Here is a 56,680-nt window from a genome sequence, read left to right as displayed (position 1 = left end):
CATGACGAAATCGCCACGTTTGCGCGCCTGGTCCAGCAGGTCAGACACATCAACGACCATGCCGGTCAGGATGTCGGCAACCGCCATGACATCGTCCAGCACTTTCTGGTAGTCAACTGCGTCTACTTTGTAGTAATTCACCAACTGGAAGTTGTGATATTCCATCACTTCTTTCAGTTTTTCAGCGAAGGTTTCTTTGTCGAACAGATCGCCAACACGCAGACCGCGACGCGCGACTTTATCTTCGTAAGCCGGGCCGATACCACGACCGGTGGTACCAATCGCTTTCGCGCCACGCGCTTTCTCACGTGCGTTATCCAGCGCAACGTGATAATCGAGGATCAGCGGACATGCTTCAGAGAGCAGCAGACGTTCACGAACCGGGATACCACGGTCTTCCAGTTCTTTCATCTCTTTCATCAGCGCGGCAGGAGACAGCACAACACCGTTACCGATGATGCTGATGACATTCTCGCGAAGAATACCTGATGGAATAAGATGGAGGACGGTTTTTTCACCGTTGATTACGAGAGTATGGCCTGCGTTGTGACCGCCCTGGTAGCGTACAACATATTTAGCCCGTTCTGTCAGGAGATCGACGATCTTCCCTTTACCTTCGTCACCCCATTGGGTGCCCAGTACGACGACGTTGTTACCCATTTTTCAAAATCACCGTTTGCTTAAAAATGGATTCTACCATCGCTTTTTCAGATATACAGCACTTTTTATATTCAAAATCATGCTGAAAAGGCCGCTTTTTGTTCAGCTAATCGTTTTCGTCAACATGTAGTAGATCACAATGCCCGCAACCACAAGACCGCCGCCAAATCGGCGCAACATCGTATCGGGTAATTGGGTCATCGTAGCGATCATTTTGCGCCAGGCCTTCGGATAAAGCATCGGGCCAAGCCCTTCCAGCACCAAAACTAACGCCAGCGCGAGCCAGATAGTGGAGTTCATTTTTCGTCCTTATAAAAGAAAACCACCGGCATCCGAAGATGCGGTGGTTTTTAAGCAGTCACGCTGTGGGCGATTAACGCGCCGTAGCGTTCGGCGTTTTCATGTAGCGGAAGAAATCGCTGTCCGGGCTCAGAACCATCACGTCCTGGTTGCTCTGGAAGCTGTTTTCGTACGCACGCAGGCTACGGATGAAAGCATAGAAATCCGGATCCTGACTAAATGCATCAGCAAACAGTTTAGCCGCTTCGGCATCGCCTTCACCGCGCAGGATACGGCCCTGACGCTCAGCTTCCGCCAGCGTTTTGGTCACTTCATAGTCCGCAGTCGCACGCAGTTTTTCAGCTTCTTCCTGACCCTGTGAACGGTGACGACGGGCAACCGCTTCACGCTCAGCACGCATACGGTTGTAAATCGCCTCAGACACTTCGGTCGGCAGGTTGATCTGCTTGATACGCACATCGACCACTTCAATACCTAACGCCGCCATACTGTTCGGGTTGATGACCGGCACTTTACCGTTGGTTTCAGCGGTGACGCGCTCAGCGGCTTCGGCAATCGCGTTATCCGCGGCTGGCGTTTCCACTTCGTCTTCGGTACCCGCAGAACCGGAGTTCAGCGCATCACGCACTTCCAGGGTCAGACGACCACGGGAATCGGTGACGATGTCTTTTACATCCAGACGACCAATTTCAGAACGCAGACGGTCAGAGAACTTACGTTTCAGCAGCACTTCTGCCTGAGAAACGTCACCACCGCCTGTTGCCAGGAAGTAGCGGCTGAAATCGCTGATGCGCCATTTGATATAGGAATCAACGATCAGGTCTTTTTTCTCTTTGGTTACAAAGCGATCGGCCTGGTTGTCCATGGTCTGAATACGCGCATCCAGCATTTTAACCGACTGAATAAACGGAACTTTAAAGTGCAGGCCCGGCTCATAAATCAACGGTTTTTTGTCGCCATCACGCACGACGCTGCTGAACTGGAACTTGATCCCACGCTCACCTTCTTTAACCACAAAGATAGAGGTGTACAGCACTACCAGCACGATGATGATAATCGCGATAACTGACTTACGCATCGTTATTCCCCCTGACGCTGGTAGTCGTTACGCTGCGCGTTAGCGCGGCGTTGGTCCATGATGTCGCCCTGACTGGTGGACGATGAGTTGCTCGCTCCGCTGTTGCTGGAGGAAGACGCCGGCGGCAGACGCAGCAGGTTGTTGGCCCCGCTGTTATCGTTCTTTGCACCGGAGGTATTCCCGCCTTTCAGCATCTGGTCGAGCGGCAGAACCATCAGGTTGCCACCTTTGCTATCGTTAACCAGCACTTTACGCGTATGGCTCAGGACTTTTTCCATGGTCTCGATGTAGAGACGCTCACGGGTGATCTGCGGCGCTGCTTTATACTCCGGCAGGATCTTGGCAAAGCGAGCCACTTCACCCTGCGCTTCCAGAACGGTCTGCGTCTTATAGGCGCGCGCCTCTTCCAGAATACGTTGAGCCTGACCGTTCGCACGCGGCTGAACTTCGTTGGTGTACGCTTCCGCTTCACGAATGTATTGCTGCTCGTTTTCACGCGCGGCAATCGCATCATCGAAGGAAGACTTCACTTCTTCCGGTGGACGAGCGGCCTGGAAGTTGACGTCCAGCAGGGTGATACCCATGTTGTACGGACGAATGGTTTCTTCCAGCTCACGCTGGGTATCACTACGAATAACGGTACGACCTTCCGTCAGGATGCGGTCCATGGTGTATTTACCGATGACACCACGCAGGGCACTGTCGGTCGCCTGACGCAGACTGTCGTCGGCGCTGGTGACGCTAAACAGATAGCGCTGCGGATCGGTCACGCGGTACTGCACGTTCATCTCAACGCGCACCACGTTTTCGTCAGAGGTCAGCATCACGCCGGAAGCGGCCAGTTCACGCACGGCCTCCACGTTCACCGGCGTCACTTCGTCGATAAACGTTGGTTTCCAGTTCAGGCCCGGCTCAACCAGATGGCTGAACTTACCAAAACGCGTGACCACGCCACGTTCGGCTTCTTTAATGGTATAGAATCCGCTGGCTGCCCAGATAATGACGACGGCTGCCGCTGCGATACCGACGATGCGACCGCCCATTGGCGCGCGAGGCCCCTGGGTTGTACCGCCGCCAGAACCGCTCTTACCGCCGCCGAGGCCACCGAGCTTTTTGCTCAGTTTGCGGAAGATATCATCCAGATCGGGCGGCCCCTGTTCGCGACCACCTTTGTTTCCATTTCCCTCAGAGTTGCCGCCAGGTTTGCTGCTTCCCCACGGGTCGCGGTCTTGTCCGTTATTACCGGGCTGATTCCACGCCATGTATGTGCTCCATATTTGTTATGCGGTGATCCCCAATGTCTTGCGACGGCAGGGGACAGGCGAAATGACTCCATGCTCCAGGCAAGCTGCCGGCTAGACCACGTAATCGGTCAACGCCGGTTCTTGTTTACAGAGGCGACGCCAGTCAACAATCGGCATACGAACTTGCAGACTGACACTGCCGTCTTCCTCCATCCACTCTTTTTCTATCGCCTGAAGCTGATAAAAACGGCTTCTTAAACGCCCTTCCTCAGGCGGTAGACGCAGAGTATGCTGCGCTACTTCCCCGGAAAGCCGTTCGGTTAAAGCCTGGAAAAGCAGTGGCACACCCACCCCGGTCTGCGCGGAAAGCCAGACCCGGACAGGTTTGTTTTCTTCATCACGATCGATGCGCGGTTCGAAATCGTCCAGCACGTCGATTTTGTTCATGACCAACAGCGTCGGGATCTCAAGCGAGTCGATCTCCTCCAGCACTGTATTTACGGCCTCTATATTTTCCTGCACGCGGACATCAGCTGCGTCAATAACATGCAGCAGCAACGTCGCCTGACGGGTTTCCTGCAAGGTCGCTTTAAACGCCGCCACCAGGTCATGCGGCAGGTGGCGAATAAAGCCTACCGTGTCCGCCAGCACCGTCTCGCCAACGTCGGCGACATCGATACGACGCAGCGTTGGGTCCAGCGTCGCAAAGAGTTGATCTGCCGCGTAAACCTTCGCTTCGGTTATCTGGTTAAACAGTGTCGATTTCCCGGCGTTGGTGTAACCCACCAGCGATACCGTCGGGACATCAGCTTTAGTACGGGAACGACGTCCCTGCTCACGCTGCTTTTCTACTTTCTCAAGCCGCGAGAGGATTTGCATAATACGGTTACGCAGTAAACGACGATCAGTTTCGAGCTGGGTTTCACCCGGGCCGCGCAAACCAATCCCGCCTTTCTGCCGTTCAAGGTGGGTCCAGCCACGCACCAGGCGCGTCGCCAGATGGCGCAACTGCGCCAGCTCAACCTGCAGCTTACCCTCATGGGTGCGCGCACGCTGGGCGAAAATATCTAAAATCAGACCGGTACGGTCGATCACCCTGCATTCACACAGCTGTTCCAGGTTACGTTCCTGGGCTGGGCTTAATGCATGGTCAAAGAGTACGACAGAAGCCCCTGTCGCTTTTACGGCTTCCGCAATTTCGACAGCCTTACCTTCACCAACAAAATACTTTGGGTGCGGTGCTTTACGGCTACCAGTAATCACCTGCATTGCTTCGACACCGGCGGAAGAGACCAGAGATTCAAACTCCTGGAGGTCTTCCATATCTTTGTCTTGCGAAAAATAGATGTGTACCAGCACCGCCTGCTCACCGGCATCATAACGGTCAAACAAGCGTAATTCCTCATAAAATACCAGCGGGGAACCGGGTAAACCAGGCTCCCCGACCGGGAAACAGCGTTAACTTATTCTGTGTCGTCGCTGTCTTGCTGCGCAGTGGTAGAACCCTGCGCGTTGCTACCATGATGGTAGTTACTGCTGGTGCCGCCGCCAGCGTTATTGCTGTGATGAGATACCGGACGGGACGGAACAACAGTGGAAATTGCGTGCTTATAGACCATCTGGCTGACCGTGTTTTTCAACAGGATCACGAACTGGTCGAAAGACTCAATTTGACCTTGCAGCTTAATACCATTCACCAAATAAATAGAAACCGGAACACGCTCCCGACGTAGTGCGTTCAGGAACGGGTCTTGTAAAGATTGCCCCTTAGCCATTCTCTCTTTTCCTTATATGCTTATTTGTACTTAGAACCCACAGGTCCTTAAAATTGCGCACGAATACGGTTCAATTGTACACATTCAGTCTACACAATCACCAACTACCTGTATTACTTCGTTGAACGCCTGTTCAGGTTGTTCGCTATCTAACCAGTGAACCCCATCCCAACCGCGCAACCAGGTCACCTGGCGCTTGGCTAACTGTCTCGTGGCGCAAACTCCTCGATAAACCATTTCATCGTATGGGATCTCGCCTTCGAGGTATGACCACATCTGGCGATATCCAACACAACGAATGGAAGGCATATCCGTATGCAAATCTCCACGGGCAAAAAGCGCCCGCACTTCTGCTTCAAAACCTGAAGCTAACATCTGATGAAAACGCTGCTCAATGCGCTGATGGAGCAGTTCACGGCTCGCCGGGGCGATGGCGAACTGATGCACCTTGTAGGGCAGAGCGTCTCCTGACGTTTGCGTCAGTTCCGTTAAAGTTTTACCCGAAATGAAAAAAACTTCCAGTGCCCGGGAAAGTCTTTGCGGATCATTTGGATGAATTCGCGCAGCGGCAACCGGGTCAATTGACTTAAGTTGCTCATGCAGCGCTGTCCACCCCTGCTCTGCTGCCTGTTGCTCAATTCGCGCTCTGACCTCGGGATCTGCCGACGGTAACGGCGACAATCCTTCCAGCAACGCCTTGAAATACAACATCGTACCGCCAACCAGAAGCGGGATACGCCCTGCAGCGGTAATCTCAGCCATTTCGGCCAGCGCATCGCGACGGAAATCCGCAGCAGAGTACGCCTGTGCCGGGTCGAGAATGTCTAACAATCGGTGCGGCGCGGCTGACAATTCTTGCGCGTTCGGCTTGGCCGTCCCGATATCCATCCCTCGATAAATGAGGGCGGAATCAACACTAATCAACTCTACAGGTAAAACTTTACGTAATTCGATAGCCAACGCCGTTTTACCGGAAGCGGTTGGCCCCATTAAAAAAATTGCCTTTGGCAGGCGAGTCTCGGTCACGTCACTCATTTCTCAGGGCGTTCATCGCAGAATCTAAATCAACAGGTTGTAACAGACCACCTGGAGGTGCTTTGACCAGCTGTGGGCAGAGTCGTTCAACATCCGCCAGCATCGCGATAGCCTGAGACATGTTCCATTGAACATGCTCGCTCGCCAGGTTACGGGCCAGCCATTGGGCAATATCACCCGCCTCAACCTGACTTTGTTGCACCAGATAGCCTATCAGTTCAGGAATCAAGTTTTGTAAATTTTGTTGGCGTAAGGGTAAAGGCACCGCGCGAACGGTCACGTGCTGGCCTTCTGCCAGAATATCAATGCCCAACGAGGCGAGTTGCGGCTGCGCCGTTTGCAACGCCTGGCTTTCAACATCGCTCGCTTTCAGGCGCAACGGAATCAACAGCGGCTGCGCACAAATCGGCGTTTCGCCAGGCGTCAACTGCGCCAGGCGCAGCCAGCGTTCCGCCACGGGCAACGCCAGCAGGCTAAGTTTGCCGCCGCGTTCCAGTAACGCATAGCACGGTGGCGCAATGGTTAAAACACGGCCAAAGCTCTGACTGTGTCCGGCAAGAGACTCCGGCGTCGATGGCTGCGGTTTCTCCGGCGCTTTCGGGGTATCGAGCAACTGGCGATAGAGCGCTCCCTGCTGCTTTTGGTATCCCGGCTGCGCATTCGGCCAGCTTGCGCCGCCGCGCGTGCTCACGCCCGAAGACGGCGCGTTAAAACGCGGGGCGTCAGGCTCGCGCGCCGCCGCAGGTTCAGCGAACTGATTGCGGCCCGCCGCCGCACGGTTTTCCGCAATGGGACGCGGCGCGAGCTCGTCGTCATCTTCATCCAACGGTAGCGGCGATTCCAGTTGCTGCTGCAGTACGCTCAGCACGCCCTGATAGATAAAGTCATGCACCAGCCGCGATTGGTGGAATCGCACTTCATGCTTCGCCGGATGCACGTTGACATCCACCTGATGCGGGTCGATTTCCAGATACAGCACAAACGCCGGCTGCTGATCGGCACCCAGTTTATCTTCGCAAGCCTGGCGAATCGCGTGATTAATCAGGCGATCGCGCATCATGCGGCCATTCACGTAGCAGTACTGAATTTCCGCTAACGCCGGGGTAGTGTGGTTCGGGTCCGCAACCCAGCCGTGCAGGGTTAAATCACCGTGCTGCCACTCAATTGCCAGTGCGTGTTCAAGAAACGCGGTACCACAAATCGCGCCCAGCCGACGTTCACGCGGAGCACCCTGCGTAACCGCACGGTACTGACGGATCATCTTACCGTTGTGATTGAGGGTGATCGCCACGTCAAAACGCGCCAGCGCAATGCGCCGGATAATCTCATCAATATGATTAAATTCGGTTTTTTCGGTGCGCATAAACTTGCGCCGCGCCGGAGTGTTGTAGAAGAGATCCAGCACTTCCAGCGTAGTGCCGACCGGATGCGCGGCGGGTTTCACCGTCACGTCCTGGTCGCGCCCTTCCGCATAAGCCTGCCAGGCTTCCGGCTGCTCGGCCGTGCGGGAGGTGAGCGTTAAACGGGCGACGGAACTGATACTGGCCAGCGCTTCGCCGCGAAAGCCGAGGCTGATAATGGCTTCCAGATCGTCGAGCGAGGCAATTTTACTGGTGGCGTGACGGGCCAGCGCCAGCGCCAGCTCGTCTTTTTTGATACCGCAGCCGTTATCGCGAATGCGGATAAGCTTCGCGCCGCCGCGTTCGATATCAATATCGATGCGGGTTGCGCCCGCATCGAGGCTGTTTTCCACCAGCTCTTTCACCACCGACGCAGGTCGCTCTACCACCTCGCCAGCGGCAATCTGGTTCGCAAGCTGTGGCGGCAGAACCTGAATCGGCATGAAGACTCCTTAGTTAATCAACGTTCCGGTTGATGCGTTGGCGCTGGCAGTCTGGGCCTGATCTTCTCTCGGACCAGACTGGATCGGATGCGCCTGGAAATAGTTACGCAACCCGTTGTAAATCGCTTCCGCCAGTTTCTGCTGGTAGTCGTCGCTGGCCAGCAGGCGTTCTTCCGATGTGTTACTGATAAAGCCGGTTTCGACCAGAATCGACGGAATATCCGGCGAGCGCAGTACGCCAAGGCTGGCGTGTTCCGGGCGACGCTTGTGGATATTGCCCACGCGCTGTAGCTGGCTTATCACATTGGTGGCCACGTCATAGCCTACGCGCTGAGAGTGACCGAACTGCAAATCCAGTACCGCCTGGCTCAGGTACGGGTCGGCCTGGCTGTTTGCCAGCACATCGCCCGCGCCACCCAGCAGCTCGGATTGTTTCTCGTGCTGCTCCAGCCAGCCCGCCATTTCGCTATTGGCGCGACGGTTGGAGAGCACCCACACGGATGCACCGCTTGCTGAACGGCTTGGCGCGGCATCGGCGTGAATCGACACCAGGAAGTGCGCGTTTTGTTTACGCGCCACGTCTGAACGGCCCATCACCGAAATGAAGTAATCGCCGTCGCGGGTCAGCACGCCTTTGAACATTGGGTCGTCGTTGAGCAACGCGCGCAATTTACGGGCAATGGCGATGGTGACGTTCTTCTCACGCGTGCCATCCGGGCCGATAGCGCCTGGGTCCTGACCACCGTGCCCCGCATCAATAGCAATAATCACTTTGTCACCCGAGGCAACGCGCGTGCGGCTGGCCGGGCGTGAAATCGCCGTATCGGTATTGGTCACCGCCGTAATGCGATCGTTTTGCGTTTTAAACGGATTACGCGCAGGTTCAACCGGTCGCGGTGCAGGCGTCACTACCGGCGTTTCTACCTGTTTGACCACTACTGGCGCAGGTGGTGGTGGCGGTGGAGGCGGAACATCGGCATCGATGGTAAACACCACCATATAGCTCGCCCCGTTCTGCTTTTTCACCGCCTGGGTTTTACCCTTTTGCGTGAGATCGACCACCAGACGTAACGACTGATCGTCTTTCGGCGTACCGGAGTGAATGGCTTTCACCAGGTTATTGCCGCTAAAACGCAGCGGCAGCCCCTGAATCACGCCCGTCTGTTTGATATCCAGCGCCACGCTGCGCGGGCCATCCTGGCTGAATGCGTACTCAGGATCGCCCATAAAACTGAAGGTAATGCGCGCCTGCTGATCGCCATTTGAAACCTGAATATCGGATAACGTTGCCGCTGTTGCGCCGACGCTGAACAGCATCAGCGCCGCAGCCAGCCAACCTTTTGCGCGTAAAATCATCCCGTGATCCCTAAAATTAACCGGCAAACCGCGCCAGCAGAGACTCACCCAATGAGGAGACAGCGGTTATGCGCGCCTCACGCCCTTGCGCCTGGTAATCTAAGTGTATTTCGATATCCGGTTCAGGCAGTACACCCGCGCCCTGTTGCGGCCATTCCACCAGGCAGATGGAATCGTTAGAAAAATAATCGCGGATCCCCATAAATTCGAGCTCCTCGGGATCGGCAAGGCGGTACAAATCAAAATGGTAAACCATCAGTTTATCGAGGGTATACGGCTCGACCAGCGTATAAGTTGGACTTTTGACGTTGCCGCGGTGGCCCAGCGCTTGCAGGAAGCCACGGCTGAAGGTGGTTTTGCCGGCGCCGAGATCGCCGTACAGATAGATAACCGTCGCGCCGTCGCAGGCTTTCGCCACGCGGTCGCCGAGGTCTAAGGTCGCCTGCTCGTCGGGTAAGGGAATCACTCGATTAATCATGGTCTACGTCAATCACATCCGGGTTAACAACACGCCGCAGCGTGGAAAAGAGATCGGTGGCCAGCATACCGCGGGTACCGAAGCGCGCCGCGAGTTCATCCGCCGCCGCACCGTGCGCGACACAGCCCGCGCAGGCTGCATCATAAAGCGAGAAGGCCTGCCCCAGCAATGCGCCAATGATACCGGAGAGCACATCGCCCATTCCGCCGCTGGCCATCCCGGCATTTCCGGCGTCAATCAGCGTTATTGCCCCCGCTTCACAGGCCACCACCGTGCCCGCGCCTTTCAGCACCACTACGCCACCATACCGTTTTACCAGACGCTGCGCAGAAAGTAAGCGATCGGCTTCAATTTCTGACACGCGACAGTTCAGTAACCGCGCGGCTTCGCCGGGATGCGGCGTTAACACGCGATTGTGACGTTTATCGGGATTGATTGCCAGCAGGTTCAGCGCATCGGCGTCCCAGAGCATCGGTTTATTAACGTTTTCTACCTTTCTCAGCGCCTGTTTTGCCCATGCGCTTTGCCCAAGCCCGGGGCCAATGACCACCGCATCCGCCCATTGCAGACTCTCATCAAGGATTTCAGGCGTCAGTTCATGCACCATCAACTCCGGCCTGGCGGTAATAATCGGCGCAACGTTCTCAATGCGAGTAAGCACTCGCACTAATCCAGCCCCCGCGCGCAGCGCGGCTTCACCGGTCATGCGTATCGCGCCAGCCGTACCGTGATCGCCGCCGATAATCACCAGTTTGCCGTGGTCGCCTTTATGCGACGTCGGGCGGCGCGGTGGGAACCACGCGGTGAGTTGTGATGCGTCGGCACGGCTGATATCGGTCGTCTGCGCGTCAAGCCAGCGTTCCAGACCCAACGCATGATGATGCAAACGCCCGACCACGTCTCGCGCCTTGCCGGTTAATAAGCCGGGCTTCAGGCCAATAAACGTGAGGGTATGCGCGGCGTGGATGACCGCACCCGGCGTGGTGCCGGTTTGCGCGTTCAGGCCAGAGGGAATATCGATTGCGAAAACGGGGGCAGAATGCATATTCGCAAGCTCAATCAGGCGAGCAATATTCTCGCGCGGCGCGCTCTGTAAGCCCGTGCCGAGCAGCGCGTCGATGATAAGGTCGGTCTCTTCCGGCCACACGGTTTGCGGCGAGTGGATCACCCCGCCCGCGTTCAGCCAGGCCTCTCGCGCGGCGTGGGCCTCTTCCGGCAGCGGTTTATCGCTCTCCTGCGCCAGCAGGGTAACGTTGATGCCCGCCGCCTGCGCCAGACGCGCCACCACGTAACCATCGCCGCCGTTATTGCCGTGGCCGCAGAGAATCAGCCAGTGTGACGCTGTTGGGTACGTGGCACGCGCCAGCGTAAACGCGGCGTCGCCCGCGCGCAGCATCAGTTCAAACAGCGTCATACCAAGGCTATCCGCCGCCTCTTTTTCTGCGCGACGCAGGTCATCCGCAGCCCACACGGAGTGTGGTATACTTGCAGGGTTTCTCGTCAATGTATGGTCCGTCATGTCACAGCCCCTCGATCTCAATCAGTTAGCGCAACAAATCAAACAATGGGGCACTGAACTGGGCTTTCAGCAGGTGGGTATCACCGATACCGATCTCAGCGCCTCTGAGCCCAAATTACAGGCATGGCTGGACAAACAATACCACGGCGAAATGGAGTGGATGGCCCGCCACGGTATGATGCGTGCCCGCCCTCACGAGCTTCAGCCCGGCACATTGCGCGTCATCAGCGTGCGAATGAACTATCTGCCCGCCAATGCGGCCTTTGCCAGCACCCTGAAAAATCCCGATCTCGGTTATATCAGCCGCTACGCGCTCGGGCGCGATTATCATAAGCTGCTGCGTAATCGTCTTAAAAAATTGGGCGAGTTGATTCAGGAACAGTGCGTCTCGCTGAATTTTAGACCTTTTGTTGATTCCGCGCCCATCCTTGAGCGCCCGCTCGCCGAAAAAGCCGGGATTGGCTGGACAGGTAAGCACTCACTTATCCTCAACCGCGATGCCGGGTCGTTCTTTTTCCTCGGTGAGTTACTGATTGACCTGCCCCTGCCCATCGATAAACCGGTAGAGGAAGAGTGCGGACGATGCGTCGCCTGCATGACCATCTGCCCGACTGGCGCTATCGTAGCGCCATACACCGTCGATGCGCGTCGCTGTATTTCCTATCTCACCATTGAGCTGGAAGGCGCCATTCCGGAAGAATTTCGCCCGCTGATGGGCAACCGCATCTACGGCTGTGACGATTGCCAGCTAATTTGCCCGTGGAATCGTTTTTCGCAACTGACAGATGAAGCAGACTTCAGCCCGCGTAAGGCGCTGCATGCCCCGGAATTGATTGAACTCTTTGCCTGGGATGAAGCCTGGTTCCTGAAAGTCACTGAAGGTTCGCCTATTCGCCGCATCGGCCATCTGCGCTGGCTGCGTAATATTGCCGTTGCGCTGGGCAATGCGCCGTGGAGTGAAGCGGTTATTCAGGCGCTGGAGATGCGCCGAGGTGAGCACCCACTTCTCGATGAACACATAGAATGGGCGATTGCGCAGCAAATTGAGAAGCGAAATGCTTGCGTAGTCGAGGTGCAATTGCCGAAGAAACAGCGTCTGGTGAGAGTGGTTGAGAAAGGATTACCGCGTGACGCGTAAAACATTCACAGGCTGTGAATAAAAATAAAAAAGCAAAGGGATTCAAAGCACACAGAGAGGTCAAGTGATCGAATTAACATTTTGAAATGTTCATTTTTCACTAATTATCAATAAGATACAAAGATACTATTCACCATTCGAAGAATTTTGCATTCCAGGAATAGTGCCCGACTCTGTGGATAACTCTGTTTACAAGAGTGTTTCAGAAACGAAAAATCACCCCAGCGAATTAACATCACTGTGGATTTCGATAATCAGAAAGAAAATTTGGAGCGGGAAACGAGACTCGAACTCGCGACCCCGACCTTGGCAAGGTCGTGCTCTACCAACTGAGCTATTCCCGCTTGGGTGGTGCGTGCTTAGAAAGCACTTTTCAAATTTTGGAGCGGGAAACGAGACTCGAACTCGCGACCCCGACCTTGGCAAGGTCGTGCTCTACCAACTGAGCTATTCCCGCTTGGGTGGTGCATGCTTAGAAAGCATCTTTCAAATTTTGGAGCGGGAAACGAGACTCGAACTCGCGACCCCGACCTTGGCAAGGTCGTGCTCTACCAACTGAGCTATTCCCGCATCATCATGATTTCTAAGTTCTAAACCTGAAATCTTGTGATTAATTTGACGCTGTCGTAACGTTGATTTCTCTGTCGTTACGGGAGGCGCATTATACGAGAAATCCTTTTTGCTGCAACCCCCCCTGAAGCGTTTTTTTTGAAATATCGTTCAAGTGACGAATAATTCATCATCCTGGTGCTTTTTACGCCGAATGGCAAGCGCCATCCGGCAAAGACGAGAATCAGAGCTTAATAAAGTTTTCGCGATAGTAGGCCAGTTCAGCCACTGACTCACGGATGTCATCCATCGCCTGGTGCGTGCCCTGCTTCTTAAAGCCGTCGAGAATTTCCGGCTTCCAGCGACGCGCCAGCTCTTTGAGCGTGCTCACGTCCAGATAACGATAGTGGAAGTAGGATTCCAGTTCCGGCATATACTTGAACAGGAAACGACGGTCCTGGCCGATGCTGTTACCGCAAATCGGCGATTTCCCTTCCGGAACCCACTGCTTGAGGAATTCAAGCGTGGCCAGTTCCGCCGCGCGGTCGTCAAGGGTGCTTGCTTTCACGCGTTCGACCAACCCGCTGCCGGTATGCGTGCGCACGTTCCAATCATCCATCAGCGCCAGTTGTTCATCAGACTGATGCACCGCAATCGTCGGGCCTTCAGCCAGAATGTTAAGATTCGCATCAGTCACCAGGGTGGCGATTTCAATAATGCGATCGCGCTCGGGATCGAGACCGGTCATCTCCAGATCGATCCAAATCAGGTTGTTTTCATCTGCACTCATGTTATTTTCCACCCTTGTCGCGTGACTATATTCATCAAAAATAGCGTGTATCATAGATCTTTTGCCCATTATGGGCGACCAGGAGTCTGTACGATTGAGTAAAAATAAACTCTCCAAAGGTCAGCAGCGTCGCGTGTCGGCTAACCACCAGCGCCGTCTTAAAACGACTGCGGAGAAGCCCGACTACGATGACAATCTGTTTGGTGAAACCGCTGAAGGCACCGTTATCAGCCGTTTTGGCATGCATGCTGACGTTGAATCCGCCGACGGCGAGACGCACCGCTGCAACATCCGCCGCACCATTCGTTCGCTGGTTACCGGCGATCGCGTTGTCTGGCGTCCGGGTAAAGCGGCAGCCGAAGGCGTGAACGTCAAAGGCATCGTGGAAGCGGTACATGAACGTACCTCGGTGCTGACGCGCCCGGACTTTTACGACGGTGTAAAACCGATTGCCGCCAATATCGACCAAATCGTTATCGTCTCGGCCATTCTGCCGGAACTGTCGCTGAATATTATCGACCGTTATCTCGTTGCCTGCGAAACGCTGGACGTCGAACCAATCATCGTGCTGAACAAAATCGATCTGCTGGATGACGAAAGCATGGCTTTCGTGAATGAGCAGATGGATATCTACCGCAACATTGGCTATCGCGTGCTGATGGTTTCCAGCCATACACAGGATGGTTTGAAACCGCTGGAAGAGGCGTTGACCGACCGCATCAGCATTTTTGCCGGGCAGTCCGGCGTCGGGAAATCGAGTCTGTTGAATGCTTTGCTTGGTCTCAACGAAGAACGGATCCTCACCAATGATGTTTCCGATAACTCCGGTTTAGGCCAGCACACCACCACCGCCGCACGCCTTTATCACTTCCCGCATGGCGGCGATGTGATTGATTCTCCTGGCGTTCGAGAATTTGGCCTCTGGCATCTTGAGGCGGAACAAATCACCAACGGCTTTGTCGAATTCCATGATTATCTGGGTTTGTGCAAATACCGCGACTGCAAACATGACACCGATCCCGGCTGCGCCATCCGCGAAGCCGTTGAAGAAGGTAAAATTGCCGAGACGCGATTCGAAAATTATCACCGCATTCTGGAAAGTATGTCGCAGGTAAAAACGCGTAAAAACTTTTCTGATGGTGATAACTGAGAATTATGCTTTAGCGACTGACATTTATCGCGTGCGTCGTTAAAATCGCCACCTTTTCTTTTGGGACCCGCGCATGATGCGGGTTCAGGAACGACACATCATGGCCTGGAGGCTACTTTGTTAAACGATCTTAAACTTTCACTGCAATACATTCTGCCTAAACTGTGGCTTACCCGCCTCGCAGGCTGGGGTGCGAGCAAGCGAGCAGGATGGCTGACCAAACTGGTTATCGATCTGTTTGTGAAATACTACAAGGTCGATATGCAAGAGGCGCAGAAACCAGATACCGCCAGCTATCGCACCTTCAACGATTTCTTTGTGCGTCCGCTGCGTGACGATGTGCGCCCACTCAATACCGATCCTAACGTGCTGGTGATGCCTGCCGACGGTGTAATCAGCCAGTTAGGCCGTATCGAAGAAGACAAAATTTTGCAGGCTAAAGGCCACGACTATTCGCTGGAAGCGCTGCTGGCAGGCAACTACCTGATGGCGGATCTTTTCCGCAACGGGACTTTCGCCACCACCTACCTGTCTCCGCGTGACTATCACCGCGTACATATGCCGTGCAACGGTATCCTGCGCGAAATGATCTACGTGCCGGGCGATCTCTTCTCCGTGAATCACCTGACCGCGCAGAACGTACCTAACCTGTTTGCCCGTAACGAACGCGTTATTTGCCTGTTCGATACCGAATTTGGCCCGATGGCACAGATTCTGGTCGGTGCGACCATCGTTGGCAGTATCGAAACCGTATGGGCAGGTACGATCACGCCGCCGCGTGAAGGCGTGATCAAACGCTGGACCTGGCCGGCGGGTGACAGCGAAGGTTCCATTGCCCTGCTGAAAGGCCAGGAGATGGGCCGCTTCAAACTGGGTTCCACGGTCATCAATCTCTTCGCGCCAGGCAAAGTCCAGCTGATTGAAGAGCTGAAGAGCCTCTCTGTGACGAAGCTGGGCCAACCCCTGGCAGTCTCAACCGAAGCCGTTGTCGTTCCAGAGCCGGAAGTTCTGCCAGAGGAAGAAGTGGCGGCTGAAATTGAAGCCAGCCCGCTGGTCGACGATAAGAAAGACGAAAGCTAACTTCAAAAAAGGGTTCTGACGTGCGCCTGATTATCACTTTCCTGATGGCCTGGTGCCTCAGCCTGGGGGCGTACGCAGCGACGGCCCCCGACAGCAAACAGATAGCTCAGGAGCTGGAGCAGGCTAAATCCGCCAAACCTGCCCAGCCCGAAACCGTTGAAACCTTGCAGGGTGCGCTGAACGCGCTTGAGGAGCGAAAAGGCTCCCTTGAGCGCGCCACGCAGTATCAGCATGTGATCGACAACTTTCCTAAACTTTCCCAAACATTACGCTCCCAACTGAATAACCTGCGCGAAGAGCCGCGCGAGGTTCCTGAAGGCATGAGCGCTGACGCGCTAAGTCAGGAAATTCTTCAGGTCAGCAGCCAGTTGCTGGAAAAAAGCCGCCTGGCGCAGCAGGAGCAGGAACGCGCACGGGAAATCGCCGACTCCCTGAATCAGCTGCCGCAACAGCAAACCGATGCCCGTCGCCAGTTGAATGAAGTGGAACGCCGCGTCGGCACGCAAACGGCCAACACACCACAGGCGCAGGCGCAAAACCTGGCGTTACAGGCCGATTCCGCACGCCTGAAGGCGCTGGTTGATGAACTGGAACTGGCGCAGCTTTCGGCGAACAATCGCCAGGAGCTGTCACGCATGCGTTCAGAACTGGCGCAGAAACAGGGCGAACAGTTGGATGCATATCTTCAGGCGCTGCGCAATCAGCTCAACAGCCAGCGCCAGCGCGAAGCCGAGCGGGCGCTGGAAAGCACCGAACTGCTTGCCGAAAACAGCGCGAATCTGCCCGTCGGGATTGTTAATCAGTTCAAAGTTAACCGTGAGCTTTCCCAGGCACTGAATCAACAGGCTCAGCGTATGGACCTGGTGGCCTCGCAGCAGCGTCAGGCGACAGGCCAAACCTTGCAGGTTCGTCAGGCGCTGAACACGCTGCGCGAACAGTCGCAATGGCTGGGTTCCTCTAATCTGTTAGGCGAAGCGTTACGCGCGCAGGTTGCTCGCCTGCCGGAAATGCCCAAGCCCCAGCAGCTTGATACCGAAATGGCGCAGCTGCGCGTGCATCGTCTGCGCTATGAAGATTTACTCAATAAGCAGCCACAACTGCGCCAGATCCAGCAGGCTGATGGCAAACCACTTACCGCCGAGCAAAATCGTATTCTGGAAGCGCAGCTTCGCACTCAGCGTGAACTCCTCAACTCGCTGTTGCAGGGTGGCGACACGCTGATTCTGGAACTTACCAAGCTGAAAGTTTCCAATAGCCAACTGGAAGACGCGTTAAAAGAGGTGAATGAAGCCACCCACCGCTATCTGTTCTGGACCTCAGACGTGCGGCCAATGGACTTCAGCTGGCCGCTGGAAGTGGTGCAGGATCTGCGCCGCTTAATCTCGCTGGATACCTTCAGCCAGCTAGGTAAAGCCACGGCAATGATGCTCACCAGCAAGCAGACGCTGCTACCGCTCTTTGCAGCGCTGATTCTGGTGGGCTTCAGTATCAGTTCGCGCAAACACTTCACCCGTTTTCTGGAACGTTCCAGCGCGCGCGTTGGCAAAGTCACCCAGGATCATTTCTGGCTGACCATGCGTACCGTTTTCTGGTCGATTCTGGTCGCTTCTCCCCTGCCCGTCCTGTGGGCAACGCTGGGTTATGGCCTTCAGGAGGCCTGGCCATACCCGCTTGCCGTGGCGATTGGCGATGGCGTAACCGCCACCGTACCTCTGCTGTGGGTGGTGATGATCTGCGCCGCCTTTGCCCGTCCAAATGGCCTGTTCATCGTGCACTTCGGCTGGCCGCGCAACCGCGTGCTGCGGGCGATGCGTTACTATCTGATGAGCATCGGGCTTATCGTGCCGCTGATTATGGCGCTGATCATGTTCGATAATCTCAACGATCGCGAGTTTTCCGCCTCATTAGGCAGGCTGTGTTTCATCCTGATTTGCGGCGCGCTGGCGGTGGTCACGCTCAGCCTGAAACGCGCAGGCATTCCCCTCTGGCTCGATAAAGAGGGCGATGGCGATAACATGGTAAACCGCCTGCTGTGGAACCTGCTTTCCGGTGCGCCGATGGTCGCGATCCTCGCGGCTGCCGTCGGTTATCTGGCAACATCACAGGCATTGCTGGCGCGTCTGGAAACCTCGGTCGCCATCTGGTTCCTGTTGCTGGTGATTTATCACGTCATCCGCCGCTGGATGCTGATTCAGCGCCGCCGTCTGGCATTTGACCGTGCCAAACATCGACGCGCAGAGATGCTGGCAAACCGCGCCAGAGGCGAAGAAGAGACCCACTCCACCAGCCTGGAAGGTTCGGTAGAAGCCGAGGTCAGTGAAGTCGATCTCGACACCATCAGCGCCCAGTCGCTGCGGCTGGTACGCTCGATTCTGATGCTGATTGCGCTGGTTTCGGTGATTGTACTGTGGTCGGAAATTCACTCCGCTTTCGGCTTCCTGGAAAATATCTCGCTGTGGGATGTCTCCTCAACCGTGCAGGGCGTGGAAAGTATTGAGCCCATTACGCTCGGCGCGGTGCTGATTGCGATTCTGGTGTTTATCATCACCACTCAACTGGTGCGCAATCTGCCTGCGCTGCTGGAGCTGGCACTGCTCCAGCATCTCAATCTGACGCCAGGCACCGGGTATGCCATTACCACCATCACCAAGTACCTGCTGATGCTGTTTGGCGGGCTGATTGGCTTCTCGATGATTGGTATTGAGTGGTCGAAATTACAGTGGCTGGTAGCGGCACTGGGTGTCGGGTTAGGTTTTGGTTTACAGGAAATTTTCGCCAACTTTATCTCTGGCCTGATCATCCTGTGCGAAAAACCGATTCGTATCGGCGATACGGTCACCATTCGCGATTTGACCGGGAGCGTCACCAAAATCAACACCCGTGCCACCACCATCAGCGACTGGGACCGCAAAGAGATTATCGTGCCGAATAAAGCCTTTATCACCGAGCAGTTCATCAACTGGTCGCTGTCGGATTCGGTTACCCGCGTGGTATTGAGCATTCCGGCGCCGTCAGACGCTAATAGTGAAGAAGTGGCGCAGATCCTGCTTACCGCCGCACAGCGTTGCTCGCTGGTAATTGATAACCCAGCGCCGGAAGCCTTCCTGGTCGACCTGCAACAGGGGATTCAAATCTTCGAACTGCGTATCTACGCCGCGGAGATGGGCCACCGTATGCCGCTACGTCACGAAATCCACCAGCTGATTCTGGCGGGCTTCCGCGAGCACGGTATCGATATGCCGTTCCCACCGTTCCAGATGCGTCTGGAAAGCATGGGCGGCAGCAAAACACCAGCGGGAAGAACGTTAACGTCCGCTGGGCGCGGACGTAAGGCGGGAAGTTTGTAATTCAATAATAAAGCTGGATATAACTACATATCCAGCTTTACCAACAAAATTGATAACGTAAGATAAAGCGCCATAACCAAAACAAGACAATGCTGGCCATTGACATATACTGGAAGCATCCTTTCTTTTTCTTAGTAGTTAATATATATAAATAAGGGAAAAATAGAGGTAATGTTATAACCATAGCAACGATACGCACATCGTCATTTTCGACAGATTTCATTAGATCACAAATGTTTCTAATCTCATCCCCATCAATTAACCACTCTTTATCCTGCGTTGATAATAAAGTGATTAACATAAAGCTAACCAGCAACCAGACAATACTGACTATAAATTTCCATTTCATCATTCACCAGCCTTCAATATTTTAAGTAGCATCTCCTTTTTTTTAATGATTTGTCGCCCGTACTCACTATATTCACGCCCCGCTGTTCCTGGTGCCTGATATATAGAGTTAATTATGTCACTTTTATCTCTTGCGATACCACGATTATACCTAGAGGCCGCGACGATTATTTGCTCATCAGTTAGATAAAGAGTATTAACATCCGGATAATCAAACAGAATCAAATCGTGTAAATGAAAGGCAGCCACTCTGATGTTAAAGTCATTATCAAGCAAACACTGAGATAAACGGAACTGCTGGAATGGAGTTAATGTATCTGGCCGTATACCGATTGTATTTGCAGCGACGCCAATCTGGATAGCTACTGATCCCACTGAAGTCGAACTTGACCACGTTTGGTCATTACTTATTATTTCCTCAATAACCTGTCGAAATTGCAGAACACCTAACCCTTTAAATTTTTCTGGCGTTCCGCCTACTTCCGTAACAGCTACACCGGCAAGTAAAAAATCTGGTATCCTGGCCTCATAAGCATACTTCTTTATCTTTAATCTATGATGGACTAACCAAGCTGTCTTATAATACCAAAGATATACCTTTCCTGTCATAAAGCGTTCACTCGTAGGTAATGCATACCACCGAAAAAAATCAAACCATCCCCAATGGGGAAATCCATGTTCATCAATATCACAAAAAATCAGGTCATCCATACGCACACCTCCACCATTCAGGTGGTGAGAAACATAATTATTGCCAACTTAAAAATATGAGTTCATCGTCACGATGATAAATTTTTTATCAAAAAAAGAAGTCTTTTTTATAACCCCCGCAAATAATTAATTTTTATATATTCAGTTAAAGGAGGAGCCAATTTTTTACTGTATGAAACCTGAACAGCTGCAAATTCAGGTTTCATACCCGTCAGTTACTCTATTGCCAGCTCAGGCGTATTCGCCGTCCGGCGGCGATAGTTCTCGTAAATCCCCATCGCCATCAGCGAGAAGAAGATTGGCCCGCCAATCATCCACAGGGCGCTGCTCCAGTCATTTGCTTCAATCACCGGTTGGATAACGGTGAAGATGTTAGCGAACGATACAATCAGCACCACCACGGCCGTGGCAACCAGCGCAGAAGCGCGCGTTTTAAAGATAACAAACGGCCTTTCCAGATCGGTTTTCGCTTTGAAGAACGGGAACGCCAGCGCCAGGAAAAGATACGGCAGCGTCATTGAGACGTTCGCCATCAGCGTTAGTTTGTTATAAAACGCAGAAGCCGTATCGCCGCCAAACGACACCAGCAGAATAAACAGACACACCAGGCCACACTGCGCCCACATCGCGGTTTCCGGCATACCGCTCGCGTTCAGGCGCGTGACGGATGTCGGCCACAGCGCTTTTGGCGTGCCCTGCACGATAGCTTTCAGCGGCGAGTAGATCAGGGTGAAGAACGCACCGGTATAAGCGAGGAACATCGACAAACCGGTAATGCGCGCAAACCATACGCCAAGCGAGGTCGTTGCCTCAGGCGATAAGCCCAGCGCATGCCCCAGCGTTTCGCCCAGGCTGTGCATCAAGATGTAGGTGATATTCCCAAGATTGGTCGCCCGGTTACTCAGCACCGCCTGCCAGTTTGTGCTCACGCCCCACAGGACAATCGCCAGCGCGTAGCCAATTGAGATAACGAGCGCCGCGAAGATAATGCCTTTCGCAAAGTTCTTCTCCGGGTTTTCGGTTTTATCTACCAGCCCACCAACGGCTTCAATGCCGCCGTAGGCAAAGATAGCAAAGACCACAAATGACAGCATCGCCAGGCCAGACTGGTAGCCCGGATTCGGCGACGCGACAAAGTTAATTGGCTCTGCAAAGTTTCCGCCGTTTAGCGCCATAATCGTGATACTCACCACCAGCAGGACCAGATTCAGGCACATGACCGAAATTCCGCCGACTGCGGTAATTTTGGCGATTTTGTTGATCCCACGGGAGGCGACAAACGTCACCAGTAGCATCCAGCATACCGCGAGAATGCCGACGGCCTGTGTGGGCGTCAGGCCAGCGAAGGCCCACACCTGCGTTTGATCCGAGCCGCACAAAAAGGTGGAAAACGGCACCCACACTTTCGCCGCAGTACTGACCATCCAGACCACATAGGATGAGAACCACATAAAGGTACCGATAAACGCAAAGCGCGGCCCTACGCTGTTATTCATCCACGAGTAGATACCGCCCTCTTCTTTGCGGTACGCCGAGCCCATTTCCGCCATCATTAATGCAAAAGGAATAAAGAAGAAGAGTGCCGAGAGAATATAAAAAGGCGCGGCGCTGTAGCCCATTAAATAGAATGCCGACGGGCTATTGGCAAAGCCAAACACCGACGTAAAGATCATCAGAATAAGCCCGGTGAGGCTCATCTTTTTTAGAGACTGGTTCATCTTACCGTTCCAAAAAGAGTCATAACGCAAATAACGTTATCCCACGCCGACTGGCAGGGACGAAAGCGCGGATAGTAGCAAAAAACCAGATTATTATTGTGACAATATTGGCGGATAACGAAGGAAAAACTGTAAAAAAGAGAGGGGATGGTTACATTATCTAAGTGACGTGAATATTACGATTCCTTTAAATAAGGCGCGGCTATATTTCATCAATAATAGCCGCGCGAAGACGTCAGGCGCGATCGACCGTAAAGGCGATAACGTCGGCAATTTGCTCCGCATCCAGCGCCAGCATCACCAGACGATCGACGCCCAGCGCCACGCCGGAGCAATCAGGCAGGCCAGCCGCTAACGCATCCAGCAGGTTTTTATCGATAGGCTGTTGCGGCAGACCGCGCGCGGCGCGCTTGCGGTTATCCTGCTCGAAACGCTGCTGCTGTTCACGCGCGTCGGTCAGTTCATGGAAACCGTTCGCCAGCTCCATGCCTTTGAAATAGACCTCGAAACGTTCCGCCACACGGTGATCTTCCGCGCTGATTTGCGCCAGCGACGCCTGGCTTGCCGGGAAGTGGTAAACAAAGGTCGGGCGATCTTTACCGATGTGCGGCTCTACGCCGAAAGCGAACAGCAGCTGTAACAGGGTATCCCTGTCTTCTTCTGCATCGGCAACGTTGCTGAGATCCAGTTTCGCGGCCACCTCACGCAGCAGCGTTTTGTCCGCTGAAAGTGGATCAATTTCCAGATGACGCTGGAACGCCTGCTGATAAGAGAGGCTTTCCGCCGGCTGGCACTCCAGGACCTGTTGCAGTAAATCATCCACCTCGTTGATGAGTCGGTACATATCAAAATGCGGACGATACCATTCCAGCATGGTGAATTCCGGGTTGTGATGACGCCCCATTTCTTCATTACGGAAGCTTCGGCACAACTGGAATACCGGACCACAGCCTGCCGCCAGCAGACGCTTCATGTGGTATTCCGGGCTGGTCATCAGATAGAGATTCACACCCTGAGAATGACCAGGGCCCACAAAGCGAGTCTCAAACGGTACCAGATGCACATCGGTTACCGTTGCCTGGCTCATACAGGGCGTTTCCACCTCAAGCACGCCGCGGTCAGCAAAGAAACGACGAATTTCCGTCATAACAGCCGCGCGTTTTAACAGGTTGGGGATGGATGCGCTCGGCTGCCAGGTTGCCGTCTCGCTCATGGTTTTTTCTCCAGATTCAAACAAGGGCACGAAGTCTACTCGTAACCTGTCAGCGAGACAAATTTTGTGCGGAAATTATTAGCCGGGTCAGTTGGCGCAAGGGAGTAGCGAGGGGTAGTTTAGTAATTAAATTAATCAAAATTAGTGATGATTAGAGGCCATCAGACTCAAAAATAATCGAACACATCAAATTTCCCTCAGATTTCTACGGGTATACTGCTTTACCCATAAAGGAGCAGTGGAAACGTTTCCGCCATAGCGAGTCGTAATCAGGTGAACTACCTTTTGCTTAGAGCGAGTGCGGAATAACAATAATCTGGAGGAATGTCGTGCAAACCTTTCAAGCCGATCTTGCCATTATAGGTGCTGGCGGAGCTGGTCTACGAGCAGCCATCGCCGCGGCGCAAGCAAATCCAAACGCCAAAATAGCTTTAATCTCAAAAGTTTATCCGATGCGCAGCCATACCGTTGCGGCTGAAGGTGGCTCCGCTGCCGTCGCGCAGGATCACGATAGCTTTGAATACCATTTTCACGACACCGTAGCCGGTGGGGACTGGCTCTGTGAACAGGATGTCGTGGACTACTTCGTCCATCACTGCCCGACAGAGATGACCCAGCTTGAGCAATGGGGCTGCCCGTGGAGCCGTCGTCCGGACGGTAGCGTGAACGTTCGCCGCTTCGGGGGAATGAAAATCGAACGTACGTGGTTCGCCGCCGATAAGACCGGCTTCCACATGCTTCACACCCTCTTCCAGACCTCTCTGCAATTCCCGCAAATTCAACGCTTCGATGAACATTTCGTTCTCGACATCCTGGTCGATGATGGTCAGGCTCGCGGCCTGGTGGCGATGAATATGATGGAAGGCACGCTGGTACAGATCCGCGCCAACGCAGTGGTGATGGCGACCGGCGGCGCAGGCCGTGTGTATCGCTACAACACCAACGGCGGCATCGTCACCGGTGATGGTATGGGTATGGCGCTCAGCCATGGCATTCCGCTGCGTGATATGGAATTCGTTCAGTATCACCCAACCGGCCTGCCAGGTTCTGGCATCCTGATGACGGAAGGCTGCCGTGGTGAAGGCGGTATTCTGGTCAACAAAAACGGCTACCGTTATCTGCAGGATTACGGCATGGGCCCGGAAACCCCACTGGGCGAGCCGAAAAACAAATATATGGAACTGGGTCCGCGCGACAAAGTTTCTCAGGCTTTCTGGCACGAGTGGCGTAAAGGCAACACCATCTCCACGCCGCGCGGCGATGTGGTTTACCTCGACCTGCGTCATCTGGGCGAGAAAAAACTGCTGGAACGCCTGCCGTTCATCTGCGAACTGGCGAAAGCGTACGTGGGCGTCGATCCGGTGAAAGAGCCGATTCCGGTTCGCCCGACCGCGCACTACACCATGGGCGGTATCGAAACCGATCAGCAGTGTGAAACCCGCATCAAAGGGCTGTTTGCCGTCGGCGAATGTTCCTCCGTCGGCCTGCATGGCGCGAACCGTCTGGGTTCCAACTCGCTGGCTGAACTGGTGGTCTTTGGCCGCATGGCGGGCGAACAGGCAATGGAACGCGCTGCAATGGCAGGCGAAGCCAACAGCGCCGCGCTGGATGCTCAGGTTGCTGACGTTGAAAGCCGCCTGAAAGCACTGGTTAATCAGGAAGGTAGCGAAAACTGGTCGAAGATCCGCGACGAAATGGGTCTGTCGATGGAAGAAGGCTGCGGTATCTACCGTACACCGGAACTGATGCAGAAAACCATCGATAAGCTGGCCGAGCTGCAGGAACGCTTCAAACGCGTACGCATCACCGATACTTCCAGTGTGTTCAACACTGACCTGCTCTATACCATTGAGCTGGGCCACGGCCTGAACGTTGCCGAATGTATGGCGCACTCTGCAATGGCGCGTAAAGAGTCTCGCGGCGCGCACCAGCGTCTGGACGAAGGCTGCACCGAGCGCGATGACGTTAACTTCCTCAAGCATACGCTTGCTTTCCGCGATGCCGACGGCACCACGCGTCTGGACTACAGCGATGTGAAAATCACAACGTTGCCGCCAGCCAAGCGTGTCTACGGTGGCGAAGCTGAAGCAGCCGATAAAAAGGAGAAAGCGAATGGCTGAGATGCATAACCTGAAAATCGAAGTGGTGCGCTACAACCCGGAAGTGGACTCCGCGCCGCACAGCGAATTCTATGAAGTGCCTTATGATGAAACCACCTCGCTGCTGGATGCGTTGGGCTACATCAAAGATAACCTGGCGCCGGACCTGAGCTATCGCTGGTCCTGCCGTATGGCGATCTGCGGTTCCTGTGGCATGATGGTCAATAAGGTGCCGAAGCTGGCCTGTAAGACCTTCCTGCGCGATTACACCAAAGGCATTAAGGTTGAGGCACTGGGCAACTTCCCGATCGAACGCGATCTGGTTGTCGATATGACGCACTTTATCGAAAGCCTGGAAGCGATTAAGCCGTACATCATCGGCAATTCGCGTACGCCGGATCAGGGTCCGAACAACCAGACGCCTGCGCAGATGGCGAAGTATCATCAGTTCTCCGGCTGCATTAACTGCGGCCTGTGCTACGCCGCCTGCCCGCAGTTTGGTCTGAACCCTGAGTTTATCGGCCCTGCCGCCATTACTCTGGCGCACCGTTATAACGAAGACAGCCGCGATCACGGGAAGAAAGAGCGTATGGCACAGCTGAACGGCCAGAATGGTGTCTGGAGCTGTACCTTCGTCGGTTACTGCTCCGAAGTGTGTCCGAAACACGTCGACCCGGCAGCGGCCATTCAGCAGGGTAAAGTGGAAAGCTCGAAAGACTTTCTTATCGCTACCCTGAAACCACGCTAAGGAGTGCATCATGACGACTAAACGCAAACCCTATGTGCGGCCAATGCCGTCCACCTGGTGGAAAAATCTGCCGTTTTATCGCTTCTATATGCTGCGTGAAGGAACGGCGGTGACCGTTGTCTGGTTCAGCGTTTTGCTGATTTGCGGCATTTTTTCGCTGAAGCACGGGCCTGAGTCCTGGGCGAACTATGTCAGTTTCCTGCAAAACCCGATTGTGGTGATCCTGAATCTGATCACCCTCGCGGGTGCGCTACTGCATACCAAAACCTGGTTTGAGCTGGCGCCGAAAGCCGCCAATATTATCGTAAAAGGCGCAAAAATGGGGCCAGAGCCAATTATCAAAGGGCTCTGGGTGGTGACGGCTCTCGTCACCGTGGTCGTGCTGTTTGTGGCACTGTTCTGGTAAGGAGGCCAGGGTGATTAATCCAAATCCAAAACGTTCTGACGAACCGGTATTCTGGGGCCTGTTTGGCGCAGGCGGGATGTGGGGCGCAATCGTCGCGCCGGTGATTGTCCTGCTGGTTGGCATCATGCTGCCGCTGGGGCTGTTCCCGGGCGATGCGCTGAGCTATGAGCGCGTGCTGGCCTTTGCACAAAGCTTTATTGGCCGTGCGTTTCTGTTCCTGATGATTGTGCTGCCGCTGTGGTGCGGTTTACACCGTATTCACCACGCGATGCACGATCTGAAAATTCACGTTCCAAGCGGAAAGTGGGTTTTCTACGGCCTGGCTGCTATTCTGACGGTTGTGACGCTGATTGGTATCGTCACCATCTGATGAAGTCCTAATGTTAATCCGGCCCGCCACTGGCGGGCCGTTTTGTATGGAAGCCTGGTCATGTTCAAAACGTCTCTCTGCGCGCTGCTGCTTGGCGCCTCCTGCACCGCACTTGCCGCACCTCACACTGAACAACAGATAACGGAAATCGTTAATCGCGTCATTACGCCACTCATTAAAGAGCAGGCCATTCCTGGCATGGCCGTCGCGGTCATCTATCAGGGCAAACCGTATTACTTTACCTGGGGTGACGCCGACGTCGCGAAAAAGCAGCCCGTCACGCAACAGACGCTGTTCGAGCTGGGTTCAGTCAGTAAAACCTTCACCGGCGTACTGGGCGGCGACGCTATCGCGCGTGGGGAAATTAGCCTGAACGACCCGGCGACAAAATACTGGCCAGAACTCACCGGGAAACAGTGGCAGGGCATTACGCTGCTGCATCTCGCGACTTACACCGCAGGTGGTTTACCGCTACAGGTACCGGACGACGTGACGACCGATGCTGAACTGCGTCGCTATTATCAACACTGGCAGCCAGAATGGGCGCCGGGCACGCACCGCTTATATGCCAACGCCAGCATTGGGCTTTTTGGCGCGATGGCGGTGAAACCTTCCGGTTTGAGCTTTGAGAAGGCCATGACCGAACGCGTGTTGCAGCCGCTTAAGCTCACGCAGACATGGGTCACCGTCCCGGCCGCCGAACAGAAACACTACGCCTGGGGATATCGCGATGGAAAAGCCGTGCACGTCTCGCCAGGCCAACTGGATGCCGAAGCCTATGGTGTGAAATCCAGTATTCAGGATATGGCGCACTGGGTGCAGTTCAATATGAATGCCAGCAAAATCAAAGAGAAAACTCTGCGACAGGGCATTTCACTGGCACAGTCGCGCTACTGGCAAATTGGCGAAATGTATCAGGGATTAGGCTGGGAAATGCTGAACTGGCCGGTCAACCCTGACACCATCGTCAACGGCAGCGACAGTAAAATCGCCCTCGCCGCGCTGCCAGCGAAAGCGATAACGCCGCCAGCGCCCGCCGTAAGCGCATCATGGGTGCATAAAACCGGCGCAACCGGCGGATTTGGTAGCTACGTCGCCTTTGTGCCGCAGCAAGAACTCGGCATTGTGATGCTGGCAAACAAAAACTACCCCAATCCTGCGCGCGTAGCCGCCGCGTATCAAATTCTGAATTCGCTGAAATAAGTGATTTCTGGCCTGTTTCGGCAGGCCGTTCCCACTCGATTTTCCTGCTGTCATCTACACTTAACAGAAAACCAGTAAGGAAACTCTTATGCGCATCCTGCCCGTTGTCGCCGCCGTCGCCGCCGCGTTTTTGGTGGTTGCCTGCAGCTCCCCGACGCCGCCAAAAGGCGTTACCGTTGTGACGCCATTTGATACTACTCGCTACCTTGGCACATGGTACGAAATTGCCCGCTTTGATCACCGATTTGAAAGCGGGCTGGAACAAGTCACCGCAACTTATCGTCTGCGTGATGACGGTGGTCTGAACGTGACAAATAAAGGCTATAACCCGGATCGGGCGATGTGGCAGAAAACCGAGGGGAAAGCGTATTTCACCGGCGATCCAAACCGCGCCGCCCTAAAAGTGTCGTTCTTCGGACCCTTCTACGGTGGCTATAACGTGATTGCCCTCGATAAAGAGTACCGCCACGCATTGGTTTGCGGGCCGGATCGCGACTACCTGTGGATACTCTCACGCACACCGACTATTTCAGATGAGATGAAACAGCAGATGCTGGCCGTCGCAACCCGGCAGGGGTTTGATATCAGTAAGCTAATTTGGGTGAAACAGCCCCATTAATGGGTGCTGAGTTTCAGGCCGATGATCCCCGCAACAATCAGCCCCAGGCTCGCCAGACGCATGGGGCTTGCAGATTCACCCAGCAGGAGAATTCCGGTAATGGCAGCGCCCACCGCGCCAATGCCGGTCCAGACCGCATAAGCCGTGCCGACCGGCAGGCTTTTCATCGCCCAGGAAAGCAACGCCATACTGACAATCATAGCCGCAATGGTGATGACGCTTGGCGTCAGGCGGCTAAACCCATGGGTGTATTTCAGGCCAACCGCCCAAACCACTTCAAGTAAACCAGCGATAAGTAGAATAATCCAGGACATAACAGGCTCCAGAGAAATGGGGCCGTCCCCGATGAAAAGAGGCGCTTACGGGTCGTCCCGCAAGGCGATGGTGAAGCGTTATTTTATCAATCGTAAACGCGAGGGGCAAACAGGAAGAACGGTACGGAGAGGTCGCCGTACCGTTTAAAGGCGCAAATTACTGCTGAGCTTTAGTGGCCGCACCGGAAATCGCATTGCCACCATCAGAAATATCTTCGCCAACGCCGCGTGTTGTATTACACGCCGTCAGTACGGATGAAAGCACTACCACGGTAAAAAACGCTGCAATTGTTTTCTTAATCATCATATCGTCCTTTAATGGTCAATGTTTATGCATGTAGCCTGTTAAGCATAGACAAATTCCCGCGCTTCGACGGAAAAGGAGAACGATTTAAGAATTATGAAGGGTTAGCTGGCGGCGTGAGAAATAATGCTGCCGAGATCTTTGATATCTTCTCCAACACCACGGGCGGTGTTGCATCCGCTCAGCAATGCGCCGGCGACAATCAGCAGTAGAAGTGTTTTTACGGTACGGGTCATCATCCTTGCCTGAAATCATCAGGCGCAGCGCCGTGCTGCGCCCTCATTCATCCATTTATAACATGGATTACTTCACGCGGGATACATATTCGCCAGAGCGGGTATCCACTTTGATAACTTCGCCAATCTGAACGAACAGCGGCACTTTAACCACTGCGCCAGTGGACAGGGTCGCCGGCTTACCGCCAGTACCTGCGGTGTCGCCTTTCAGACCTGGATCGGTTTCAACGATTTCCAGTTCAACGAAGTTCGGCGGGGTAACGGAGATAGGCTGACCGTTCCACAGAGTCACGATGCATTCAGCCTGATCCAGCAGCCATTTGTCGCTATCGCCAATCGCTTTTGCGTCAGCAGACAGCTGTTCGAAGGTTTCGTTGTTCATGAAGTGCCAGAACTCACCGTCGTTGTACAGGTAAGTCAGGTTCATATCGACAACGTCAGCACCTTCAGCGGAGTCAGTAGATTTGAAGGTTTTTTCTACACGGGTACCGGTCAGCAGGCGGCGCAGTTTAACGCGAGCAAACGCCTGACCTTTACCTGGTTTAACGAATTCACTGGCTTCAACCGCGTACGGTTCGCCGTCCAACATGATTTTAAGACCAGCACGAAAATCGTTGCTATAGTAAGTCGCCATAAGGCCCTCTGAAATTGTGAAATGGTAGCTAAGCCACAAAATGGCGCATATTGTAACCCTAAATACCCCATCCAGAGAAGATTGGTTATCGCAACTTGCCGATGTTGTGACCGATCCGGATGAACTATTACGTCTTTTAAATGTAGACGCTGATGAAAAATTGCTCGCAGGAAGAGACGCGAAACGTCTTTTCCCGCTTCGCGTTCCCCGTGCGTTTATCGCCCGGATGGAAAAAGGTAACCCAAATGACCCGTTATTGCGTCAGGTTTTAACCGTGCAGGACGAGTTCATCACCGCGCCCGGTTTCTCAACCGACCCGCTGGAAGAGCAGCACAGCGTGGTGCCAGGGCTACTGCATAAATACCGTAACCGGGCGTTGCTACTGGTGAAGGGCGGCTGTGCGGTGAACTGCCGTTACTGCTTCCGTCGCCACTTCCCGTATGCGGAAAACCAGGGCAACAAACGCAACTGGCAGGCCGCGCTCGACTATATCGCGCAGCATCCTGAGCTGGACGAAATTATTTTCTCCGGCGGCGACCCGTTAATGGCGAAAGATCATGAGCTGGAGTGGTTGATAACGCACCTTGAAGCCCTTCCGCATGTTAAACGTCTGCGCATTCATAGCCGCTTGCCAATCGTTATTCCGGCACGCATCACCGATGTGCTGGTTACGCGTTTCGCACAAAGTCGGCTACAAATTCTGCTGGTGAATCACATCAACCATGCCAGAGAGATAGACGATGAATTTCGTGCTGCGATGGCGCGTTTACGCCAGGCGGGCGTGACGCTGTTAAACCAGAGCGTGCTGCTGCGCGGCGTGAACAATAATGCTCAAACGCTGGCTGACCTCAGTAACGCGCTCTTCGATGCGGGCGTGATGCCTTACTACCTTCACGTGCTCGATAAAGTACAGGGCGCAGCCCATTTCCTGGTGAGCGATGACGAAGCGCGTACCATTATGCGTGAACTGCTGACGCTGATTTCCGGTTATATGGTGCCTAAACTGGCACGTGAAATTGGCGGCGAGCCCAGCAAAACGCCATTGGATCTTCAGCTTCGCCAGCATTAATTCATCTGCCCTCTATTATGAGGGCATTATTATTCGATTAATATATATTTATTATCTTAATAATAGTTATTGGACTGAGTTTATCTGGACATCAGTAATAGCTGTGATATTTTACTTCACCAGCTGATATCGCCCTAATTAATAATATATATCTATAATTTTCAATTAAGCATTTACAAGATATATGGTTATGGAGAACCAACATGGCATTGAATATTAAAAGCGTTAATACCGGTGTTATTCGTCAGGGAAATGCATTTGTCGCATTAGCCTTAAAAATCAAAGAGCAAAAAAATAAAGAATCTCTCTTCTTTTTCCCTGCGCTGGTACTCAGAGATCTCCTCATCGCCATGGAAAGCCGCCTTGCGGCGCTGCATCAGCTGCAAGGCGATGAATTGCAGAAGTATGAGAAAGCCCGCGATAAAGCCGGTAAAAAGATGCTGGAAAGCGTACCTGCGCTTCAGGAAGAGGAGTTACGCCATGCCGATGTCAATTTCCGCGTCGATGGGCTGGAACTGTCTAAAAACGGTAAAGATGAATTAACCATTACGCTAAAACTGCATCGTGGGGAAAGCGTCGAATTGACGATTAATGAATTGCAGATTGACCTGCTGGTCAAAGCAATTATTCATTCCATTAATAATGCAGGAATGAAAGAGCTGGCGCTGCGTATTTCTTCACTGCTGGACTTCCTGCCGCTGTATGATGCTGATTGTCAGGAGAAAGGCAGTCTGGAATATGACTTCTACGACCAGGCGCAGTGGAAACACGATCTGTTCAGCCATTATCTGGCCGTGCTTTATCGCTTTACCGATAAAGAAGGCAAAGAGTGTTTTAGCGGCAGCATTGTTAAAACGCGTACGCCATCAGGCAGTAAAGAAGCGCAGGCAATTTCTCGTCGTTTGATCGATTTCAGCCCACGGCTGAAAAAACTGGCCGGCACGCCGTGCCAGGTATATGTCAGAACCTTAAACGCGAATAACGGGCAGCAGCTGACGCAAGAGCAGTGTTTGCGCGCGCTGTATCATTTACGCGTCCAGTCGGTGAAAACACCGGCCTGATGGCGTCGGATGGCGGCGATAACGTCGCCATCCGGCAATTAGCGCCCCTGAAAAATCAGTTCGGGCACTTATAAACCTGGCCGTTCATTTCGGTGTCGGTCGGCACAAAACTTGAAAGCATACCCTGAGTTGGGCTGCTGACACCGTAAATCACGTTGCCGCCCATCTCTGCCGCGTGGTTACGCAGCGCATTCGCCGCACCGCGCATCGAGCCACCCTCTTCGCCCGTCTGGCCAGAAAGCCAGTTTCCCTGTTTACCTGTTGCAGTACCTAACAGCTGGCATTCTGCGCCCGGCTTATCTTCAACGAAGCGAACATTCTGCCCACCCGCACTTAATTCGTTGCTGGAACTACAGCCAGCTAACAGCAGCGCGGCGCCAACGATCCCTGCTAAATATTTTACCTGCATGTTATTCCCCACAATCAATGAGCTGGACGCATGTCGTCCGTGTGTAAACCTTATACTAAAAAGATGACCAAAAGAAAAACCCCCGGTCATTTCTGACCAGGGGTTTCTTTGTTGCTATGGGGTATAGCGCACGATTACATCATGCCGCCCATACCACCCATGCCGCCCATACCAGCAGCACCTAAGTCAGGCGCGTCGCCTTTCGGCAGGTCGGTTACCATGCACTCGGTGGTGATCATCAGACCAGCAACGGATGCCGCGTACTGCAGAGCAGAACGGGTTACTTTCGTTGGGTCCAGGATACCGAAGTCGATCATGTTGCCGTATTCTTCAGTTGCGGCATTGTAACCGTAGTTACCTTCACCCGCTTTAACCGCGTTAGCGACAACAGACGGTTCTTCACCGCAGTTCAGGACGATCTGACGCAGCGGCGCTTCCATTGCGCGCAGCGCAACTTTGATACCGACGTTCTGATCTTCGTTCTGGCCGCGCAGGGCGCTCAGTTTCGCTGCAACGCGAACCAGGGCAACACCACCACCAGCAACCACGCCTTCTTCTACCGCAGCACGGGTCGCGTGCAGGGCATCGTCAACGCGTGCTTTTTTCTCTTTCATTTCAACTTCGGTAGCAGCACCGACTTTGATAACGGCAACGCCGCCTGCCAGTTTCGCAACGCGTTCCTGCAGTTTTTCGCGATCGTAGTCAGAGGTCGCTTCTTCGATCTGTTTACGGATCTGAGTAACACGGCCCTGAATCGCAGATTCTTCACCCACGCCATCGATGATGGTGGTGGTGTCTTTGTTGATAACAACGCGTTTCGCCTGACCCAGATCTTCCAGCGTGGTTTTTTCCAGCTCCATACCGATCTCTTCAGAGATAACGGTACCGCCAGTCAGGGTTGCGATGTCCTGCAGCATAGCTTTACGACGGTCGCCGAAGCCCGGAGCTTTAACAGCAGCTACTTTCACGATGCCGCGCATGGTGTTAACCACCAGGGTCGCCAGCGCTTCGCCCTCAACGTCTTCAGCGATGATAACCAGCGGTTTGCCTGCTTTCGCAACGGCTTCCAAAACTGGCAGCATTTCGCGGATGTTGGAGATTTTTTTGTCAGCCAGCAGGATGAACGGGCTTTCCAGCTCAACAGCACCGGTGTCCGGTTTGTTGATGAAGTACGGAGACAGGTAGCCACGGTCGAACTGCATACCTTCAACCACGTCCAGCTCATCTTCCAGACCGGTACCGTCTTCAACGGTGATCACGCCTTCTTTACCGACTTTGTCCATCGCTTCTGCGATCAGTTTACCTACGGTTTCGTCGGAGTTAGCGGAGATAGTACCTACCTGCGCGATAGCTTTGGAGTCAGAGCAAGGTACGGACAGGGTTTTCAGTTCTTCAACTGCTGCCTGAACCGCTTTGTCGATACCACGTTTCAGGTCCATCGGGTTCATACCCGCAGCAACAGCTTTCAGGCCTTCAGTGATGATGGACTGAGCCAGTACGGTCGCGGTGGTGGTACCGTCGCCTGCAGCGTCATTCGCTTTAGAGGCAACTTCTTTCACCATCTGCGCGCCCATGTTTTCGAATTTGTCTTCCAGCTCGATTTCACGCGCGACGGAAACACCATCTTTGGTGATGGTCGGCGCACCGAAGGATTTGTCGAGAACCACGTTACGGCCTTTCGGGCCCAGGGTTACTTTAACTGCGTCTGCCAGTACGTTTACGCCGCGCAGCATTTTCACACGAGCGTCGTTACCGAATTTTACGTCTTTAGCTGCCATTATCTTTATTCCTTAAATTCGTATGTTCAGTGTCGTTCGCGGATTACGCTTCAACAATTGCCAGAATGTCGCTTTCGGACATGATCAACACTTCTTCGTTGTCGATCTTCTCGGATTTCACGCCGTAGCCATCGTTGAAAATAACGATGTCACCAACTTTAACGTCCAGCGGCTGCACAGTCCCGTTTTCCAGGATGCGACCCTTACCGACAGCGATGATTTCGCCACGAGTTGATTTTGCTGCTGCAGAACCGGTCAGAACGATGCCGCCAGCAGATTTCGTTTCAACTTCTTTACGTTTGACGATCACACGATCATGTAACGGACGAATACTCATTGATAGCTCTCCTTTGAGAAAGTCTTTATCAGTTATGGGTGACGCCGGGCCGCGATCGGTTTTCCGGCTAGTGACCAGAGAGATGGGGATGGGCCCTCTGCCCTTCAAGGGGCAAGTCGAAAAAAATTTCAGAAAAAATTGCGATCGCTGCGAAACGGTGTACCCCGACGAAAAGCAGGGTAAATCGCTTGCGTTTCAGCCAATAACGGTTGTGTTACTATCCGTTTCTTTACGAATGCCGGGACGCGGTCATGAGTGGTCTGAAACAAGAGCTGGGGTTGGCTCAGGGTGTAGGTTTACTTTCAACTTCATTGTTGGGAACCGGCGTCTTTGCGGTTCCTGCACTGGCGGCGTTAGTTGCCGGGGGCGATAGCCTGTGGGCGTGGCCCGTTTTGATTATTCTTGTCTTTCCCGTCGCCATTGTTTTCGCCATTCTGGGCCGTCACTTCCCCAGCGCAGGCGGCGTGGCGCACTTTGTCGACATGGCGTTTGGCCCTCGTCTGGCGCGCGTGACCGGCTGGCTGTTCCTTTCGGTTATCCCCGTTGGTCTCCCTGCGGCGTTGCATATCGCCACCGGTTTTGGTCAGGCGCTGTTTGGCTGGCACGACAGCCAATTGTTGCTGGCGGAGATTGGCACGCTGGCGATTGTCTGGTGGTTGGGCTCGCGCGGGGCAAGTTCCAGCGCCAACCTGCAAACGCTGGTTGCGGTACTCATCGTGGCACTCATTGCCGCCATCTGGTGGTTTGGCGATATTCGCCTGGGCGCAATCCCCTTCCCGCCCGTCACGCAAATTGCACCCGACCATTTGTTCTCAGCGCTCTCCGTGATGTTCTGGTGCTTCGTCGGGCTGGAAGCGTTCGCCCATCTGGCCTCTGAATTTAAAAATCCTGAGCGCGATTTCCCGCGCGCACTGATGATTGGCCTGCTGCTCGCGGGTACGGTTTACTGGGCCTGTACAGTGGTGGTGCTGCACTTCAACGCCTATAACAGCGAACTGGCGGCCGCCGCCTCACTGCCCACTATTGTGGTGCAACTCTTTGGCGTTCAGGCGTTGTGGGTGGCCTGCGTGATAGGCTACCTCGCCTGCTTTGCCAGCCTGAACATCTATATCCAGAGCTTCGCGCGTCTGGTCTGGACACAGGCGCAAAATAAGCCGCAGAGCCCGCTGTCACGCCTGTCGAAAAAGCAGCTTCCCGTTAATGCGCTGAACGCGGTATTAGGCTGCTGTGTGATCAGCACGCTGGCAATTTTCTGGCTCGATATCAACCTTGATGCGCTGATCGTCTACGCTAACGGCATCTTCATTGTTATCTATTTGCTGTGCATGCTGGCGGGATGCCGCTTGCTGAAGGGGCGTTATAAAGCGCTGGCGGTGACGGGCGCGCTGCTTTGCGTCGTTTTGCTGGCGATGGTGGGATGGAAGTGTTTGTACGCGCTGGTGATGCTGGCGGTGTTCTGGCTGTTCCTGCCAAAAAGCAGTGGCGCGTAAACCGCGCCACTTCGGAACCGATTAGCGGTCGTCTTTGTGATCCAGACGGTCGCGCTCTTCATCTTTACGCTGATATTCACCATCAAACGTCTGTCCGCCATCGTTGCTGGCGCTGAACCCACCACCCGGCATACGCGAGAAGTGCAGATGCGGCAACAGTTTCATGGTCAGATGTTTCTGCACCGGCGGCAGCAGAAGCAGCAGGCCGAGGAAGTCGGTGAAGAAGCCAGGCAGCAACAGCAGTAAACCTGCCAGAATCAGAGAAACGCTTTTCACCATCTCTGCCGCCGGGCTTTCTCCTGCTTCCATTTTCTGCTGCATCAGCACGAAATTCTTGAAGCCCTGGTTACGCACCAGCGACATACCAATCACGGAAGTAAAGATGACCAAAACTAATGTGAGCAGGACGCCAAAGACATGGGCGACCTGAATAAAAATCGATATCTCTATGTAAACATAAAGAAAAATAGCAATAAACGGTATCCAGCGCACTGGCTTCTCCTGTTAATCGTGGATGCTCTCGCCTCCACGTAAAAATTTTGCTGCTGTCACCCTGTGTAAATGGTGGCGGCCTGTCATTTTTCAATCAGACAGTCGAGAAATTTTTGTCAGCAATGGTCAAGCGGTGACCCATTTCACAAATCAATAAATCTTATGAGAATCGCCTCGTAATAAGTGATCAAGATTACTGTAATTCGCTATCATCAGCATATGATCACGGGCACCGGGTCGATTAAGGACATAATCGTCGGCCAGAAAATACGCATAACCTCGTAAATTCTGCGTATTTGGTGAATTCATTGGCAGATTGCAAAAGAAGGTTCACATGCTAAACAACATTCGTATCGAAGAAGACCTGTTAGGTACAAGGGAAGTCCCTGCGGACGCGTACTATGGCGTTCATACTCTGAGAGCGATTGAAAACTTCTACATCAGCAACAGTAAAATCAGTGATATCCCTGAGTTTGTTCGCGGTATGGTGATGGTGAAGAAAGCCGCTGCACTGGCAAACAAAGAACTCCAGACCATTCCAAAAGGCGTTGCTAACGCGATTATTGCGGCATGTGATGAAGTCCTGAACAACGGCAAATGCATGGATCAATTCCCGATTGACGTCTACCAGGGCGGCGCGGGCACATCCGTTAACATGAACACCAACGAAGTGCTGGCGAACATTGGCCTTGAACTGATGGGACATCAGAAAGGCGAATATCAGTATCTGAATCCGAACGATCATGTTAACAAATGTCAGTCCACCAACGATGCTTACCCGACCGGTTTCCGCATCGCGGTGTACACCTCCATTGTAAAACTGGTGGATGCAATTCATCAGTTGGGCGAAGGCTTCCAGCGTAAAGCGGTTGAGTTCCAGGATATCCTGAAAATGGGTCGTACCCAGTTGCAGGATGCGGTACCGATGACCCTCGGCCAGGAATTCCACGCGTTCAACGTGCTTCTTAATGAAGAAACCAAAAACCTGCTGCGCACCGCAGAATTACTGCTGGAAGTTAACCTCGGCGCAACGGCTATCGGTACGCGCCTGAACACCCCGGACGGCTATCAGCAACTGGCAGTACAGAAACTGGCGGAAGTCAGCAACCTGGCGGTGGTTCCGGCGGAAGACCTGATTGAAGCAACGTCTGACTGCGGTGCTTACGTGATGGTTCACAGCTCGCTGAAGCGCCTGGCAGTGAAGATGTCCAAAATTTGTAACGACCTGCGCCTGCTCTCTTCAGGCCCTCGCGCCGGTCTGAACGAAATCAACCTGCCAGAATTGCAGGCCGGTTCTTCCATCATGCCAGCCAAAGTTAACCCGGTCATTCCGGAAGTCGTAAACCAGGTGTGCTTCAAAGTCATCGGTAACGATATTACGGTCACCATGGCCTCTGAAGCCGGTCAGCTGCAGCTGAACGTGATGGAGCCAGTGATTGGCCAGGCAATGTTTGAGTCTATCCACATCCTGACCAACGCCTGCTACAACCTGCTGGAAAAATGCATCGATGGCATTACCGCCAACAAAGCGGTTTGCGAAGGCTACGTCTACAACTCCATCGGGATTGTGACCTACCTGAACCCGTTCATCGGCCACCATAACGGCGATATCGTCGGTAAGATTTGTGCTGAAACCGGGAAGAGCGTACGTGAGGTCGTTCTGGAGCGTGGCTTGCTCACAGAAGCTGAGCTGGACGATATCTTCTCGGCACAAAACCTGATGCATCCGGCTTACAAAGCAAAACGCTACACTGATGAAAGCGAACAGTAACAGTAGTGGTTAAGATACAAAGGGCATGTCAGCGATGACATGCCCTTTTTGCTTTTTATGATTTACCAACCTACAACATTCTAATATCAACTTGTAAACACAAGGAAGGCTACATATGTTTGGTGCAGAGCTCGTTATTGTCCTGCTTGCGATCTATCTCGGAGCAAGGCTCGGCGGTATCGGCATTGGTTTTGCCGGTGGTTTCGGCGTTCTTATCCTCACCCTTATTTTCCAGATTAACCCGGGAGCTATCCCGTTCGATGTTATTGAAATCATCATGGCGGTTATCGCGGCTATTGCCGCTATGCAGGTTGCAGGGGGGATGGATTACCTCGTGAGCCTGGCGGAGCGTATGCTGCGCCGTCATCCGAAGTACATCACCTTCCTCGCGCCGCTGGTTACCTGGTTTATGACCATTCTGGCCGGGACCGGGCATACCGCGTTCTCCACGCTGCCGGTTATCACCGAAGTGGCGAAGGAGCAGGGTATTCGCCCATCTCGTCCGCTTTCTATCGCCGTTGTCGCTTCACAGATCGCGATCACCGCGTCCCCTATCTCCGCTGCCGTCGTTTTCTTTGCCGGTATTCTGGAGCCGATGGGCGTAAGCTATCTGACACTGCTGGCTATCTGTATTCCGGTCACGCTGATTGCCGTCATGATCACCGCCTGTGTGTGTAACTTCCTGGGCTGCGAACTGAAAGATGATCCGGTTTATCAGGAACGTCTGGCTAAAGGCGAAGTGAAGCTGCGCGGAAGCCAGGTCTTCAAACTGAAACCACACGCGAAACGCTCCGTTCTGCTGTTCCTGATCGGTATCATCGCGGTGATGTTCTACGCCACCGCCATCAGCGATACGGTTGGCCTGATTCAGAACCCGGTCCTGCCGCGTAACGAAGCGATTGTGGTCTTCATGCTGACTATCGCGACGCTGATTTGCTTTACCTGCAAAATCGATACCGGCGAAATCCTTAATGCCAGCACCTTTAAATCCGGTATGAGCGCCTGTGTCTGCGTACTGGGTGTGGCCTGGCTGGGTGATACTTTCGTCAAAGCGCATATCACCGATATCCAGGAAGTGGCGGGTGACCTGCTGCACAACTACCCATGGCTGCTGGCCGTGGTGCTGTTCTTTGCCGCTACCCTGCTCTACTCCCAGGCGGCAACCACCAAAGCACTGATGCCTGCGGCGCTGATGCTGGGTGTTACCCCGCTGACGGCGATTGCGTCCTTTGCTGCGGTTTCTGCGCTGTTCGTTCTGCCAACCTATCCGACCCTGCTGGCAGCGGTCGAAATGGATGACACCGGTTCGACGCGTATCGGCAAATACGTCTTTAACCACGCCTTCCTGGTGCCTGGCGTCATTGCCATTGCCTTGTGCGTCATCTTAGGTTTCATCTTCGGCGGGATCATGCTGTAAGTAAAAAACCTTAAACCCGGGCCGCTCTGCGGCCCGATTCGCGCCTTCCCTCCGCCACACCGTGCTATAGTTGCCTCTTTCACCGATACGAGGTTGATGATGAGCACTACCGACGCTGTTGTTGTTCTCTGTACTGCCCCGGATGAAGCGACTGCCCAAGATTTAGCAGCCAAAGTACTGGCGAAAAAACTTGCCGCCTGCGCAACGATTATTCCCGGCGCGACGTCGCTTTATTACTGGGAAGGAAAGCTGGAGCAGGAGTACGAAGTGCAGATGGTCCTCAAAACCAATCTGACACATCAGCAGGCGCTGCTCGATTGCCTGAAGTCTCATCACCCGTATCAGACCCCGGAATTATTGGTTTTACCCGTTACTCACGGAGACAGCGATTATCTCTCATGGCTCAACGCATCCTTACGCTGATCCTGCTGCTGTGCAGCACATCCGCCTTTGCCGGACTCTTCGACGCCCCTGGCCGCTCTAACTTTGTTCCTGCGGACCAGGCGTTCGCTTTCGATTTTCAGCAGAATCAACAGGATCTCAACCTCACCTGGCAGGTAAAAGAGGGCTACTACCTCTATCGCCAGCAAATTAAAGTCGTGCCCAATCAGGCGCAAACATCGCCGCTGGTGCTGCCCGCCGGGCAGTGGCATGAAGATGAATTCTACGGTAAGAGTGAGATTTATCGCCAACAGCTAACCGTACCGGTGACGATTAATCAGGCGTCCCAGGGGGCGACGCTGACGGTAACGTATCAGGGCTGTGCCGACGCGGGATTCTGTTACCCACCAGAAACCCGAACCGTCCCTCTAAGCGCCGTAGCAGCGACATCTGCCCCTGTTGAAACATCTGCACCTGCCAGCGCGGATTTGCCCTTCTCTGCGCTCTGGGCGCTGCTTATCGGTATAGGCATTGCTTTCACGCCCTGCGTGCTGCCAATGTATCCGTTAATCTCGGGGATCGTGCTGGGTGGTAAACAGCGCCTCTCCACGGCGCGCGCGCTACTGCTGGCGTTTATCTACGTCCAGGGGATGGCGCTGACCTATACCGCGCTGGGGCTGGTTGTCGCCGCCGCTGGTATGCAGTTCCAGGCCGCGTTGCAGCATCCGTATGTACTGATTGGCCTCTCTGTGGTGTTTATCCTGCTGGCGCTCTCGATGTTTGGCGCGTTCTCGCTGCAACTGCCATCGTCTGTACAGACGCGATTAACGCTGATGAGCAATCGCCAGCAGGGCGGTTCGCTGGGCGGGGTTTTCGCGATGGGCGCGATCGCCGGGCTCATCTGCTCGCCGTGCACCACCGCGCCGCTGAGCGCCATCCTGCTCTACATCGCGCAAAGTGGCAACCTGCTGTTGGGCGGCGGGACGCTTTATCTGTATGCGCTGGGGATGGGTCTGCCGCTGATTCTGGTCACTGTCTTTGGCAACCGCCTGTTGCCGAAAAGTGGGCCGTGGATGGCGCATGTCAAAACGGCGTTTGGCTTTGTGATCCTCGCATTGCCGGTATTCCTGCTAGAACGCGTTATTGGCGAGGCATGGGGACTACGTTTGTGGTCACTGCTTGGCGTCGCGTTCTTTGGCTGGGCCTTTATCACCAGCCTGGGCGCGCAAAAGCCGTGGATGCGACTTGGGCAGATTATCCTGCTCGCCGCCGCGTTAATCAGCGTACGCCCGTTACAGGACTGGGCCTTCGGCAACACGGCAGCAGCACAGGAACGATCGCACCTGAACTTTACTCAGGTTAGCAGCGTCGAAGAACTCACCCAGGCGCTGGCGAAAGCCAAAGGTCGGCCGGTGATGTTAGATCTTTACGCCGACTGGTGCGTGGCCTGCAAAGAGTTTGAGAAATACACATTCAGCGATCCACAGGTGCAACAGGCGCTGAGCAACACTGTATTGTTGCAGGCGGATGTCACCGCCAACAGCGCGCAGAACGCCGCGTTGCTGAAACATTTAAATGTACTGGGCCTGCCCACCATCCTCTTTTTCGATAAAGAGGGGCAGGAACAGCCGACACAACGGGTAACCGGCTTTATGGATGCTGCTGCATTCAACGCGCATTTGCGCGATCGCCAACCGTAGACAACACTTTAGACGGGAAAAACCGTTGGGAACGAAGGAGAACACCGTGCAACGTGAAGATGTCCTGGGAGAAGCCCTACATTTACTTGAGATCAGAGGGATAGCCAGCACTACGCTTGAGATGGTTGCCGAACGTGTCGATCGTCCGCTCGACGAGCTGAGACGTTACTGGCCGGACAGCGAGGCGCTGCTTTATGACGCACTACGCTATCTCAGTCAGCAGGTGGATATCTGGCGTCGTCAACTGATGCTGGATGATGAACTGACCGCTGAGCAAAAATTGCTGGCGCGTTATAACGCCCTGACGGATTGCGTCAGTAATCAGCGTTATCCAGGCTGCCTGTTTATCGCCGCCTGTACGTTTTATCCAGACCCGGATCACCCGATCCATCAACTGGCGGATCAACAGAAGCAAGCGGCATATACGTTCAGCCACGAGCTGCTGACCCAACTGGAAGTCGATGACCCGGCAATGGTGGCAAAACAGATGGAACTGGTACTCGAAGGCTGCCTGAGCCGAATGCTGGTGAATCGTAGCCAGGTAGATGTCGATACAGCGCATCGTCTGGCAGAAGATATTCTGCGATTTGCACAGTGTCGTCAGGGCGGTGCACTGACGTAATTCGGATTTCTGGCCCTTTCGTATACGCATATAATTCCGCCAACACGGATATGTAAAAGGGAATTATATGCGCCTGCTTCACCACGCCATACTTGCCAGTCTTTTCGTTATACCATTTTTTGCCAATGCCATAAGTGGCCTTACTTTCAGCCATAAAGACTGGGAACTCGCCTGCGACAACACTGGCACCTGCCGCGCTGCGGGATATGGTGATAACGTCAGTGCATTACTGACGCGTCGAGCGGGTATATCCCCTGATACCAGAATAGAGGTGACTTTTTCCCAACGAGAACAAGGGCAATCCCCCATCTCCACTGCCGTGCTTTTTATTAATAATCAAAAACAAAGGCCGCTTATTCCTGTTTCTGATGGCTATTTTTTGCTGGGAAGTGACATCAGGTCTGACTTTATTCGGGCATTACAACAAAATGATGTGATTGAATTTGAAGCCGACGGCGAACGTAAAATACTCTCTCTGGCAGGATCTGATGCCGTACTACTGAAAATGGATGCGTTCCAAAAACGTATTAATACTGAAAGCGCCCTGCTTAAGCCAGGAGCTGACAACAGTTTCGAAACACTCCCCGAATCTCCCATACCGCTTATCGCGACACGCCCCGTTATCTCATCGCCGAAAATGACACCATTAACGGCAATACAGCTTCAAAATATCCAGTCACAGCTTCAACTGACACCAGAGATGAACTGTAGCGGGCCGACAGAGGGGGGCAAAAACCGCTATTACGCCATTCCGGTTGATAAAAGTCATACGTTAATTCAAACAGCGTGTTTCGATATCTCCCGTTACGCCATGTGGCTAACTAACTCCACACTAACAGCCCCTCCGCAGTTGATTACCAACGATGCAAGCGGCTATGAGGATGGAGAGATAAGAAAATTTGCCGAGCCGATACAGATCTGGCGCTGGACCGGAAAAACGTTTGCATTAACCGAAGAATACCGCAGCGGTGGTCAGGGAACCTTCTCTGTTAACGGAGTCTGGACGCTGCCCACGTTCGTGAGCTATGTCCGCACGCAACAAGACATCGACAAAGATAATGCCGCGCTAAAGTCCCTTTATGATGCCATCAATAAAGAAAAAGCGATTAACCCAGAACTGAATCTGAAGAAAGTTTCCGACCAGTTTCCATTAATGGGGCAGGCTACGGATTTCTCAGTGCAAAGCATCGATGAACAAGGTAATCCATTACCCGATCAAAAACCCTCAGCAGAAATCAGTGACGATGAATGGCAGGCCTTTAAACAATCTCCTGTCGAAGGAGTTTCCGAAAATGGGCGAACTGACTATGTGTTGGTTGATTTAGATGGTGACGGAAAACGCGATCTCATTATTGACTGTTACGCTGGTGGTACGGGGCTTTTCAGTTACACGGGCGTACTAAAACGCGGAGATAAGTCGTTTTATGCGGTTAATAGCACTGACGATGAAAACGTCTACGTAGCAGGTGCGTTGTTCTCGGACCCCGGACGTGGTGCTAACCAGTGGAGCCAATGGGTACGCATAAACGGCCAGGTTTATGCGCTCTGGTATAACGGCCAGTTTGGCGAAGATAACCTTTATCTACTGCGGCCTTTTAGCAACGAAGAAAAAGTTCCTGCTGTGACGATTCGTTATCGCTATGCATTAGAAATAATGAAAGCCGACAGCAAAGAACTCCCGACAATCAGTGATAAAGACCGCAAAGGCCTGTTGAATTCTCTCGCCCGGATGCAGGACCATCTCATTAAAGATATGCCCTCAAATCAACCTCCTGCTGCTATATGCCCAATTCCACCAAACACGTCTGCCGCAGATGCTGATAACTACCGCTTTGGAGAGCCACTGCATTACACCGTTGAACGTGTTGCCGTCATTCCTGTCTGGTTGAATAACAACTGTTACATAGGCACCGTTGCCAGCCATCACGGTTACTACCAAAAAGGTGTAGATGCAGAAATAATTATCAACTCCCCGAGACAAGAAGACGGTTTTATCCCAGGCTATTCGCTTACAGGTAAACGGCATGTCACCGCCATCCAAAGCGGCTGGAAACAGCGGGAAGGGGATATGGGAGTGATGTGATTTTCCACAATAATGGTCCAGAACTGCACAAACTGCCGCAAAGATAAGCAACCAGACAGCAAAACGTGAAATTGAGTTGACGAGATGTGCAGATTACGGTTTAATGCGCCCCGTTGCCCGGATAGCTCAGTCGGTAGAGCAGGGGATTGAAAATCCCCGTGTCCTTGGTTCGATTCCGAGTCCGGGCACCACTATTCATAAGGCCTCGCTGCAAAGCGGGGCTTTTTCCTTTCTTAGCTACGGTAGATTTCTGGTCGTTGCAACACGTTATTTGTTTGCTGGATTTCTCGCCATTTTCGCAGATGTTCGTTACTTTTACACACCTCAACACCCTCTGATGTGTCTCTTCCTTACCCCACTGCTACGGTCTTTCTACGGTCCTCTACGGTTCCTTTCTCTAAGATTATTCATAATGAAGCAGAGAATACGGGGGAAATGGGGGATTTCATAATTTACTTTATTTAACAACAAATTACCTTCCATTACCCCCGGGGGAAGACCGGGGAGACTCCTCTTCAGGCAAGGGGGAAGAACTCAGCGTTATCAACTCCCCTTGTCAGTCGGGTGTTTCCACCATCTACTCCACCTGTAATATTCCTGTTTTTCACCTTATGATTCTTCGCATCAGCAAAATCCCCCGCTTTCCACGTCATTAAAAAATGACTCAGCCCCATCGGAATTCCTTACCTGAACATAAACTTTGAACTGTAATACTTACATTAAACAATGTGTATTACCGATTTAAAATAGCCATAACCCAGCCCCTTTATAAGGGGCTAGATTTTGTTAGAAAATAATATTACTTATATCAGAAATAGCATTCAAAGATCCTCTATAGTCGCTCCCTGTTTTAGGAAGAATGTAAGAGTATCTGGAATCACCATTATATACTAACTTCCAATGCTTACCTTCCTCAGACAACTCAAACCCAAGTTCCTTAAGCTGCCTTGACGTTGCCTTATCCATACTCCTGTAGCCATTAAGTGCTCTTTTCAAATGAGTTTGACGCGAATTTGCTTCCATAGTTTGAGGGTTATTGGAAATTAAAGAAGATAATATATGATTACTTCGACTACCCTCTTTCGTATTCACAATAGCAACCTTCAGTGCTTCTATTATTACATCTTTGATCTCATCATTGAAAAAGTCAGTTTCTTCCCCTGCATTCATTACTATACTTCCTTGAGCTGAAGCTTGTGATTGAAGCATTCGAACACGATATTCTAAAGATAATATATTACTTTTGAGTTCTTCTATTGTTTCATCTTTTGCAACATTATCGGCCTCATACAAACCCATCAATTCACTTGTGTATTCACCTCTAATCTTAAGTGTATTAATAGAATCCTTAGTTCTTCTTTTTTGTATTTCACTCCATCCCCCCTCAGAGACGGGAGCCATTGTAGATGTGGCTTTTACGACATCATCAAATAATTCATCTTCAAACTCCTTCGCTGTTTTCTCACCCCGACGGTAAAAGGAGATATTTTGTCCTCGCGGCCAGTAAATTCCGACTGCACCTGCGTAAGCATTTTTAGAATTTGTCTCATTTTTTAGTTTTATTGAAAACATTTTCTCACGAGGTTCAATTAGAACATGAGCTATGCCACACACCTTTCTTGCTAATCGCTCAGGAATAATGTTATGAGGATGTTCATTGTAAAAATATTTCGAACTGACATAGATTATTGGCAGCCTGTTTTCAGTTTCTCCATTGATAACTTTTGCCGCCAACTTTAAATGCTCTTCAGAATTCGAAAGGTAATCAGGTTCTATTGATGTTTTGAAGGCATCATCCAAACCACCAGAAAATTTATCTATCAACCTAATTACTATCAAAGGTTTTTTAGGTTGAGGTGCTAAATACGCAGCCTCCTGACTAACCACACTTGATTCAACTTGGATCCATACCGTATTATTTATTAAGTTCTTATTTATAGATATATCAGTTACCCATTTGTGTGGTTCGGAAATTTTAGAATATCTGAAGCAACCTAACTGAACATCTTGGTTGCCATGAGTAATTACATCAATCCTTTCATTACTTGACTCTACATAAAAATCTTCACTAAGATAGTCACACGCCAATTGTGCAGGTATAAAGTTTGTGTGTGGTGATTCATGAATCCAAGAAAAGCACTCATTGAATACATCGTCAAATAAAACATCATTCGAAACATAGAAACCAGTGGAGAAAAACTTCATTGACATTGTCCTTTTGATATGAGGTTACCTTAAGAAGATAATGAAAATTAAATTTAAAATCAACCCACAAGCCCCCCCTTCCCCAAAAAAAACAACTATATCAACTGAGATAGGGGGGTCAGAACAAAGACGATGTATTCCACATAATCATGAAATAAACCTACAACACCAAAATTAAAAAATGTAGCCCTATAAAAAACAACACCTACTAAATTAATGATTAATCATTAATGCAGAAGCATGCTCTCAAAATAAGCACATACTCTCCAATAAGGTATTTCTGGATAATGTCGCCCATATATGTAATTAAAATCAATCAAAGCACATATTATTTTTTTGAATACATCCCCCACCGGTATTTTTTCCATTAAGACCAGAAACAGACCGTAACACCTATTTTTGCGGCATTTCTCGCCTTCAATCATCTCATGTAACACCAGCATCCCCTTCGCCACGCTAGAAAATCAACTCAGCCATTAACAGCGCCGTGCCGGGGATGGGTCAACCCTGACGTTCTTTACACCAGTCACAGGAGGTAATATGTCCAGTCCGAAACGCTTCCGTTTTACTAACCAGCTCATTAAATCCCTGCCCCCTAACACATCAGATTCACGCAGCACCGATGCCGAATACAGCGACACCGAGATTTCTGGCCTGAAATGTCTGGTCAGCAAAGGAGAAGGACGTAAAAAGTTTTTGCTCCGCTACCTCTACCATGGAAGAAAACGTGCCATCGCTATTGGTCGCTGGCCTGAGGTGGATGTCACCTTAGCCCGTAAGATTGCCATAGAACACAAACGTTCCCTTGCCACCGGCACTGACCCTAAGCAGGAGCGTGAAAACAAGAGAATGGAGCTGACGTTCGATGAACTCTTTAATCAGCATTATCTGCCATGGGCAAAATCCGCTAAACGCAGTTGGGGAAAGGATGTTCAGCGCTACCGCGATCATATCCGTCCCGCCATTGGTCAGAGGCTGCTGAGCGATATCACACCAGCGAGCATTCTGCGCCTTCAGCAGACGTTAAGTACTTCCCTGTCAGCGGCTACCTGTAACCGTGTCATCGTACTCATTAAAGCCGTCTTTACATGGGCCGGAAGGCAAAGCATGACCTCTGTTCATCCGGCAAGGGTGGTACAGCTACTCAGGGAGAACAACGCCCGACAGCGTTATTTTACCGAGGACGAAATACGTCGTATTTTTCTCTCCGCCGATAACGATACCAGCCCCGTAGCTGCCCGCTATGTCAAACTGCTGTTACTGACCGGCCTTCGTCGTGATGAACTGCGTCTGGCTAAGTGGGAGCATGTTGACCCGGTTAAACGCACCCTATGGCTTCCTGAAACCAAGAATGGCTATGGACGGATTGTTCATCTTAATTCACTGGCGATGGACGTAATCAGAACACTGCCAACACAGCGGGGAAATCCGTGGTTGTTTATAGGTAAAAAACAAGGAATGCCGCTGAGTAACCCGGTTAAAGCCTTTCAGCGTATTGTGCGTCGGGCGGGAATTTTCGACAAAGAGGTGTGTATTCATACCTGCCGCCATTCGGTTGCCGCCCTCATCGTGTCCTACGGTGGAACACTGTATGACGTTCAGGCTCAGCTGGGGCATCGCAGCAGTCAGTCATCACAACGGTATGCGCATCTTCATCCTCAGCGTTTACAAAACACCAGCCAGTTACTGGCGGAAAGGATAACAGCTCAGCTACCGTCCTTGCGATAAATGAAAAGCAGAGGCAAATGCCCCTGCTTTTTTTGAGGTTAAACTCATCAATCAGAATGGGATGTATTCATAAGCGGTCTCATCCCCATTACTTCTGGCAAGATATCGGGCTTTATTGCGAGCCTGATCGATTGATAGTGTTGGAAATTCGCCAAGATAATCATAACGAACGTTACCTTTGAAAATATAACTGGCAAAGAAACGAATATTTTCATTTCGGTTAATCATTGCTTTTAATTCAGGATACTCACTGTCTGTCACTTCCCTACAGATATCATAGAAATTGCATTTAGCCTGCGTCATGATAAGACCATGAGGCGTAAATGGTGGGCGAATAGTTTCACAGCCTGTAATAGCACCAGGAAAAGTGTGAGTTTCATTTAATTCGCAGAATTCAGTCATGGGGTTCCCCTTCTGTTAATTTATACAGAATAATAAGTTTAAAGATAAGTTAGTTAACTACATTCAGATAATGCTCAAGCACAATTCAAATCAGCACTGATAAACCCTCGCTTAATGTGGTAGTAACACCTGTCCATACCAGTAAGAGGACGCTTTTTGTAATGCCCTTTACTTTCTACCCGCAGAAGTTTTCGTCGTACCAGCTCCTTAGCGACGTCACTGGCGCTTAATGAATGTTTCTGACACCACTCTTCAAATACAGGTGCGAAGATTAAAAAATCCTCAGTAGCATGGTGAATATAGCCCCAGTGATTTCCGGGTTTACGGTTATCCGGTTCTTTAAGACCGATAAAATGCGCACCCTCTCGCTTTACAAGGTCACGCTGAATATCAATAAGAGCCAGTAACACGGGGTTATACTGGTTAGGCTTATCATCAAGCCAGCGGCGAGCGGCACTCATTACCGCATCTGCAATAACATCCTCACCAAAGGGAAGAATATTCCATTCAGTTGCGAGAATCCCAGCGCACCAGCACAGAGCAAAACGTTCTAATGCACGCTTCTGAATATCACTGAGAGAATAGCCTTCTTTCTGCAACTCACCGATCAGAATGCCATAGCAATCTTTTGATGCACCCTGGATGAATTTACACATCTCCTGATAAGATAAGGCCTCATCATTTTCACCCTTCAACGTTAGAAGGCAGGCAATAAATTCCTTACCCGCAGTGCCGTAAGTCTCACACAACCCATGTTTCAGTCTCTCAGCTCGATTACGTACGTCTTCAGAGGTCTCACCGTCTTTACGGGCATCTTCGGGGCGGATGTTAAGACTGATGGCACGATGCTCCTGCCCTCCCTGAATTTGCTCTTTCTGCGTGGCAAGCTTCTCAGGGATAGACATTTCCCCTGACGAAAGAATAAACATTTTCCAGGTAAAGGCCTCATCTATCTCCAGATGCTGATTCATTCTATCCTTACCCTTCGAAGCAGTAATATTGTACAGCAAGGAAGCAAAGTCCTTCTGTTTGTAAGCACCCAACTCATCAATACAGGCTAATATCCCTGAATATCGACTCAGGTTTTTCTCAAGCGCATTCGCTGTAGTATTCCAGCGTAAAATGTTCACATCTGGCGCACTGCCAGGTTCTCCACCATGCCCGTGAACTGACATGGGAAGCTGAAGAAGAATTGTTTTTCCGGTCGTTGACCCCCCGTAAAAATGAAACAATGCGACATCCATTTTGCACAACGACAGCAGCATCGAAGCAAAAGCTGTGGATAATGCAAAGACCTGAGGCCAGCCATGAACCAGCTCAGCTACCATAGTTTTCCAGTCATCCAGCGCTCCCGACTCGACAAGCCCTCGTGGAACACGGTAAGCCGGAATCAAATAGTCAAATCCCAAAAGGTGCTGCGCGATAGGCATACTGCCGTGAAGAAATGCTTTGTTGCCAGGCACAAAACCCATCGAATCTGCGACAAGATAAGTAGGCAATTCCAGCGATTTCTTCATACACACCTGTAAGAATTGCACCAGCAGCTCTTTAGACTTTATCGTCAGGGAGATACCAAAACCTTTGCCCGCCAGAGAAGCCATGACGTGATCAGGTTTTACCATTGCATCACTTAATGAGACATCAGCACAGGCGAACTCTCCAACATGGTTGATAGTCATCAACTCGACGCCCATATTGCGCGTTTTACAATCAGAATAATGCCTGTAGACAGGGAGAATGGGGGTCGAGCTTAACTGGTACCATTTTTTACCTTCATAATAGAAAAGCCCTTTTGCAGTATTGACAAAGCCTTCAGGCAGACCATCACGGCATCCGCACTTAGAAATGTCATCGAGATCGATGTCGATTGCAGCAGCCTTGTTCAGGTTTTTTCTTACCACCTTCAGATGAAGAGCACGACGAGCCAGAAATGCATTTAATTTCGTGCAGGCAAAACGAGCGGGGGTCGTTGTAGTCAAGGGTGATGGTGTTGATTTATTATTCATTTACAGGGTCCTTTTGAATGTGAACCACAGGCAGTAAAGCGCAGAACTCACTTGCCTGAGGGGGAATTCTGTTTAGGCCGGAAAAACATTCATCGCCCGGTTAACAGCTTCGTGGTAACGCGCCGGAGAAGCGTGCAAGTAAAGCTCCGTCACTTTGATAGTGCTGTGGCCCAGTAAGTCTTTGACGGTGTGAATGTCGGCCCCGCTCTCAATGAGCTTTGTCGCAAAGGTATGGCGCATCTCATGGATGGTGAACGGTGGAATACCCGCAGCCTCACAAAGCCGTTTTTGCAGGCGACGCGGCTCAGAAACCGGATTATCGGTCCCCTTGCCCGGAAATACCCAGCCTTCATCACCCAGATGCTGACGCTGTTCTGTCAGAAGAACGAAAGCCTTATCACATACCGGTACACGGCGGAGTTTGCCGTTTTTGGTATGGCGAAGGGTGATAACCTTCCGGATCCAGTCCACATCCTCAAGACGAAGATGACGGGTTTCCCCCAGACGCAGCCCCGTCAGGGCAAGGAACATGAGCAGAGCAAGGGCTTCATGATCGGGTTTACCATTACGCCAGCGCTCACAGACGTCCATCCAGCGCTGAAGCTGGGAGTCATCCATGGCACGGCGATCTGACGTCACTTCAGGCAGCGCTTTGATATAAAGCGCCGGAGAGCGGCTGATGTATCCCATGCGTATAGCCCAGGTAAACACCGCTTTAATGAGCGCCAGATGGCGGTTGCGGGTGGCAGGCTTGAGATCGAGATTATGCAGATAGCTCAGAATATCTGCCTCCGTCATACCTGCCAGCTTTTTGGCACCGAGAAGAGGGCGCAGGTATTTACGGATCTTAGAAAGATCGGTGTTAGCTGAACGCTTAACGCCCGTGCTGAGTACGCTTTTCTCATACTCATCCACAAGCTCATTAAACGTCATTTTACTGTGAGTAAGAAAACGCTCACCATAAGTCTCAACGGAAGCCTTAAGCTCCTGAATTATTTTAAAGGCATGCTCCCTTGCGTTATTAATGGAAAATTCAGGGTAACTTCCTACGGAAACGTAAACATTTTTTCCGCGAATACTTTTGCGGACAATAAACTTAATGCGTCCGGATGAGTGGAATATAGCCTTAAGCCCGGTACATTTTGTATCGCTGGCTTCGATAGCCCGGCCAGTTTGTACTGCACGGATTTTATATTCATCAAGAAAGGCTTTAGTAAAAACACCTCCAGTATTTTTAGGTGCAACCTCTGAATATTCTATAGCATTAGATACTCCTTGGTCGGAATATCCATGAATCTCCGCATCTACATTGAAGGAATTTTTATGAGCAGCAGCGATGCTCTTTTCATCCAGCGCTTGCGTTATTTTATTTAAAGGGTAATTAACATCCATAATATGTACATGGTCCTCTGAAAATTCAGATGATAATGAGTAAGTTAATATGTCGGCCAACAATGGGATAAGCTTATTTATTCGTGACATCACTTTCAAGCCCATGAAAAATCAGCTCTTACATGCCCATTGACATTTAATACTCAAGTCAGAAAGACCATGATGATTCATCAGGAGTACTCCTGCTCAGGGAAAAGTGAAAATAGCGTTAAACCATATAAAAAAATTGTGTTCCGGATGCGTCGCCCAAAGTAAGTCAACTTTTGAGGCTATGAAATAAGAAAATGGTGATACACCTCACCGATTTTCGCCTGAAAAACGACCTCATAAGGTATTTAAAATTAATACTTTTTAAATCAATAGATTAAAGTAATGGTTTTGACAATATGCAGCCCAACTTAAGGGTGAATCAACCTTTCCACAATCAAAACCACACTCTATTCATTTTTTATTATTGTGACACTCGTCACATTTCACACCTGCGGGTGCTTTGATTTTGTACATTCACAAAGCTCACCCACACCAACGACTATGACCGTAAAAAACCTCTTTTTATGCACATATTATTTCCATGTAAATCAATTCATTATGGAGATAATCATGTTTAAACTCACGACCCCCACCAGTCTTCCCCTTCTCAACCTGCCCGCCTCCGCACTGGCGTCCCTCAGCAATGAAATCCTCGGCCCCGTCGATGATATCGACCTGTTTACCGATTTCTGGAACGAAACGGGAACCCTGCTCTGGCATCTCAACCACGATGACACGCTCCCCGAAGACCCGCTGCTGGCAGTCGCACTGGCTAACCCGGAATACGTCACCGCACTTGATGATGGCTGGTATCTGCTTCTCGGTATCGTCTGTGATAACGGACAGGGTATCTATCTGGTGTTCCCGGACTCGACTGTTATCACTCAACTCCAGAACCTGATTGAGGCGCTGAACCATGAGTAAGAAAAAAATCGCTACCGAAGCCGCCGCCATCGAAAGCTATACCGTGTTCTACAGTGGGGACGCCGAGAAAATCAGCCCCCACAGTAAGGGGCTGCTGACGTATGAGCTGGGTAAGGAGGGTGATACCGGCAGCCTTGCCCTGCGTTTAACCGCCAATGGCGAAGGGGGTCTGTTCTCCCGTGAATGGATAACGCTTGATGCGATTCACGCCATTCTTGAACACCAGCAGGACAGCTTTCCGTCGCGTGTGTTTCGACCACTATTTGGTCAGGGCAGCACCAACAACGCCGGGTTTCTTGCCGCCGTACTCAGAAGTCCGGATATCTGCCTTATCGAAGCGGACAGCAGCAGACTCTTTATGCACCGCTGCTACGCCGACTGGCAGCACCGTCTGACGCAGCTTGCCGCAATCAGCCAGGACTAATCCCCCGCTTTTTCTGTGTTCCATACCCCTTAAAAAGGAAATTCACTATGTCATCACCCGCTATATTGCAGGGCGGCTATGTGCTGCCGCTCTCCCGGTCGTTCACCCAACTGCTTCTGGGTATCGTTGCGCAAAAACCGCCCCATCGTCACCCCATCACCGGATTAACCATTAACTTTCGTGACCCTGAATACTCACCGGAAACGGGTGGATGGCATCCGGTCGAAATACGCCTCATCCCTGCCGGAGAAGACTGGCAGCTCGATTACGTCACCGATTTTCACTATGCAGGACATCCATGGCCTGAGCTTGAAAAAGATGTCGATGTGAGCTGGACGCAACAATACACGTGGCTTTCCCGCTGTGGCGATATCTCTCATGTCGACGCCCGTGAGTTCTGGTCGCTATGGGAAAGTAACTTTATGGCTTACCACGATATGGGGGTTTTCACGGTCCGTACGTTGTGGGAAAGCTGAGTGTTCACAACGTTTCCCCCGCATCCCCCCTCTCCCCCGTAGTAAGGAACTGAATGTTATGTACCGGCTTCTGCTGCTGAACTTCGTGGATTCATTTATCGATAACTGCATTCTCTCCTGCGTCGATGAACCGGCTTACGGTGGTATCGTGCAGTGCGAACTGCTTTTTGGCCTTGCCGCACACAGCGGTATTTATGTGGGTAACGGCGATATTGTTCATCTTGATGGCGATGGAACCGTTATCAAAAGTAAGGCTAAAGGGTTTCTTGACCGGCTCGATGGCTGGAACTCCGCTATCTCGGTGTATACCGACTGTATGGATTTGACGCCTCAGGGTTGTGCGCGGGCCGCTGAACGGGCAAAGGCGGCAGTGGGTCAGCACTATCCCTACAGCCTGCTCGACTTTAACTGCCACCGGTTTACTGCCCGCTGCGTTACCGGCGATTCGTGCCCTGATATCTGGCTTGCCAGACACCTCGATTCTTTTCAGAAAGGGGACCGATGGCGCGTATGGCAACGATGAAAGCCAGCCGTTGCAGGCAACGTGTCACCGGACAGGGAGAACGGCTTATCCGGCTTACCATGGCCCTGTTTTATGGTCAGACAATATCTGTTCGCTACATCATCCGGCAGTTTGACGTATCTCCCCGGACCGCAAGACGGGACCTCGCTCAACTGGCCTTTGTGCTCGAATCCGCTGGCCCTCACCGCTGGCGACTGGCTCCCTCGCTGAAACCCTGACTTTTTTCTCTGCCGGACATCTCCTGACCACCCCGTATGGCAGGCTGTCTCCGCTTTTCAATCCATAAGGGAACATGATGAAAATTTTAAAACTGTTAACCGCCACAATTCTGCTTTCCGCCTTCAGCCACAGCGCGTTCGCCGACGAGCAGGCTGACGCTCAGATGATAACCAACTCGACCTTCTGCGCGATGTACTCCACCCGCCTGACCCAGACCAGTGACAGCGGCCTTCAGGTAAAAGGCGTTAATCTCAATGCCCGCTTCAACGGACCGGTATTCAACAGGGTACTTCAGGTGATGAACAAAACCTATGGCAGAACCTGGCTCGAATCAAATGCCCGTAACGGCAGCATGACCGCCATGCAACTTTCGCAGTCGGAGCTGCTCTATAACCCGGAATATGCCCGGCAGTGCGATGCCTTTGCGGATAAAGTGGAAAAGGAATGGCGCGGAAAGTAATCCCGACGCGTTATACCTCCATCCGGTGAACAGAAACCTGCTTTCGGGCAGGTTTTTTTTTACTTTTTTGTTTTTCAGGCGGACAAACCCTGTCCGGGGGCTTCCTTAAACTGTCAGGTCCAATATCTGCAATGAGGTGAAATATGGCTACCTACCGACACGACCCCGACCTTGAGTTTCTGCGCCACTGCCATCGTGACGATCTGGATTTACTGGTTTCTGTGCTTATCTGCGATCCGAAAGACGGACTGGCACGCATCACGGAAACGCTGACCTATGATCCTCAGTATAAAAAACACAAGCCCAACCACCCGCGCTACTGGGATGCCATTGCCGCCGAGGTTCAGACGTTTGGGGCGAACAGCTTTGCCACGCTGCTCCGCTGGGGTAAAGGGGTGCTGTACCGGGAAATTCTCACCGATGCCTGCGATAAAATGAAGGTGAACTACAACAACAAATCCAGTGTTGAAACCATTGAAATGAATCTGCTGATGAAGATCCTGGAGAAAAGCCTTGAGAAGATGACGCCCGATCAGCTAAAGACCGTGGCGGAAGAATTGCAGACAGGCTACAGCAACCCCACGCCGGAGTTGCTGACCATGGCAATCCAGGCGGGGATAAAAACATCCGGGTTTGCGGCCTATCAGATGGCACTTGTTGTCACAAATGGTGTGGCGAAAGCCCTGTTAGGCAGAGGGCTGACCGTTGCAGGAAATGCCATGCTGACGCGTACCATGGGCGCTTTTGCCGGTCCCGTGGGCTGGGTGCTCAGTTCTCTCTGGCTGCTGATTGATTTAGCCGGTCCCGCATACCGGGTGACGCTACCATCCTGCATTTTTATTGCCTACATGCGCCAGAAGCATCTTTATTCACCTGAGAATACTGACGTTTAGGGAAGGTGCGAACAAGTCCCTGATATGAGATCATGTTTGTCATCTGGAGCCATGGAACAGGGTTCATCATGAGTCATCAACTTACCTTCGCCGACAGTGAATTCAGCAGTAAGCGCCGTCAGA

At 52.1% G+C, this 56,680-nt stretch carries 56 protein-coding genes and 4 tRNA genes (1 of these 60 cut by a window edge); 28 read left to right on the top strand and 32 right to left on the bottom strand.

All coding sequences use genetic code 11. From position 1 onward, the window contains the following. The 11 genes from purA to nnr form a co-directional block, all read right to left on the bottom strand. On the bottom strand, positions 1-660 hold the 5' portion of the coding sequence (gene purA, locus ACWWFX_RS18590; RefSeq protein WP_276220676.1) for an adenylosuccinate synthase. It extends 639 nt beyond the left edge of the window; 660 of the gene's 1,299 nt are visible here — the first part of the coding sequence; its start codon is at positions 658-660; its stop codon lies beyond the left edge, outside the window. 102 nt (positions 661-762) lie between these two features. Then, the gene (locus ACWWFX_RS18585) at positions 763-960 is read right to left on the bottom strand and encodes a DUF2065 domain-containing protein (RefSeq protein WP_015966209.1); all 198 of its coding nucleotides are present in this window, start codon (positions 958-960) and stop codon (positions 763-765) included. 73 nt (positions 961-1,033) lie between these two features. Further along, positions 1,034-2,038, bottom strand: coding sequence for a protease modulator HflC (gene hflC / locus ACWWFX_RS18580; RefSeq protein WP_276220678.1), 1,005 nt, complete (start codon positions 2,036-2,038; stop codon positions 1,034-1,036). Positions 2,039-2,040: 2 nt separating this feature from the next. Beyond that, complete coding sequence (gene hflK, locus ACWWFX_RS18575; protein WP_276220681.1) at positions 2,041-3,300, bottom strand: FtsH protease activity modulator HflK; 1,260 nt, start codon at positions 3,298-3,300, stop codon at positions 2,041-2,043. Positions 3,301-3,393: 93 nt separating this feature from the next. Then, on the bottom strand, positions 3,394-4,674 hold the full coding sequence (gene hflX, locus ACWWFX_RS18570) for a ribosome rescue GTPase HflX (RefSeq protein ID WP_015966212.1): 1,281 nt from the start codon (positions 4,672-4,674) through the stop codon (positions 3,394-3,396). A 71-nt stretch (positions 4,675-4,745) separates the two neighbouring features. Continuing rightward, positions 4,746-5,057, bottom strand: a complete 312-nt coding sequence (hfq, locus tag ACWWFX_RS18565) for an RNA chaperone Hfq (RefSeq protein WP_015966213.1) — start codon at positions 5,055-5,057, stop codon at positions 4,746-4,748. Between the two features lie 84 nt (positions 5,058-5,141). After that, positions 5,142-6,092, bottom strand: coding sequence for a tRNA (adenosine(37)-N6)-dimethylallyltransferase MiaA (gene miaA / locus ACWWFX_RS18560; RefSeq protein WP_276220686.1), 951 nt, complete (start codon positions 6,090-6,092; stop codon positions 5,142-5,144). Further along, positions 6,085-7,935 (bottom strand): DNA mismatch repair endonuclease MutL, encoded by a 1,851-nt coding sequence (mutL, locus tag ACWWFX_RS18555; protein ID WP_276220688.1) that lies wholly within the window; start codon positions 7,933-7,935, stop codon positions 6,085-6,087. Before mutL ends, miaA begins: the two co-directional genes overlap by 8 nt. Before the next feature lie 9 nt (positions 7,936-7,944). Then, entirely contained in the window at positions 7,945-9,291 is a 1,347-nt protein-coding gene (amiB, locus tag ACWWFX_RS18550; protein WP_473224448.1) for an N-acetylmuramoyl-L-alanine amidase AmiB, read from the bottom strand. A 16-nt stretch (positions 9,292-9,307) separates the two neighbouring features. Continuing rightward, complete coding sequence (gene tsaE, locus ACWWFX_RS18545) at positions 9,308-9,769, bottom strand: tRNA (adenosine(37)-N6)-threonylcarbamoyltransferase complex ATPase subunit type 1 TsaE (protein ID WP_015966217.1); 462 nt, start codon at positions 9,767-9,769, stop codon at positions 9,308-9,310. Beyond that, positions 9,762-11,288, bottom strand: a complete 1,527-nt coding sequence (gene nnr, locus ACWWFX_RS18540; protein ID WP_473224447.1) for a bifunctional ADP-dependent NAD(P)H-hydrate dehydratase/NAD(P)H-hydrate epimerase — start codon at positions 11,286-11,288, stop codon at positions 9,762-9,764. Before nnr ends, tsaE begins: the two co-directional genes overlap by 8 nt. Here nnr and queG point away from each other — a divergent pair. Beyond that, positions 11,287-12,426, top strand: a complete 1,140-nt coding sequence (gene queG, locus ACWWFX_RS18535; RefSeq protein WP_473224446.1) for a tRNA epoxyqueuosine(34) reductase QueG — start codon at positions 11,287-11,289, stop codon at positions 12,424-12,426. The two genes, nnr and queG, sit on opposite strands and share 2 nt — an antisense overlap. A gap of 268 nt (positions 12,427-12,694) precedes the next feature. Here the strand turns inward: queG and ACWWFX_RS18530 are convergent. From ACWWFX_RS18530 to orn, 4 genes are all read right to left on the bottom strand, one after another. Beyond that, positions 12,695-12,770 (bottom strand) — tRNA-Gly (locus ACWWFX_RS18530). 37 nt (positions 12,771-12,807) lie between these two features. Further along, positions 12,808-12,883: transfer RNA gene (locus ACWWFX_RS18525), tRNA-Gly, on the bottom strand. Positions 12,884-12,920: 37 nt separating this feature from the next. Next, positions 12,921-12,996 (bottom strand) — tRNA-Gly (locus ACWWFX_RS18520). 223 nt (positions 12,997-13,219) lie between these two features. Further along, positions 13,220-13,765, bottom strand: a complete 546-nt coding sequence (gene orn / locus ACWWFX_RS18515; protein WP_276220698.1) for an oligoribonuclease — start codon at positions 13,763-13,765, stop codon at positions 13,220-13,222. Positions 13,766-13,859: 94 nt separating this feature from the next. On the opposite strand from orn, the gene rsgA reads away from it, so the two are divergent. The 3 genes from rsgA (at position 13,860) to mscM (ending at position 19,342) form a co-directional block, all read left to right on the top strand. After that, a complete protein-coding gene (gene rsgA, locus ACWWFX_RS18510) occupies positions 13,860-14,915 on the top strand; it encodes a small ribosomal subunit biogenesis GTPase RsgA (protein WP_041686331.1) in 1,056 nt (351 codons plus the stop codon). A gap of 117 nt (positions 14,916-15,032) precedes the next feature. Next, positions 15,033-15,995, top strand: a complete 963-nt coding sequence (gene asd, locus ACWWFX_RS18505) for an archaetidylserine decarboxylase (RefSeq protein WP_276220700.1) — start codon at positions 15,033-15,035, stop codon at positions 15,993-15,995. Between the two features lie 20 nt (positions 15,996-16,015). Beyond that, positions 16,016-19,342 carry a miniconductance mechanosensitive channel MscM gene (gene mscM / locus ACWWFX_RS18500; RefSeq protein ID WP_473224445.1) on the top strand — a complete coding sequence of 1,109 codons (3,327 nt, stop codon included), beginning with the start codon at positions 16,016-16,018 and terminating at the stop codon, positions 19,340-19,342. A 37-nt stretch (positions 19,343-19,379) separates the two neighbouring features. On the opposite strand, the gene ACWWFX_RS18495 is transcribed toward mscM, so the two are convergent. The 4 genes from ACWWFX_RS18495 to epmA all read right to left on the bottom strand — a co-directional run bounded on the left by ACWWFX_RS18495 (position 19,380) and on the right by epmA (position 23,332). Beyond that, entirely contained in the window at positions 19,380-19,694 is a 315-nt protein-coding gene (locus ACWWFX_RS18495; RefSeq protein WP_473224444.1) for a YjeO family protein, read from the bottom strand. After that, positions 19,691-20,401, bottom strand: a complete 711-nt coding sequence (locus ACWWFX_RS18490; protein WP_473224443.1) for a hypothetical protein — start codon at positions 20,399-20,401, stop codon at positions 19,691-19,693. Before ACWWFX_RS18490 ends, ACWWFX_RS18495 begins: the two co-directional genes overlap by 4 nt. Positions 20,402-20,616: 215 nt before the next feature. Beyond that, positions 20,617-22,119, bottom strand: a complete 1,503-nt coding sequence (gene yjeM, locus ACWWFX_RS18485; RefSeq protein ID WP_276220705.1) for a glutamate/gamma-aminobutyrate family transporter YjeM — start codon at positions 22,117-22,119, stop codon at positions 20,617-20,619. A 235-nt stretch (positions 22,120-22,354) separates the two neighbouring features. Further along, positions 22,355-23,332 carry an elongation factor P--(R)-beta-lysine ligase gene (epmA, locus tag ACWWFX_RS18480; protein WP_276220707.1) on the bottom strand — a complete coding sequence of 326 codons (978 nt, stop codon included), beginning with the start codon at positions 23,330-23,332 and terminating at the stop codon, positions 22,355-22,357. Between the two features lie 329 nt (positions 23,333-23,661). Between epmA and frdA the strand changes: the two genes are divergently transcribed. From frdA to ACWWFX_RS18450, 6 genes are all read left to right on the top strand, one after another. Next, positions 23,662-25,452 (top strand): fumarate reductase (quinol) flavoprotein subunit, encoded by a 1,791-nt coding sequence (gene frdA / locus ACWWFX_RS18475; protein ID WP_473224442.1) that lies wholly within the window; start codon positions 23,662-23,664, stop codon positions 25,450-25,452. Beyond that, positions 25,445-26,179 carry a fumarate reductase iron-sulfur protein gene (frdB, locus tag ACWWFX_RS18470; protein ID WP_149465074.1) on the top strand — a complete coding sequence of 245 codons (735 nt, stop codon included), beginning with the start codon at positions 25,445-25,447 and terminating at the stop codon, positions 26,177-26,179. The genes frdA and frdB overlap by 8 nt, the downstream gene beginning before the upstream one ends. Before the next feature lie 10 nt (positions 26,180-26,189). Then, positions 26,190-26,585 carry a fumarate reductase subunit FrdC gene (gene frdC / locus ACWWFX_RS18465; RefSeq protein WP_276220710.1) on the top strand — a complete coding sequence of 132 codons (396 nt, stop codon included), beginning with the start codon at positions 26,190-26,192 and terminating at the stop codon, positions 26,583-26,585. A 10-nt stretch (positions 26,586-26,595) separates the two neighbouring features. Beyond that, positions 26,596-26,955 (top strand): fumarate reductase subunit FrdD, encoded by a 360-nt coding sequence (frdD, locus tag ACWWFX_RS18460; protein ID WP_108476109.1) that lies wholly within the window; start codon positions 26,596-26,598, stop codon positions 26,953-26,955. A gap of 60 nt (positions 26,956-27,015) precedes the next feature. Beyond that, positions 27,016-28,158: a CMY2/MIR/ACT/EC family class C beta-lactamase gene (ampC, locus tag ACWWFX_RS18455; RefSeq protein WP_473224441.1), complete on the top strand. Its 1,143-nt coding sequence runs from the start codon at positions 27,016-27,018 to the stop codon at positions 28,156-28,158. A gap of 88 nt (positions 28,159-28,246) precedes the next feature. Beyond that, a complete protein-coding gene (locus ACWWFX_RS18450) occupies positions 28,247-28,777 on the top strand; it encodes a lipocalin family protein (protein ID WP_276220714.1) in 531 nt (176 codons plus the stop codon). On the opposite strand, the gene sugE is transcribed toward ACWWFX_RS18450, so the two are convergent. From sugE to efp, 4 genes are all read right to left on the bottom strand, one after another. Continuing rightward, the gene (sugE, locus tag ACWWFX_RS18445) at positions 28,774-29,091 is read right to left on the bottom strand and encodes a quaternary ammonium compound efflux SMR transporter SugE (protein ID WP_015966232.1); all 318 of its coding nucleotides are present in this window, start codon (positions 29,089-29,091) and stop codon (positions 28,774-28,776) included. The two genes, ACWWFX_RS18450 and sugE, sit on opposite strands and share 4 nt — an antisense overlap. A 157-nt stretch (positions 29,092-29,248) precedes the next feature. Then, positions 29,249-29,395 (bottom strand): lipoprotein toxin entericidin B, encoded by a 147-nt coding sequence (gene ecnB / locus ACWWFX_RS18440; RefSeq protein WP_015966233.1) that lies wholly within the window; start codon positions 29,393-29,395, stop codon positions 29,249-29,251. Between the two features lie 104 nt (positions 29,396-29,499). After that, complete coding sequence (locus ACWWFX_RS18435) at positions 29,500-29,631, bottom strand: entericidin A/B family lipoprotein (RefSeq protein ID WP_041686332.1); 132 nt, start codon at positions 29,629-29,631, stop codon at positions 29,500-29,502. Between the two features lie 67 nt (positions 29,632-29,698). Further along, complete coding sequence (gene efp / locus ACWWFX_RS18430; RefSeq protein WP_276220717.1) at positions 29,699-30,265, bottom strand: elongation factor P; 567 nt, start codon at positions 30,263-30,265, stop codon at positions 29,699-29,701. 40 nt (positions 30,266-30,305) lie between these two features. Here efp and epmB point away from each other — a divergent pair, with 40 nt between their 5' ends. Both epmB and yjeJ read left to right on the top strand, forming a co-directional pair. After that, a complete protein-coding gene (gene epmB, locus ACWWFX_RS18425; RefSeq protein ID WP_473224440.1) occupies positions 30,306-31,334 on the top strand; it encodes an EF-P beta-lysylation protein EpmB in 1,029 nt (342 codons plus the stop codon). 203 nt (positions 31,335-31,537) lie between these two features. Continuing rightward, the gene (gene yjeJ, locus ACWWFX_RS18420) at positions 31,538-32,395 is read left to right on the top strand and encodes a YjeJ family protein (protein ID WP_276220721.1); all 858 of its coding nucleotides are present in this window, start codon (positions 31,538-31,540) and stop codon (positions 32,393-32,395) included. Between the two features lie 55 nt (positions 32,396-32,450). Here the strand turns inward: yjeJ and ACWWFX_RS18415 are convergent, their stop codons facing one another. The 3 genes from ACWWFX_RS18415 to ACWWFX_RS18405 form a co-directional block, all read right to left on the bottom strand. Next, the gene (locus tag ACWWFX_RS18415) at positions 32,451-32,804 is read right to left on the bottom strand and encodes a DUF4156 domain-containing protein (RefSeq protein WP_015966237.1); all 354 of its coding nucleotides are present in this window, start codon (positions 32,802-32,804) and stop codon (positions 32,451-32,453) included. A 134-nt stretch (positions 32,805-32,938) separates the two neighbouring features. Beyond that, positions 32,939-34,582, bottom strand: a complete 1,644-nt coding sequence (gene groL, locus ACWWFX_RS18410) for a chaperonin GroEL (RefSeq protein WP_276220724.1) — start codon at positions 34,580-34,582, stop codon at positions 32,939-32,941. 43 nt (positions 34,583-34,625) lie between these two features. After that, positions 34,626-34,919, bottom strand: a complete 294-nt coding sequence (locus ACWWFX_RS18405; protein ID WP_003855929.1) for a co-chaperone GroES — start codon at positions 34,917-34,919, stop codon at positions 34,626-34,628. Positions 34,920-35,170: 251 nt separating this feature from the next. Between ACWWFX_RS18405 and yjeH the strand changes: the two genes are divergently transcribed. After that, complete coding sequence (gene yjeH / locus ACWWFX_RS18400; RefSeq protein ID WP_456146972.1) at positions 35,171-36,409, top strand: L-methionine/branched-chain amino acid transporter; 1,239 nt, start codon at positions 35,171-35,173, stop codon at positions 36,407-36,409. 21 nt (positions 36,410-36,430) lie between these two features. Here the strand turns inward: yjeH and ACWWFX_RS18395 are convergent, their stop codons facing one another. Continuing rightward, complete coding sequence (locus tag ACWWFX_RS18395; protein ID WP_015966240.1) at positions 36,431-36,901, bottom strand: FxsA family protein; 471 nt, start codon at positions 36,899-36,901, stop codon at positions 36,431-36,433. Positions 36,902-37,235: 334 nt separating this feature from the next. On the opposite strand from ACWWFX_RS18395, the gene aspA reads away from it, so the two are divergent. From aspA to ACWWFX_RS18360, 7 genes are all read left to right on the top strand, one after another. Then, positions 37,236-38,672 (top strand): aspartate ammonia-lyase, encoded by a 1,437-nt coding sequence (aspA, locus tag ACWWFX_RS18390; protein WP_149465085.1) that lies wholly within the window; start codon positions 37,236-37,238, stop codon positions 38,670-38,672. A gap of 115 nt (positions 38,673-38,787) precedes the next feature. Next, complete coding sequence (locus tag ACWWFX_RS18385; protein WP_276220730.1) at positions 38,788-40,089, top strand: anaerobic C4-dicarboxylate transporter; 1,302 nt, start codon at positions 38,788-38,790, stop codon at positions 40,087-40,089. A gap of 99 nt (positions 40,090-40,188) precedes the next feature. Further along, positions 40,189-40,512: a divalent cation tolerance protein CutA gene (cutA, locus tag ACWWFX_RS18380; RefSeq protein WP_473224489.1), complete on the top strand. Its 324-nt coding sequence runs from the start codon at positions 40,189-40,191 to the stop codon at positions 40,510-40,512. After that, positions 40,488-42,170 (top strand): protein-disulfide reductase DsbD, encoded by a 1,683-nt coding sequence (locus tag ACWWFX_RS18375; RefSeq protein WP_473224439.1) that lies wholly within the window; start codon positions 40,488-40,490, stop codon positions 42,168-42,170. The genes cutA and ACWWFX_RS18375 overlap by 25 nt, the downstream gene beginning before the upstream one ends. Positions 42,171-42,216: 46 nt before the next feature. Further along, complete coding sequence (locus ACWWFX_RS18370; RefSeq protein WP_231825589.1) at positions 42,217-42,792, top strand: transcriptional regulator; 576 nt, start codon at positions 42,217-42,219, stop codon at positions 42,790-42,792. A gap of 67 nt (positions 42,793-42,859) precedes the next feature. Beyond that, positions 42,860-44,875, top strand: coding sequence for a DUF1176 domain-containing protein (locus ACWWFX_RS18365; RefSeq protein WP_473224438.1), 2,016 nt, complete (start codon positions 42,860-42,862; stop codon positions 44,873-44,875). A gap of 115 nt (positions 44,876-44,990) precedes the next feature. Further along, positions 44,991-45,066: transfer RNA gene (locus ACWWFX_RS18360), tRNA-Phe, on the top strand. 324 nt (positions 45,067-45,390) lie between these two features. Here the strand turns inward: ACWWFX_RS18360 and ACWWFX_RS18355 are convergent. After that, positions 45,391-45,549, bottom strand: a complete 159-nt coding sequence (locus ACWWFX_RS18355) for a hypothetical protein (RefSeq protein ID WP_163447338.1) — start codon at positions 45,547-45,549, stop codon at positions 45,391-45,393. A 112-nt stretch (positions 45,550-45,661) separates the two neighbouring features. Continuing rightward, positions 45,662-47,080, bottom strand: a complete 1,419-nt coding sequence (locus ACWWFX_RS18350; protein WP_473224437.1) for a hypothetical protein — start codon at positions 47,078-47,080, stop codon at positions 45,662-45,664. Positions 47,081-47,620: 540 nt separating this feature from the next. Between ACWWFX_RS18350 and ACWWFX_RS18345 the strand changes: the two genes are divergently transcribed. Beyond that, positions 47,621-48,808 carry a tyrosine-type recombinase/integrase gene (locus ACWWFX_RS18345; RefSeq protein WP_446536020.1) on the top strand — a complete coding sequence of 396 codons (1,188 nt, stop codon included), beginning with the start codon at positions 47,621-47,623 and terminating at the stop codon, positions 48,806-48,808. A 51-nt stretch (positions 48,809-48,859) separates the two neighbouring features. Here the strand turns inward: ACWWFX_RS18345 and ACWWFX_RS18340 are convergent, their stop codons facing one another. The 3 genes from ACWWFX_RS18340 to ACWWFX_RS18330 all read right to left on the bottom strand — a co-directional run bounded on the left by ACWWFX_RS18340 (position 48,860) and on the right by ACWWFX_RS18330 (position 52,713). Further along, positions 48,860-49,210: a DUF4102 domain-containing protein gene (locus ACWWFX_RS18340; RefSeq protein ID WP_079820674.1), complete on the bottom strand. Its 351-nt coding sequence runs from the start codon at positions 49,208-49,210 to the stop codon at positions 48,860-48,862. 74 nt (positions 49,211-49,284) lie between these two features. After that, entirely contained in the window at positions 49,285-51,216 is a 1,932-nt protein-coding gene (locus tag ACWWFX_RS18335; RefSeq protein WP_473224436.1) for a DUF927 domain-containing protein, read from the bottom strand. 72 nt (positions 51,217-51,288) lie between these two features. Next, on the bottom strand, positions 51,289-52,713 hold the full coding sequence (locus ACWWFX_RS18330) for a tyrosine-type recombinase/integrase (protein ID WP_473224435.1): 1,425 nt from the start codon (positions 52,711-52,713) through the stop codon (positions 51,289-51,291). Positions 52,714-53,208: 495 nt separating this feature from the next. Between ACWWFX_RS18330 and ACWWFX_RS18325 the strand changes: the two genes are divergently transcribed. The 7 genes from ACWWFX_RS18325 to ACWWFX_RS18295 all read left to right on the top strand — a co-directional run bounded on the left by ACWWFX_RS18325 (position 53,209) and on the right by ACWWFX_RS18295 (position 56,557). After that, positions 53,209-53,562 (top strand): hypothetical protein, encoded by a 354-nt coding sequence (locus ACWWFX_RS18325; protein WP_039260984.1) that lies wholly within the window; start codon positions 53,209-53,211, stop codon positions 53,560-53,562. After that, positions 53,555-53,986, top strand: coding sequence for a hypothetical protein (locus ACWWFX_RS18320; RefSeq protein ID WP_079820672.1), 432 nt, complete (start codon positions 53,555-53,557; stop codon positions 53,984-53,986). Before ACWWFX_RS18325 ends, ACWWFX_RS18320 begins: the two co-directional genes overlap by 8 nt. A 47-nt stretch (positions 53,987-54,033) precedes the next feature. Beyond that, positions 54,034-54,462 (top strand): DUF2787 family protein, encoded by a 429-nt coding sequence (locus ACWWFX_RS18315; RefSeq protein ID WP_101778740.1) that lies wholly within the window; start codon positions 54,034-54,036, stop codon positions 54,460-54,462. Positions 54,463-54,520: 58 nt separating this feature from the next. Next, entirely contained in the window at positions 54,521-54,985 is a 465-nt protein-coding gene (locus ACWWFX_RS18310) for a lecithin retinol acyltransferase family protein (RefSeq protein WP_047603611.1), read from the top strand. Further along, positions 54,964-55,203, top strand: coding sequence for a DeoR family transcriptional regulator (locus ACWWFX_RS18305; RefSeq protein ID WP_023293480.1), 240 nt, complete (start codon positions 54,964-54,966; stop codon positions 55,201-55,203). The genes ACWWFX_RS18310 and ACWWFX_RS18305 overlap by 22 nt, the downstream gene beginning before the upstream one ends. A 74-nt stretch (positions 55,204-55,277) precedes the next feature. Further along, the gene (locus tag ACWWFX_RS18300) at positions 55,278-55,664 is read left to right on the top strand and encodes a hypothetical protein (protein WP_223349776.1); all 387 of its coding nucleotides are present in this window, start codon (positions 55,278-55,280) and stop codon (positions 55,662-55,664) included. 143 nt (positions 55,665-55,807) lie between these two features. Beyond that, on the top strand, positions 55,808-56,557 hold the full coding sequence (locus ACWWFX_RS18295; protein ID WP_000257250.1) for a YaaW family protein: 750 nt from the start codon (positions 55,808-55,810) through the stop codon (positions 56,555-56,557). Positions 56,558-56,680 lie beyond the last annotated feature (123 nt).

The organism is Pseudocitrobacter sp. 2023LY-00077, from assembly GCF_055796175.1.
The sequence above is the reverse complement of the archived record's forward strand: the minus strand, read 5'-3'. Positions and strand labels throughout refer to the sequence as shown.

What these genes read in the sequence shown, in the direction of transcription:
- ACWWFX_RS18585 (WP_015966209.1), bottom strand. Translation starts at nt 960, where the DNA reads ATGAACTCCACTATCTGGCTCGCGCTGGCGTTAGTTTTGGTGCTGGAA.
- hflC (WP_276220678.1), bottom strand. Translation starts at nt 2,038, where the DNA reads ATGCGTAAGTCAGTTATCGCGATTATCATCATCGTGCTGGTAGTGCTG.
- hflK (WP_276220681.1), bottom strand. Translation starts at nt 3,300, where the DNA reads ATGGCGTGGAATCAGCCCGGTAATAACGGACAAGACCGCGACCCGTGG.
- hfq (WP_015966213.1), bottom strand. Translation starts at nt 5,057, where the DNA reads ATGGCTAAGGGGCAATCTTTACAAGACCCGTTCCTGAACGCACTACGT.
- miaA (WP_276220686.1), bottom strand. Translation starts at nt 6,092, where the DNA reads ATGAGTGACGTGACCGAGACTCGCCTGCCAAAGGCAATTTTTTTAATG.
- mutL (WP_276220688.1), bottom strand. Translation starts at nt 7,935, where the DNA reads ATGCCGATTCAGGTTCTGCCGCCACAGCTTGCGAACCAGATTGCCGCT.
- amiB (WP_473224448.1), bottom strand. Translation starts at nt 9,291, where the DNA reads ATGATTTTACGCGCAAAAGGTTGGCTGGCTGCGGCGCTGATGCTGTTC.
- tsaE (WP_015966217.1), bottom strand. Translation starts at nt 9,769, where the DNA reads ATGATTAATCGAGTGATTCCCTTACCCGACGAGCAGGCGACCTTAGAC.
- queG (WP_473224446.1), top strand. Translation starts at nt 11,287, where the DNA reads ATGTCACAGCCCCTCGATCTCAATCAGTTAGCGCAACAAATCAAACAA.
- nnr (WP_473224447.1), bottom strand. Translation starts at nt 11,288, where the DNA reads ATGACGGACCATACATTGACGAGAAACCCTGCAAGTATACCACACTCC.
- orn (WP_276220698.1), bottom strand. Translation starts at nt 13,765, where the DNA reads ATGAGTGCAGATGAAAACAACCTGATTTGGATCGATCTGGAGATGACC.
- ACWWFX_RS18495 (WP_473224444.1), bottom strand. Translation starts at nt 19,694, where the DNA reads ATGATGAAATGGAAATTTATAGTCAGTATTGTCTGGTTGCTGGTTAGC.
- ACWWFX_RS18490 (WP_473224443.1), bottom strand. Translation starts at nt 20,401, where the DNA reads ATGGATGACCTGATTTTTTGTGATATTGATGAACATGGATTTCCCCAT.
- yjeM (WP_276220705.1), bottom strand. Translation starts at nt 22,119, where the DNA reads ATGAACCAGTCTCTAAAAAAGATGAGCCTCACCGGGCTTATTCTGATG.
- epmA (WP_276220707.1), bottom strand. Translation starts at nt 23,332, where the DNA reads ATGAGCGAGACGGCAACCTGGCAGCCGAGCGCATCCATCCCCAACCTG.
- frdB (WP_149465074.1), top strand. Translation starts at nt 25,445, where the DNA reads ATGGCTGAGATGCATAACCTGAAAATCGAAGTGGTGCGCTACAACCCG.
- frdC (WP_276220710.1), top strand. Translation starts at nt 26,190, where the DNA reads ATGACGACTAAACGCAAACCCTATGTGCGGCCAATGCCGTCCACCTGG.
- ampC (WP_473224441.1), top strand. Translation starts at nt 27,016, where the DNA reads ATGTTCAAAACGTCTCTCTGCGCGCTGCTGCTTGGCGCCTCCTGCACC.
- ACWWFX_RS18450 (WP_276220714.1), top strand. Translation starts at nt 28,247, where the DNA reads ATGCGCATCCTGCCCGTTGTCGCCGCCGTCGCCGCCGCGTTTTTGGTG.
- sugE (WP_015966232.1), bottom strand. Translation starts at nt 29,091, where the DNA reads ATGTCCTGGATTATTCTACTTATCGCTGGTTTACTTGAAGTGGTTTGG.
- ecnB (WP_015966233.1), bottom strand. Translation starts at nt 29,395, where the DNA reads ATGATTAAGAAAACAATTGCAGCGTTTTTTACCGTGGTAGTGCTTTCA.
- ACWWFX_RS18435 (WP_041686332.1), bottom strand. Translation starts at nt 29,631, where the DNA reads ATGACCCGTACCGTAAAAACACTTCTACTGCTGATTGTCGCCGGCGCA.
- efp (WP_276220717.1), bottom strand. Translation starts at nt 30,265, where the DNA reads ATGGCGACTTACTATAGCAACGATTTTCGTGCTGGTCTTAAAATCATG.
- epmB (WP_473224440.1), top strand. Translation starts at nt 30,306, where the DNA reads ATGGCGCATATTGTAACCCTAAATACCCCATCCAGAGAAGATTGGTTA.
- yjeJ (WP_276220721.1), top strand. Translation starts at nt 31,538, where the DNA reads ATGGCATTGAATATTAAAAGCGTTAATACCGGTGTTATTCGTCAGGGA.
- ACWWFX_RS18415 (WP_015966237.1), bottom strand. Translation starts at nt 32,804, where the DNA reads ATGCAGGTAAAATATTTAGCAGGGATCGTTGGCGCCGCGCTGCTGTTA.
- groL (WP_276220724.1), bottom strand. Translation starts at nt 34,582, where the DNA reads ATGGCAGCTAAAGACGTAAAATTCGGTAACGACGCTCGTGTGAAAATG.
- ACWWFX_RS18405 (WP_003855929.1), bottom strand. Translation starts at nt 34,919, where the DNA reads ATGAGTATTCGTCCGTTACATGATCGTGTGATCGTCAAACGTAAAGAA.
- yjeH (WP_456146972.1), top strand. Translation starts at nt 35,171, where the DNA reads ATGAGTGGTCTGAAACAAGAGCTGGGGTTGGCTCAGGGTGTAGGTTTA.
- aspA (WP_149465085.1), top strand. Translation starts at nt 37,236, where the DNA reads ATGCTAAACAACATTCGTATCGAAGAAGACCTGTTAGGTACAAGGGAA.
- ACWWFX_RS18385 (WP_276220730.1), top strand. Translation starts at nt 38,788, where the DNA reads ATGTTTGGTGCAGAGCTCGTTATTGTCCTGCTTGCGATCTATCTCGGA.
- cutA (WP_473224489.1), top strand. Translation starts at nt 40,189, where the DNA reads ATGAGCACTACCGACGCTGTTGTTGTTCTCTGTACTGCCCCGGATGAA.
- ACWWFX_RS18375 (WP_473224439.1), top strand. Translation starts at nt 40,488, where the DNA reads ATGGCTCAACGCATCCTTACGCTGATCCTGCTGCTGTGCAGCACATCC.
- ACWWFX_RS18365 (WP_473224438.1), top strand. Translation starts at nt 42,860, where the DNA reads ATGCGCCTGCTTCACCACGCCATACTTGCCAGTCTTTTCGTTATACCA.
- ACWWFX_RS18355 (WP_163447338.1), bottom strand. Translation starts at nt 45,549, where the DNA reads ATGGGGCTGAGTCATTTTTTAATGACGTGGAAAGCGGGGGATTTTGCT.
- ACWWFX_RS18350 (WP_473224437.1), bottom strand. Translation starts at nt 47,080, where the DNA reads ATGAAGTTTTTCTCCACTGGTTTCTATGTTTCGAATGATGTTTTATTT.
- ACWWFX_RS18345 (WP_446536020.1), top strand. Translation starts at nt 47,621, where the DNA reads ATGTCCAGTCCGAAACGCTTCCGTTTTACTAACCAGCTCATTAAATCC.
- ACWWFX_RS18340 (WP_079820674.1), bottom strand. Translation starts at nt 49,210, where the DNA reads ATGACTGAATTCTGCGAATTAAATGAAACTCACACTTTTCCTGGTGCT.
- ACWWFX_RS18335 (WP_473224436.1), bottom strand. Translation starts at nt 51,216, where the DNA reads ATGAATAATAAATCAACACCATCACCCTTGACTACAACGACCCCCGCT.
- ACWWFX_RS18330 (WP_473224435.1), bottom strand. Translation starts at nt 52,713, where the DNA reads ATGGGCTTGAAAGTGATGTCACGAATAAATAAGCTTATCCCATTGTTG.
- ACWWFX_RS18325 (WP_039260984.1), top strand. Translation starts at nt 53,209, where the DNA reads ATGTTTAAACTCACGACCCCCACCAGTCTTCCCCTTCTCAACCTGCCC.
- ACWWFX_RS18320 (WP_079820672.1), top strand. Translation starts at nt 53,555, where the DNA reads ATGAGTAAGAAAAAAATCGCTACCGAAGCCGCCGCCATCGAAAGCTAT.
- ACWWFX_RS18315 (WP_101778740.1), top strand. Translation starts at nt 54,034, where the DNA reads ATGTCATCACCCGCTATATTGCAGGGCGGCTATGTGCTGCCGCTCTCC.
- ACWWFX_RS18310 (WP_047603611.1), top strand. Translation starts at nt 54,521, where the DNA reads ATGTACCGGCTTCTGCTGCTGAACTTCGTGGATTCATTTATCGATAAC.
- ACWWFX_RS18305 (WP_023293480.1), top strand. Translation starts at nt 54,964, where the DNA reads ATGGCGCGTATGGCAACGATGAAAGCCAGCCGTTGCAGGCAACGTGTC.
- ACWWFX_RS18300 (WP_223349776.1), top strand. Translation starts at nt 55,278, where the DNA reads ATGATGAAAATTTTAAAACTGTTAACCGCCACAATTCTGCTTTCCGCC.
- ACWWFX_RS18295 (WP_000257250.1), top strand. Translation starts at nt 55,808, where the DNA reads ATGGCTACCTACCGACACGACCCCGACCTTGAGTTTCTGCGCCACTGC.